At 72.7% G+C, this 56486-nt stretch carries 53 protein-coding genes (1 of these 53 running past the window's edge); 34 read left to right on the top strand and 19 right to left on the bottom strand.

Annotation, left to right across the window (positions count from 1 at the left end; all coding sequences use genetic code 11):
* On the top strand, positions 1–84 hold the 3' end of the coding sequence (locus ACF07V_RS37150) for an alpha/beta hydrolase (RefSeq protein WP_392160332.1). 1029 nt of this gene lie to the left of the window's left edge; 84 of the gene's 1113 nt are visible here — the last part of the coding sequence; the start codon falls outside the window, past its left edge; its stop codon occupies positions 82–84.
* Here ACF07V_RS37150 and ACF07V_RS37145 read toward each other — a convergent pair.
* Positions 81–1076 carry an ABC transporter ATP-binding protein gene (locus ACF07V_RS37145; protein WP_392160330.1) on the bottom strand — a complete coding sequence of 332 codons (996 nt, stop codon included), beginning with the start codon at positions 1074–1076 and terminating at the stop codon, positions 81–83. The two genes, ACF07V_RS37150 and ACF07V_RS37145, sit on opposite strands and share 4 nt — an antisense overlap.
* Before the next feature lie 143 nt (positions 1077–1219).
* On the opposite strand from ACF07V_RS37145, the gene ACF07V_RS37140 reads away from it, so the two are divergent.
* The 4 genes from ACF07V_RS37140 (at position 1220) to ACF07V_RS37125 (ending at position 4745) form a co-directional block, all read left to right on the top strand.
* A complete protein-coding gene (locus ACF07V_RS37140; protein WP_392160328.1) occupies positions 1220–1906 on the top strand; it encodes an ABC transporter permease in 687 nt (228 codons plus the stop codon).
* 1 nt (position 1907) lies between these two features.
* A complete protein-coding gene (locus ACF07V_RS37135) occupies positions 1908–2582 on the top strand; it encodes an ABC transporter permease (protein ID WP_392160326.1) in 675 nt (224 codons plus the stop codon).
* A gap of 5 nt (positions 2583–2587) precedes the next feature.
* The gene (locus ACF07V_RS37130) at positions 2588–3586 is read left to right on the top strand and encodes an ABC transporter substrate-binding protein (RefSeq protein WP_392160324.1); all 999 of its coding nucleotides are present in this window, start codon (positions 2588–2590) and stop codon (positions 3584–3586) included.
* Positions 3587–3716: 130 nt separating this feature from the next.
* Positions 3717–4745: a hypothetical protein gene (locus ACF07V_RS37125; RefSeq protein WP_392160322.1), complete on the top strand. Its 1029-nt coding sequence runs from the start codon at positions 3717–3719 to the stop codon at positions 4743–4745.
* A gap of 50 nt (positions 4746–4795) precedes the next feature.
* Here the strand turns inward: ACF07V_RS37125 and ACF07V_RS37120 are convergent, their stop codons facing one another.
* On the bottom strand, positions 4796–5938 hold the full coding sequence (locus ACF07V_RS37120; protein WP_030693194.1) for an NADH-quinone oxidoreductase subunit D: 1143 nt from the start codon (positions 5936–5938) through the stop codon (positions 4796–4798).
* 232 nt (positions 5939–6170) lie between these two features.
* Positions 6171–7154: an SAM-dependent methyltransferase gene (locus tag ACF07V_RS37115; protein ID WP_392160320.1), complete on the bottom strand. Its 984-nt coding sequence runs from the start codon at positions 7152–7154 to the stop codon at positions 6171–6173.
* A 97-nt stretch (positions 7155–7251) separates the two neighbouring features.
* Between ACF07V_RS37115 and ACF07V_RS37110 the strand changes: the two genes are divergently transcribed.
* Both ACF07V_RS37110 and ACF07V_RS37105 read left to right on the top strand, forming a co-directional pair.
* Positions 7252–8457: a sensor histidine kinase gene (locus ACF07V_RS37110; protein ID WP_392160318.1), complete on the top strand. Its 1206-nt coding sequence runs from the start codon at positions 7252–7254 to the stop codon at positions 8455–8457.
* Positions 8458–8479: 22 nt separating this feature from the next.
* Positions 8480–9154, top strand: coding sequence for a response regulator (locus tag ACF07V_RS37105; RefSeq protein WP_392160316.1), 675 nt, complete (start codon positions 8480–8482; stop codon positions 9152–9154).
* Positions 9155–9185: 31 nt separating this feature from the next.
* On the opposite strand, the gene ACF07V_RS37100 is transcribed toward ACF07V_RS37105, so the two are convergent.
* Entirely contained in the window at positions 9186–10274 is a 1089-nt protein-coding gene (locus ACF07V_RS37100; protein WP_392160315.1) for a DUF5937 family protein, read from the bottom strand.
* A 132-nt stretch (positions 10275–10406) separates the two neighbouring features.
* On the opposite strand from ACF07V_RS37100, the gene ACF07V_RS37095 reads away from it, so the two are divergent.
* The gene (locus tag ACF07V_RS37095) at positions 10407–10613 is read left to right on the top strand and encodes a hypothetical protein (RefSeq protein WP_392160313.1); all 207 of its coding nucleotides are present in this window, start codon (positions 10407–10409) and stop codon (positions 10611–10613) included.
* 358 nt (positions 10614–10971) lie between these two features.
* On the opposite strand, the gene ACF07V_RS37090 is transcribed toward ACF07V_RS37095, so the two are convergent.
* Entirely contained in the window at positions 10972–12144 is a 1173-nt protein-coding gene (locus tag ACF07V_RS37090) for a threonine aldolase family protein (RefSeq protein WP_392160311.1), read from the bottom strand.
* Positions 12145–12270: 126 nt separating this feature from the next.
* Here ACF07V_RS37090 and ACF07V_RS37085 point away from each other — a divergent pair, with 126 nt between their 5' ends.
* From ACF07V_RS37085 to ACF07V_RS37035, 11 genes are all read left to right on the top strand, one after another.
* On the top strand, positions 12271–13251 hold the full coding sequence (locus ACF07V_RS37085; RefSeq protein ID WP_392160309.1) for a Rossmann-like and DUF2520 domain-containing protein: 981 nt from the start codon (positions 12271–12273) through the stop codon (positions 13249–13251).
* Positions 13248–14309, top strand: coding sequence for a pantoate--beta-alanine ligase (panC, locus tag ACF07V_RS37080; RefSeq protein WP_392160307.1), 1062 nt, complete (start codon positions 13248–13250; stop codon positions 14307–14309). Before ACF07V_RS37085 ends, panC begins: the two co-directional genes overlap by 4 nt.
* Complete coding sequence (locus ACF07V_RS37075; RefSeq protein WP_392160305.1) at positions 14306–16000, top strand: L-aspartate oxidase; 1695 nt, start codon at positions 14306–14308, stop codon at positions 15998–16000. Before panC ends, ACF07V_RS37075 begins: the two co-directional genes overlap by 4 nt.
* Entirely contained in the window at positions 16001–17020 is a 1020-nt protein-coding gene (nadC, locus tag ACF07V_RS37070; RefSeq protein ID WP_392160303.1) for a carboxylating nicotinate-nucleotide diphosphorylase, read from the top strand.
* The gene (locus ACF07V_RS37065) at positions 17020–17826 is read left to right on the top strand and encodes a type III pantothenate kinase (protein ID WP_392160302.1); all 807 of its coding nucleotides are present in this window, start codon (positions 17020–17022) and stop codon (positions 17824–17826) included. Before nadC ends, ACF07V_RS37065 begins: the two co-directional genes overlap by 1 nt.
* Positions 17827–17898: 72 nt before the next feature.
* Positions 17899–19386, top strand: coding sequence for a hypothetical protein (locus tag ACF07V_RS37060; protein ID WP_392160300.1), 1488 nt, complete (start codon positions 17899–17901; stop codon positions 19384–19386).
* Positions 19387–19502: 116 nt separating this feature from the next.
* A complete protein-coding gene (locus ACF07V_RS37055; protein WP_392160402.1) occupies positions 19503–20075 on the top strand; it encodes a hypothetical protein in 573 nt (190 codons plus the stop codon).
* A 14-nt stretch (positions 20076–20089) separates the two neighbouring features.
* Positions 20090–20260 carry a hypothetical protein gene (locus ACF07V_RS37050; protein ID WP_181924602.1) on the top strand — a complete coding sequence of 57 codons (171 nt, stop codon included), beginning with the start codon at positions 20090–20092 and terminating at the stop codon, positions 20258–20260.
* A 114-nt stretch (positions 20261–20374) separates the two neighbouring features.
* Entirely contained in the window at positions 20375–20794 is a 420-nt protein-coding gene (locus ACF07V_RS37045; protein ID WP_392160298.1) for a BlaI/MecI/CopY family transcriptional regulator, read from the top strand.
* A 15-nt stretch (positions 20795–20809) separates the two neighbouring features.
* Positions 20810–21325 carry an amino-acid N-acetyltransferase gene (locus ACF07V_RS37040; protein ID WP_392160296.1) on the top strand — a complete coding sequence of 172 codons (516 nt, stop codon included), beginning with the start codon at positions 20810–20812 and terminating at the stop codon, positions 21323–21325.
* 154 nt (positions 21326–21479) lie between these two features.
* Positions 21480–21815, top strand: a complete 336-nt coding sequence (locus ACF07V_RS37035) for an Lsr2 family protein (protein ID WP_189803307.1) — start codon at positions 21480–21482, stop codon at positions 21813–21815.
* Here ACF07V_RS37035 and ACF07V_RS37030 read toward each other — a convergent pair.
* Complete coding sequence (locus ACF07V_RS37030; RefSeq protein ID WP_392160295.1) at positions 21794–22381, bottom strand: SCO3374 family protein; 588 nt, start codon at positions 22379–22381, stop codon at positions 21794–21796. The two genes, ACF07V_RS37035 and ACF07V_RS37030, sit on opposite strands and share 22 nt — an antisense overlap.
* Positions 22382–22842: 461 nt before the next feature.
* Here ACF07V_RS37030 and ACF07V_RS37025 point away from each other — a divergent pair, with 461 nt between their 5' ends.
* Positions 22843–25365, top strand: coding sequence for an ATP-dependent Clp protease ATP-binding subunit (locus ACF07V_RS37025; protein WP_392160293.1), 2523 nt, complete (start codon positions 22843–22845; stop codon positions 25363–25365).
* A 76-nt stretch (positions 25366–25441) separates the two neighbouring features.
* On the opposite strand, the gene ACF07V_RS37020 is transcribed toward ACF07V_RS37025, so the two are convergent.
* On the bottom strand, positions 25442–28477 hold the full coding sequence (locus ACF07V_RS37020) for an NACHT domain-containing protein (RefSeq protein WP_392160291.1): 3036 nt from the start codon (positions 28475–28477) through the stop codon (positions 25442–25444).
* 475 nt (positions 28478–28952) lie between these two features.
* Between ACF07V_RS37020 and ACF07V_RS37015 the strand changes: the two genes are divergently transcribed.
* Positions 28953–29669, top strand: coding sequence for a M23 family metallopeptidase (locus ACF07V_RS37015; protein ID WP_392160290.1), 717 nt, complete (start codon positions 28953–28955; stop codon positions 29667–29669).
* 10 nt (positions 29670–29679) lie between these two features.
* Here ACF07V_RS37015 and ACF07V_RS37010 read toward each other — a convergent pair whose 3' ends face one another.
* On the bottom strand, positions 29680–30237 hold the full coding sequence (locus ACF07V_RS37010) for a TetR/AcrR family transcriptional regulator (RefSeq protein WP_392160288.1): 558 nt from the start codon (positions 30235–30237) through the stop codon (positions 29680–29682).
* Between the two features lie 101 nt (positions 30238–30338).
* On the opposite strand from ACF07V_RS37010, the gene ACF07V_RS37005 reads away from it, so the two are divergent.
* Positions 30339–31925: an MDR family MFS transporter gene (locus ACF07V_RS37005; RefSeq protein WP_392160286.1), complete on the top strand. Its 1587-nt coding sequence runs from the start codon at positions 30339–30341 to the stop codon at positions 31923–31925.
* A 204-nt stretch (positions 31926–32129) separates the two neighbouring features.
* Here ACF07V_RS37005 and cseC read toward each other — a convergent pair whose 3' ends face one another.
* The 6 genes from cseC to ACF07V_RS36975 form a co-directional block, all read right to left on the bottom strand.
* Positions 32130–33446, bottom strand: a complete 1317-nt coding sequence (cseC, locus tag ACF07V_RS37000) for a two-component system sensor histidine kinase CseC (RefSeq protein ID WP_392160284.1) — start codon at positions 33444–33446, stop codon at positions 32130–32132.
* A 12-nt stretch (positions 33447–33458) separates the two neighbouring features.
* Positions 33459–34160, bottom strand: a complete 702-nt coding sequence (cseB, locus tag ACF07V_RS36995; RefSeq protein WP_392160283.1) for a two-component system response regulator CseB — start codon at positions 34158–34160, stop codon at positions 33459–33461.
* A 103-nt stretch (positions 34161–34263) separates the two neighbouring features.
* Positions 34264–35010: a hypothetical protein gene (locus tag ACF07V_RS36990; RefSeq protein WP_392160281.1), complete on the bottom strand. Its 747-nt coding sequence runs from the start codon at positions 35008–35010 to the stop codon at positions 34264–34266.
* Complete coding sequence (locus ACF07V_RS36985) at positions 34998–35570, bottom strand: SigE family RNA polymerase sigma factor (RefSeq protein WP_392160279.1); 573 nt, start codon at positions 35568–35570, stop codon at positions 34998–35000. Before ACF07V_RS36985 ends, ACF07V_RS36990 begins: the two co-directional genes overlap by 13 nt.
* A 175-nt stretch (positions 35571–35745) precedes the next feature.
* Positions 35746–36672: an A/G-specific adenine glycosylase gene (locus ACF07V_RS36980; protein ID WP_392160277.1), complete on the bottom strand. Its 927-nt coding sequence runs from the start codon at positions 36670–36672 to the stop codon at positions 35746–35748.
* Positions 36673–36705: 33 nt separating this feature from the next.
* Positions 36706–37389: a phosphatase PAP2 family protein gene (locus tag ACF07V_RS36975; RefSeq protein ID WP_392160275.1), complete on the bottom strand. Its 684-nt coding sequence runs from the start codon at positions 37387–37389 to the stop codon at positions 36706–36708.
* A gap of 223 nt (positions 37390–37612) precedes the next feature.
* Between ACF07V_RS36975 and ACF07V_RS36970 the strand changes: the two genes are divergently transcribed.
* Positions 37613–38455, top strand: a complete 843-nt coding sequence (locus ACF07V_RS36970) for a hypothetical protein (RefSeq protein ID WP_392160273.1) — start codon at positions 37613–37615, stop codon at positions 38453–38455.
* A gap of 15 nt (positions 38456–38470) precedes the next feature.
* Here the strand turns inward: ACF07V_RS36970 and disA are convergent, their stop codons facing one another.
* Together disA and radA are read right to left on the bottom strand one after the other, a co-directional pair.
* The gene (gene disA / locus ACF07V_RS36965; protein WP_392160271.1) at positions 38471–39595 is read right to left on the bottom strand and encodes a DNA integrity scanning diadenylate cyclase DisA; all 1125 of its coding nucleotides are present in this window, start codon (positions 39593–39595) and stop codon (positions 38471–38473) included.
* Between the two features lie 164 nt (positions 39596–39759).
* Positions 39760–41166: a DNA repair protein RadA gene (gene radA, locus ACF07V_RS36960; RefSeq protein ID WP_392160269.1), complete on the bottom strand. Its 1407-nt coding sequence runs from the start codon at positions 41164–41166 to the stop codon at positions 39760–39762.
* A 173-nt stretch (positions 41167–41339) separates the two neighbouring features.
* Here radA and ACF07V_RS36955 point away from each other — a divergent pair, with 173 nt between their 5' ends.
* Positions 41340–43115: a hypothetical protein gene (locus ACF07V_RS36955; protein ID WP_392160267.1), complete on the top strand. Its 1776-nt coding sequence runs from the start codon at positions 41340–41342 to the stop codon at positions 43113–43115.
* A gap of 100 nt (positions 43116–43215) precedes the next feature.
* On the opposite strand, the gene ACF07V_RS36950 is transcribed toward ACF07V_RS36955, so the two are convergent.
* Positions 43216–44013 (bottom strand): hypothetical protein, encoded by a 798-nt coding sequence (locus ACF07V_RS36950; protein ID WP_392160400.1) that lies wholly within the window; start codon positions 44011–44013, stop codon positions 43216–43218.
* 128 nt (positions 44014–44141) lie between these two features.
* On the opposite strand from ACF07V_RS36950, the gene ACF07V_RS36945 reads away from it, so the two are divergent.
* The 4 genes from ACF07V_RS36945 to ilvD all read left to right on the top strand — a co-directional run bounded on the left by ACF07V_RS36945 (position 44142) and on the right by ilvD (position 48637).
* Positions 44142–45074, top strand: a complete 933-nt coding sequence (locus tag ACF07V_RS36945; protein WP_392160265.1) for a Ppx/GppA family phosphatase — start codon at positions 44142–44144, stop codon at positions 45072–45074.
* A gap of 77 nt (positions 45075–45151) precedes the next feature.
* A complete protein-coding gene (locus ACF07V_RS36940; RefSeq protein ID WP_392160263.1) occupies positions 45152–46009 on the top strand; it encodes a sugar phosphate isomerase/epimerase family protein in 858 nt (285 codons plus the stop codon).
* Positions 46006–46617: a TetR family transcriptional regulator gene (locus ACF07V_RS36935; RefSeq protein ID WP_392160262.1), complete on the top strand. Its 612-nt coding sequence runs from the start codon at positions 46006–46008 to the stop codon at positions 46615–46617. The genes ACF07V_RS36940 and ACF07V_RS36935 overlap by 4 nt, the downstream gene beginning before the upstream one ends.
* Before the next feature lie 166 nt (positions 46618–46783).
* Positions 46784–48637 (top strand): dihydroxy-acid dehydratase, encoded by a 1854-nt coding sequence (gene ilvD, locus ACF07V_RS36930; protein WP_392160260.1) that lies wholly within the window; start codon positions 46784–46786, stop codon positions 48635–48637.
* A gap of 77 nt (positions 48638–48714) precedes the next feature.
* On the opposite strand, the gene ACF07V_RS36925 is transcribed toward ilvD, so the two are convergent.
* Entirely contained in the window at positions 48715–50889 is a 2175-nt protein-coding gene (locus tag ACF07V_RS36925) for a protein kinase (RefSeq protein ID WP_392160258.1), read from the bottom strand.
* A gap of 76 nt (positions 50890–50965) precedes the next feature.
* Here ACF07V_RS36925 and ACF07V_RS36920 point away from each other — a divergent pair, with 76 nt between their 5' ends.
* The 5 genes from ACF07V_RS36920 (at position 50966) to proC (ending at position 54484) form a co-directional block, all read left to right on the top strand.
* Positions 50966–51310: an SH3 domain-containing protein gene (locus ACF07V_RS36920; RefSeq protein ID WP_392160398.1), complete on the top strand. Its 345-nt coding sequence runs from the start codon at positions 50966–50968 to the stop codon at positions 51308–51310.
* Between the two features lie 35 nt (positions 51311–51345).
* A complete protein-coding gene (locus ACF07V_RS36915) occupies positions 51346–51840 on the top strand; it encodes a hypothetical protein (protein WP_392160256.1) in 495 nt (164 codons plus the stop codon).
* A 191-nt stretch (positions 51841–52031) separates the two neighbouring features.
* Positions 52032–52856, top strand: a complete 825-nt coding sequence (locus tag ACF07V_RS36910; protein ID WP_392160396.1) for an ABC transporter ATP-binding protein — start codon at positions 52032–52034, stop codon at positions 52854–52856.
* On the top strand, positions 52853–53590 hold the full coding sequence (locus tag ACF07V_RS36905) for an ABC transporter permease (RefSeq protein WP_392160254.1): 738 nt from the start codon (positions 52853–52855) through the stop codon (positions 53588–53590). Before ACF07V_RS36910 ends, ACF07V_RS36905 begins: the two co-directional genes overlap by 4 nt.
* A gap of 84 nt (positions 53591–53674) precedes the next feature.
* Positions 53675–54484 (top strand): pyrroline-5-carboxylate reductase, encoded by an 810-nt coding sequence (gene proC / locus ACF07V_RS36900; protein WP_392160252.1) that lies wholly within the window; start codon positions 53675–53677, stop codon positions 54482–54484.
* Position 54485: 1 nt separating this feature from the next.
* On the opposite strand, the gene ACF07V_RS36895 is transcribed toward proC, so the two are convergent.
* Positions 54486–55076: a cysteine hydrolase family protein gene (locus tag ACF07V_RS36895; protein WP_392160250.1), complete on the bottom strand. Its 591-nt coding sequence runs from the start codon at positions 55074–55076 to the stop codon at positions 54486–54488.
* Positions 55077–55121: 45 nt separating this feature from the next.
* Between ACF07V_RS36895 and ACF07V_RS36890 the strand changes: the two genes are divergently transcribed.
* The gene (locus ACF07V_RS36890) at positions 55122–56168 is read left to right on the top strand and encodes a GlxA family transcriptional regulator (protein ID WP_392160248.1); all 1047 of its coding nucleotides are present in this window, start codon (positions 55122–55124) and stop codon (positions 56166–56168) included.
* The last annotated feature ends 318 nt before the right edge of the window (positions 56169–56486 follow it).

The following is a 56486-nucleotide window of genomic DNA, read 5'->3' as shown; positions in this document are numbered from 1 at the left end:
AGCGGCGGCCACAACTTCAACACGTGGAACCGGGAGATCGCGCCGGGCCTGGTCTGGATGGGTGAGAGGCTCAGCGCGAACTAGCCGGCTTCGGGGGCGGAGGCGCGGCGCAGGGCGCGGTGGACGCCTTCCGGGGTGAGGACGCCGAGCGGCCGGCCGTCGTCGCCGGTGACGGTGAGGCGGCCGGTGTCGTGCTGGAGGAGCTCGGCGAGGGCGTCCTTGAGGGAGGTCCCGAGGGGTACGTGGGTGCCGTCCTGGTATTCCTCGGGGCCTCCGACGTGCTCTTCGCGGCTTCCCTTCCAGAGGTCGAGGTCGGCCTCGGTGACGGGGGTGACCGCGAGCCGCTTGAGGCCGCGGTCGCTGCCGACGAAGTCCGCGACGTACGGGGTGGCGGGGGAGCCGAGGACGGTGGCGGGCGTGTCGAACTGTTCGATGCGTCCGTGTCCGTAGACGGCCATGCGGTCGCCCATGCGGACGGCCTCCTCGATGTCGTGGGTGACGAGGAGGACGGTCTTGCGGACGGTGGCCTGGAGTGCGAGGAACTCGTTCTGGAGGCGCTCGCGGACGACCGGGTCGACGGCGCCGAAGGGCTCGTCCATGAGGAGGACGGGCGGGTCGGCGGCGAGGGCGCGGGCGACGCCGACGCGCTGGCGCTGACCGCCGGAGAGCTGGGCGGGGTAGCGGGAGCCGTACACGGCCGGGTCGAGGCCGACGAGGTCGAGGAGTTCGGCGGCACGCGCGCGTGCGGCGGTCTTCTTCCATCCGAGCAGGGCGGGGACGGTCGCGGTGTTGTCGAGGACCGTGCGGTGGGGGAAGAGCCCGACCTGCTGGATGACGTAGCCGATCTTGCGGCGCAGGGCGACCGGGTCGACTCCGGCGATGTCCTTGCCGTCGACGAGGACACGGCCGGAGGTCGGCTCGACGAGCCGGTTGACCATCATCATCGTGGTCGTCTTGCCGCAGCCGGACGGGCCGACCAGGGTGACGAGTTCGCCCTCGGCGACCTCGAAGGAGAGGTCGTCCACCGCCGTCGTGCCGTCGTCGTACCGCTTGGTCACGTGCTCGAACCGGATCATGGTTCCCCATTCTGTCCCCTGGGCACCGGGGGTGTGTGAAGGGCGTGTTGCCGCATTGTGGCGGGTCTCGGGGATTGTCGGTGGCGGGGGTTAGGGTCGTCACACAAGCGTTCGGGAGGGTGGACGAGCCGGGGGGAGGGACGATGAGCGCGCCGAACTGTCTGGTCACGAACGACTGGATCTGCGGTGAGTATCTGCGCACGCGCGGCGAGGAGTTGACGGACGCGCTGCTCCAGCATGTGGGAATCACCGTCGTGTCCGTGCTGATCGCGCTCGCCGTCGCGGTCCCCCTCGCGCTGCTCGTCCGCGCCCGGCCCCGGTTCGCGGGACCGGTCCTCGGTCTGACCACCCTGCTCTACACGGTGCCTTCGCTCGCGATGTTCTCGCTGCTGCTCCCCCTCTTCGGGCTGTCGGCGGCGCTCGTCGTGACCGGCCTCGTGCTGTACGCGCTGACGATCCTCGTGCGGAACACCCTGGCGGGGCTCGCCGCCGTGCCGGCCGAGACGCGGGAGGCCGCCCGGGGCATGGGGTACGGCTCGCTGCGGATGCTCTGGCAGGTCGAACTCCCGCTGGCGCTGCCGGTGCTGATGGCCGGCGTGCGGATGGCGACGGTCTCCACGATCGCGCTGACGACGGTCGGTTCGGTCGTCGGCCGCGGGGGCCTCGGCAATCTCATCGAGGACGCGCTGCCGACCTTCTTCAAGGCGCAGATGCTCGCCGCCTCGGTGCTGTGCGTGCTGCTCGCCGTCGCCGCCGACCTGCTGCTCCTGGGCCTCCAGCGGCTGCTGACGCCGTGGACCCGGATACGGACCGCGCCGGGAGGTGGGTGAGATGGGCATCGTGACGGGCGCCTGGGGCTGGCTCACCACCGGCGCGCACTGGACGGGCGAGGACGGCATCGGGCAGCGGCTCGCCGAGCACGTGTACGTGAGCGGGGCCGCGCTCCTGATCGCCGCGGCGCTCGCGCTGCCGCTGGGCCTGTGGCTCGGCCACCTCGGCCGGGGCGGGGCGCTCGCGGTGAACGTGTCGAACGTGGGGCGGGCGATCCCCGTCTTCGCGGTGCTGGCCCTGTTCATGGTGTCGCCCCTGCGGAACGCCGGTTATGTGCCGACGGTGGTGGCCCTGGTGCTCTTCGCGATACCCCCGCTCCTCACCAACGCGTACGTGGGGGTGCGGGAGGTGGACCGGGCCGCGGTGCGGGCCGCGCGGGGCATGGGGATGACGGGCGGCCAGCTCTTCCTGCGGGTCGAACTCCCGCTGGCCCGGCCGGTGGTGATGACCGGGGTCCGCTCGGCCGCGGTGCAGGTGGTCGCCACGGCGACGGTCGCCGCGATGGTCGGACAGGGCGGCCTGGGCCGGATCATCACGGCCGGCTTCGCCACGTACGACACCGCGCAGGTCGTCGCGGGCGCCGTGCTCGTGGCGCTGCTCGCCCTCCTGGTGGAGGGCGTCCTGGTGGGCGCGGACCGACTTCTCGACCGACACAGAAGACTTGTTGAACGCTGACTGGGATGGGTGATCTCGTGAACAGGGTCTCGCGTATCGCGGGCGCGCTGCTGGGTACGGCTGCGCTGACCGCGGCCCTCGCCGCGTGCGGTGGTGACAGCCTGGAGGAGGGCGGGAAGAAGGACTCCGGGAGCTCCGGCGGCGCCGGCGGCGGGGAGAAGGGCTCGCTGGTGGTCGGCGCGGCCGCCTTCACGGAGGCCAAGGTCCTCGCCGAGCTGTACGCGCAGTCGCTGAGGGATGCCGGATACTCGGTGTCCATCACCACGGTGAAGAATCGCGAGCTGTACGAACCCTCCCTGGAGAAGGGCGAGATCGACGTCGTCCCGGAATACGCGGCGACGATCGCGGAATTCCTCAACGCGAAGGTGAACGGGCCGAAGGCGCCCGAGGACAAGCCGGTCGCCTCGGGCGACGCGACGGCCACCGTCGACGCGCTGCGGAAGCTCGCCGAACCGCGTGGTCTGAAGGTGCTCACGGCCGGAGAGGCCGTCGATCAGAACGCCTTCGCGGTGACGAAGGAATTCGCCGAGAAGAACAAGCTGACGACGCTTTCCGATCTGGGCCGCGCGAAGCTGAAGGTGAAGATCGCCGCCGGTGACGAATGCGCGGTGCGCCCCTTCTGCGCGCCCGGTCTGAAGAAGACGTACGGGATCGACGTGGCCGGGATCGACCCCAAGGGCGTCGGTACGCCGCAGGCCAAGCAGGCGGTGAAGGACGGCGTGGACCAGCTGGTCCTGACCACCACCACGGACGCCACGATCGACACGTACGGCCTCGTCCTCCTCACGGATGACAAGCACCTGCAGAACGCCGACAACGTGGTGCCCGTGGTCAACGCCAAGGACGCCGGTTCTCCCGAGATAGCCGCCGCGCTCGACAAGATCGCCAAGGTGCTGACCACAGCGGATCTCGCCGAACTCAACCGCAAGGTGGATGCCGAGCGGGCGAAGCCGGAGGACGTCGCCAAGGAGTATCTGGAGACGAAGGGGCTGCTCAAGAAGTAGGCGGCGGGGGAGGGGAGTCGGCCCGAAACGGAACCGGAACCATCGATATCCACTTCTGATGGCGAGAAGTGGCCAAGAGATTGCCGGGCCGACGCCCCACATGGCGCCTACGCACGGTAAATTTCAGGCCATGCCACGTGGACGCCACCGCCATTCCCCGCCTCTGCACAAGCTGCTGCCGCCCTCCGCGGTCGCCGGCGCCGCGGTCGTGTGCGCCGCGGCCGCCTGGCTGCCCGGCGACCCGGTGATCGCGCGGCTGCTCGCGGCCGCGGCGGCGGCCGCCGCCGTCACCGGTGCCGTCCTCATGCGCAGTTGGGACCGGAGCGCCGGTCTGAAGGTCGCCGAGCTCGACCGGGCGCGCGCCGCCGACCAGTGGAAGGCCGAGGAGCGGACCGCCGAGCTGGAGTCCGACCTGGACGAGTCCCGCGCGCTCCGCACCCGGCTCGACGCCAAACTCCGCGCCAAGCGCGTGGAGCTGGCCGGACTGCGCGGCGAGCACGCCGACCTGCTCCGCCGGTACGCCACCGCGGAGACCGAGCGGGCCAGTGCCCTGGAGGGCCGCCGCGTCCTCGCCCTGGAGACGAGCACGGCCACCGACGCCAAGGCGCTGCCGGCCGCCGGCTCCACGCCCACCCCGGAGGCCTACCGCCGCGCCGCCCAGGCGCTCCGCGACCTCCCGCGCAACGCCGCGGCCCAGCAGGCCCGCCGCACGGCCGAGGCGGCTCGCGCCCGCGACCTCGCCGAACGCGCCCGGGAGACGGAGGAGCCGCAGGGGAAGCACGCGGCGGCCGCCGGAACCGAGCAGCACACCCGTACGGCCGCCACCGCTCCCGCGCTCCCGCCCGCCTCCACCGCGCTGCCGGCGGTGCCGGTCGCGTCCGCGATCGTGCCGTACGCGGCGCGCAGGCCCGTCCCGCGGCCCGAGGGCGGCTTCGACTTCTTCGGTACGCAGAAGGAGGCGGCGGTCATCGAGGCCGTGCAGAACTCCGACCTCGCCGACGTCGTCGGCGAGGAGGTCCTCGCCTCCGCGGCCCCTCTGCTCACCCCGGCGGCGCCCCGGGCGATCGGCCAGGTCATCGGCCAGGTCATCGACCTGACGGCCCACGACGAGACCGAACAGCTGGACGTGGCGGAACTCCGGGGCGCGGTCAGCTCCTGACCCGACGCACGGCCGTGACCGGCCCGCGCCCCGAGCGGGCGCGGGCCGTTCTACTTGTCGATGTCGCCGACGACGAAGAACAGCGAGCCCAGGATCGCCACCATGTCGGCGACCAGCGTCCCCGGCAGCAGTTCCACCAGCGCCTGGATGTTGTTGAACGACGCCGAGCGCAGCTTCAGCCGGTACGGGGTCTTCTCGCCCTTGGACACCAGGTAGTAGCCGTTGACGCCGAGCGGGTTCTCGGTCCAGGCGTACGTGTGCCCCTCCGGCGCCTTGAGCACCTTCGGCAGCCGCTGGTTGATCGGCCCCGGCGGCAGCTCGGCCATCCGGTCCAGGCAGGCGTCCGCCAGGTCCAGGGAGTTGTGCGTCTGGTCGAGCAGGCACTCGAACCGGGCGAGGCAGTCGCCCTCCTGCCGCACGGCGACCCGCAGCGTGTCCTGGAGCTCCCCGTACGCGAGGTACGGCTCGTCGCGGCGCAGGTCGAAGTCGACCCCCGAGGCGCGGGCGATGGGCCCCGACACCCCGTACGCGTGCACGGTCTCCGGGCTCAGGACACCGACCCCGCGCGTACGGCCCCGGAAGATCTCGTTGCCGAGGACCAGCCGGTCGTACACGTCCATCCGCGACCGCACGTCCGCGACGGCCTGCCGCGCCCGCCCGAGCCAGCCGGCGGGCAGGTCCTCCTTGAGGCCGCCGACCCGGTTGAACATGTAGTGCATCCGGCCGCCGGAGACCTCCTCCATCACCGCCTGGAGCTCCTCGCGCTCCCGGAAGGCGTGGAAGACGGGCGTGATCCCGCCCAGTTCGAGCGGGTACGAGCCGAGGAACATCAGGTGGTTGAGGACCCGGTTCAGCTCGGCGAGGAGCGTCCGCGTCCACACGGCCCGCTCCGGGACCTCCATGCCGAGCATCCGCTCCACGGCCATGACCACGCCGAGCTCGTTCGAGAAGGCGGACAGCCAGTCGTGGCGGTTCGCCAGCATGATGATCTGCCGGTAGTCCCGCGCCTCGAAGAGCTTCTCGGCGCCCCGGTGCATGTAGCCGATCACCGGCTCGGCGTGCCGGACGACCTCGCCGTCGAGCACGAGCCGGAGCCGGAGCACGCCGTGGGTCGAGGGGTGCTGCGGGCCGATGTTCAGCACCATGTCGGTGCTCTCCGCCGCGCCGCCGATTCCGACCGTCGTCTCCGTCATGCGGCCAGTATCCCCTGCGCTCCCCCCACCCCGTTGTGGACCCACGTTCCCCCGGGACACCACCCCCGCCCACCCCCGTTGTGGACATGCGCTCCACCGGTGCGGTGCCCCTGCCCACCCCGTTGTGGACATGCGCTCCACCGGGGCGGTGCCCACCCACCTGCCCACACGGGGGTGGGCGTCGTCCGGGACGGTTGCCCACGCGGCGGTGGGCGTCGTCCGAGTGGGTGGGTCACCCGGCGTCGGACGGGACCCGTTGGGTCAGCCACAGGAAGTCGCCCAGGCCGCCCCGCGCCGTCAGCTCCGCCGCCTCGCCCGCCGAGGCGAGCGCCCGGACGTACCCGGCGGGGTCCGTCGAGGCCAGCCCGAGCGGCGGCCGCTCCCCGGACACCCCGAGCCGCCGCAGCGCCTCCCGCTGCGTGACCAGCTCGGGCGCGGGGAGGCCCGCTGGGAGACCGCCGGCCGCGTCCATCGCCACATGGGACGTCACGTCGCAGCTCCCGTCCGGGACCGGCGGGACCTCGCGCCCCGCGCGGAAGCCGCTCAGGGACCCGAAGGGCGGCCGGGAGGCCCGTACGTGGGCGTAGTCCACGGCCACCGCGCGCCCCGCCGTGAGGCTGCCGACCGCCGTCGCCCAGGCCTCGTCGCGGGGCCGCCCGATCTCGGCCCGCGTGCCCGGTTCCCGCAGCGGCCACCAGCGGGCCAGCCAGTCGGCGTCCGGCCCGGAGACGGGGGCGCCGAGCCGTTCGGTGCCGTCCCGGGCGACCTCCACGTACCGGACGGTGCCCGCCGCGTCCGCCTCGGCGACGTCCACCGGCACGTTGTCGAGCCACTCGTTCGCGAAGAGCAGCCCCCGCACGCCACCCGGCACCCGGTCCGTCCACTCCACCCGTGGGTCGAGCCCGTCCGGGCGGGCCGCGCGCTCGACCGCGTACGCCTGTACGGAGAGCGAGGTCCCGACGGCCGCGAGCACCGCCGTCAGGAGCTCGCCGCGCCCCGCGCCCACGTCCACCAGGTCGACCTCGGCCGTCCCCAGCTCCTCCGCGACCTCGCCGAGCAGCCGGGCCACGGCCCCCGCGAAGAGCGGGGAGGCGTGCACCGAGGTGCGGAAGTGCCCCGCCGGCCCCTCGGGGCGCAGATAGAAGCCCCCGGCGCCGTACAGCGCCCGCTCCGTGGCCTCACGCCACCCCTGCCACTGACACGTCTCATCCGTCACGTGCCCCAGTCTCCACCTCGGGGAGTACGGGTCCCGCGCCAAGGATCGACCCCACGGTTGATCCCTGCACCTATCCCTCTTCCCTACTCTGGGTGACGTGCAGAGCCTCTACGACTTCATCCGCAGACACCCGACGGGCGTCGACACCTTCTGGGCCGTCGTCCTCCTCGGGTTCTCCCTGCTGTGGGTGGTGTCGGCGGGCGTGGCGAACGGCGGCCCCCTCGGGTACGTCCTCGTCGCCCTGCTCTTCTCGCTGGTCGTGGCCCTGCGGCGACGGGCGCCGGAGAAGATGCTGCTGCTCGCGGTCGCGCTGGGGCTGATCCAGCTCGTCCTCGACCTGGTGCCGTTCCTGGCCGACTTCGCCATGCTCGTGATCATCTTCACGGTCGCGGCGCACGACGGCCCCCGCTGGGCCTCCCGGCTGGCGCTCGTCGGCGGACTCAGCGCCTCCACGCTCGCCCAGGTCAGATGGCCCATGGAGGAGGGCTCGGGCTCCGGCGCGGCCAAGGTCTTCTTCGCGGTCATCATGACCGTGCCGTTCGCCCTCGCCTGGGTCCTGGGCGACTCGCTCCGCACCCGCCGCGCCTATTTCGCGCAGCTGGAGGAGCGGGCCTCCCGCCTGGAGCAGGAGCGCGAGGCCCAGGCCAAGGTCGCGGTCGCCGCGGAGCGGGCCCGGATCGCCCGCGAGCTGCACGACGTCGTCGCGCACAACGTGTCGGTGATGGTGGTCCAGGCCGACGGCGCCGCCTATGTCATGGACTCCTCCCCGGAGACCGCCAAGCAGGCCCTGGAGACGATCTCCACCACGGGCCGGCAGGCGCTCGCCGAGATGCGCAGACTCCTCGGGATCCTGCGCACCGGCGAGCACCAGGAGGCCGGGGAGTACGTGCCGCAGCCCGACGTCCAGCAGATCGAGGACCTGGTGGAGCAGGTGCGGGGCGCCGGCCTCACCGTCGACTTCGCGATCGAGGGGAGCCCCCGCCCGCTGCCCAGCGGCGTCGAGCTCACCGCGTACCGGATCGTGCAGGAGGCCCTCACCAACACGCGCAAGCACGGCGGGCCGGACGTCGGCGCCAGCGTGCGGCTCGTCTACTTCGACGACGGTCTCGGGCTGCTCGTCGAGGACGACGGCCGGGGCGCTCCGCAGGAGATGTACGAGGACGGGGGCGCCGACGGACGGGGCCACGGTCTGATCGGCATGCGGGAGCGGGTCGGCATGGTGGGCGGCACCCTGGACGCGGGGCCGCGTCCCGGCGGCGGTTTCCGGATCAGCGCCCTGCTCCCCCTCAAGCCCGCTCACTGACGACCCCTAAGGAACTGACCTGATGTCCATCCGCGTGATGCTCGTCGACGACCAGGTGCTGCTGCGGACCGGTTTCCGCATGGTGCTCGCCGCCCAGCCGGACATGGAGGTCGTGGCGGAGGCGGGCGACGGGGTCGAGGCCCTGGAGGTGCTGCGTTCCACGGCGGTCGACGTCGTCCTGATGGACGTGCGCATGCCGAAGCTGGACGGGGTGGAGACGACCCGGCGGATCTGCTCGGAGCCGGACGCGCCGAAGGTGCTGATCCTGACGACGTTCGACCTCGACGAGTACGCGTTCTCGGGGCTCAAGGCGGGCGCGAGCGGCTTCATGCTGAAGGACGTGCCGCCGGCGGAGCTGCTCGGCGCGATCCGCTCGGTGCACAGCGGTGACGCGGTGGTGGCGCCGTCGACCACGCGCCGGCTCCTGGACCGCTTCTCGCCGATGCTGCCGTCCTCGGGCAGGGAGCCCGAGCACAAGGAACTGGGGCGGCTGACGGACCGGGAGCGCGAGGTGATGATGCTGGTCGCGCAGGGCCTGTCGAACGGCGAGATCGCCGCCCGGCTCGTCCTCTCCGAGGCGACGGTGAAGACGCACGTGGGCCGCATCCTGACCAAGCTGGGCCTGCGCGACCGGGTCCAGGTCGTGGTCCTTGCGTACGAGACGGGCCTGGTCCGGGCGGGCGGCGGCGCGGTCTAGCGGCCCCCGGGCCGCATCGCCCGAGCCTCCGTCACCGGAGCACCGACTCCAGGAAGTCGCTGCCGAGCCGGGCCACGACGGCCACGTCGAGCTGGTGGAGCACGTACCGGCCGCGGCGCTGGGTGACGATCAGCCCGGCCTTCTTCAGGACCGCGAGGTGGCGGGAGACCTCGGGGGCCGTGATGTTGTAAGCGTCGGCCAGCTCGCTCGTCGTGCTGGAGCCGCGCGCCAGACTGCGGCAGAGCCGCATCCGCATGGGATGGGCGACGGCCTCAAGGCGCAGCTTGACCGCCTCGACGGAGGCCGCGCCGCCGAGGTCGCGCGTGGGGATCGGGTACTGGATGACGGGCTGCCAGCCCGGGGTGTACAGGGCGAAGAGGTGCGGCCAGCCGAAGGCCGTCGGCAGGAGCGTCAGCGCGGAGCCCTCGGCGCTGGTCCGGCCCTGGATCAGTTTGTCGACGACGATCCGGGAGCCCTTCTCGTCCTCCTCCAGGCTCATGGCGGCGGAGGCGTCGGTGACGGCCTCGGCCAGCCCCTTGTGGCGCATCAGCTCCGTCTTGTGGCGGGCGTCGGCGGCGAGCTGGATCCGGACCCGGCCCCAGGTGTCCGCGAAGAAGGCCTCGTCGCAGTCCTCCATGAGCCGCCGGATCCACGCGCGCGTGCCGGGCGGGTCGGTCAGCATCCGCTCCACGAACGCGGCCTGGCGCGGGCCGCGCGCGGCCGCCAGGTCCTGGGCGCGGCGGCGCATCCGTTCGTCGACGAGCGGGGAGGGGGCGCCGTCCCTGTAGTGGCTGTTGCAGGAGATCTCCAGGGCGGAGCCGACGAACTTCTCGTCGTCCATGCGGTCGAGGTCGTCCAGCTCCTCCGCGAGGGTCTCCCGGGGGTGGGCCGGCAGCAGGATGTCCGAGCGGGTGGAGTTCCACATGAAGTCGGCCTCGTGGAGCCGGTCCGCGAGCTCCGGCTTCAGGGCAGCGGTCGTCGTGGTGGTCCAGGCGTGCAGCCGGGGGTGGTGCGTGGGCTCGGCGAGGGCGTGCAGGGCGGCGCCCAGCTCGGCCAGCGGCGAGGGGCAGAAGGTGATCCGCTCGTGCGGCAGTCCGGTGATGTCGATGGTCACGCTCACCCGTCCATGGTGCGGGGTGGGTCGGGGGAGCTGTCGTCCCGTTTGACGGGGGTCGTCAATCGGCGGGCCCCGGATTGACGGGGGTCGTCAATCCGGGGGCCTCGCCGCGGTGGCGCGGCGCACGGTGAGGCCATGAACGCGCTGCACCAGTACCTCTTCGACACCTACCGCGCCGGCCGGCTCGGCGAACCGATGCCGCCGGCGCCCGGCACGCAGGACGTGGCCGTGTTCCGGGCCCTCCGCGACCGCCGCCGCCTCGAACGGGCGACGGCGGGCCGCGGGGCCGGCGACGGACCGCTCCGCCGACTCCGTACGGCCCTGCGCGGCCGCCGGACCTGAGGCCCGGCGGCCGGACTGGCGTCCCGGACCTGAGGCCCTGCGCGTCCGGTGGCCCGGACCCGAGGCCCCGGCGGCCGGGCCGTCAGCCCGGATCTGAGGTCCGGTGGCCCGGACCCGAGGCCCCGGCGGCCGGGCCGTCAGCCCGGACCTGAGGCCCGGTGGCCCGGACCTGAGTCCCGGCGGCCGGACTGGCGTCCCGGACCTGAGGCCCTGCGCGTCCGGTGGCCCGGACCCGAGGCCCCGGCGGCCGGGCCGTCAGCCCGGACCAGTGGCCCGGCCGTCCGGAACCGAGGCCCGGCGGCCGGTCCGGCGGCCCGACCTGACGCCCCGCTGCCGGGCCGGCCCGGATCCCCGCCCGTCAGCCCTCCACGCGCGCCAGGAAGTCCCGTACCGCCTGCTTCACGTCCTCCGCCGTCCACTCCAGGCCGGCGCCGGCCACCGTCAGCTCCGTGACCGCCACCCCCGGCGGGCCGCCCGCGCCCGGGGCGGACCAGCGGCGGAAGAAGGCGGTGCCGGTGTCCTCGGTCTGGGCGAGGGCCGCCGCCGTCAGGGCGTCCGGGTCGTACGGCAGCCAGACCTGGAACTGATGGGTGTGCGGGGTCTCGGGGTGGACGCGGAACCAGCCGGTGCCCGCCTCCGCCAGCGCCTCCCGGACCGCGTCGGCGACCACGCGCGCGTGGGCCACGTACGAGGGCAGCCGGGGCAGCTCGACGTCGAGGCCCCGGAGCGCGGAGAGCGCCGGCGCGTACTGCTGGAAGAGCATCCCGCCGTACCGGTGGCGCCAGATCCTGGCCTCCTCCACGAGGTCCTCGGGGCCGGCGAGCACGGCCCCGGACATGCCGCCGAGGGACTTGTAGAAGGAGACGTACACGCTGTCGGCGAGCTCCGCGATCTCGGCGAGGCTCCGGCCGAAGTGCGTCGTGCACTCCCACAGCCGGGCCCCGTCGAAGTGGACCACCGCGTCCCGCTCCCGGGCCGCCGCGACGACCTCGGTGAGCTCCTCCCAGGACGGCAGCACGAAGCCGGCGTCCCGCAGCGGAAGCTCGAGCATCAGCGTCCCGAAGGGCTCCGGGTGGTCCCGTACCTCCTCGGCGGTCGGCAGCCGGGGCGCGTCGGTCGGGTGGACCGTGCGGAGCCCGGAGACGGCCCCGAACGCCCCGTTCTCGTGGACCTCGGGGTGGGCGAGCGGGTGGAGGGCGACGACGGGGCTGCCGGTGCGCCCCGCCCAGCAGCGCAGCGCCACCTGCTGGGCCATCGTGCCGGTCGGGAAGAACACGGCGGCGGGGAGGCCGAGCTCCTCGGCGACGCGTCGCTCCAGCTCCTCCACGAGCCCGTTGCCGTACGTGTCGAGCAGGGCTTCCCCGTGGCCCGCGGCCTCCGCCCAGTCGGCCAGTTCACGCAGCCGCGACCCGACGGTGCCGTCGACCGACGTGTTCCACAGGCTGCGCTCGGCGCCGCCCCACACCTTCTGCCGGTGGAGCCGGGCCGCTTCCCCGTCCACAGGAGTCTCCGCAGGAGTCACAGGATTCATGGGTTGATCATCACACCACCGCCCACACCCTGTGGACAGGCCACGGAGCGCCGCGAAACGCTGGCGTAGCATGACCAGAAATCGTCCGGTACCCGCCGAGGACTGGAACGGAAGGCCGTCCCCACCGTGAACGCACCAGCAGCGCCAGAGCCCCGAGGCCCCGAGCCCCGGGCCGAGGACCGACCCGCCCGGCTCAGTGTCGGAGTCGTCGGCGCCGGCCGGGTCGGCCCCGCCCTCGCCGCCTCGCTCCGGCTCGCCGGGCACCGCCCCGTCGCCGTCTCGGCGGTCTCCGACGCCTCCCGGCGGCGCGCCGCCGAGCTCCTGCCCGACGTCCCCGTCGTCGAGCCCGCCCGTGTCCTGGCCCTCGCCGACCTGGTCCTCCTGACCGTGCCGGACGACGCGCTGCCGGGCCTGGTCGAGGGCCTCGCCGACACCGGAGCCGTACGGCCGGGACAGTTGATCGTGCACACCTCCGGGCGGTACGGGGCGCGGGTCCTCGACCCCGCCCGCCGGGCCGGCGCCCTGCCGCTCGCCCTGCACCCCGCCATGACCTTCACCGGCACCGCCGTCGACGTCCAGCGGCTCGCCGGCTGCTCCTTCGGGGTGACCGCGCCCGAGGAGCTGCGGCTCGCCGCCGAGGCGCTGGTGATCGAGATGGGCGGCGAGCCCGAGTGGATCGCGGAGGAGGCCCGGCCGCTCTACCACGCGGCCCTGGCCCTCGGCGCGAACCACCTGGTCACCCTGGTGGCCCAGTCCATGGAGCTGCTCCACAAGGCCGGTGTCGCCGCCCCCGACCGCATGCTGGGCCCGCTCCTGGGCGCCGCCCTGGACAACGCCCTGCGGTCCGGGGACGCGGCCCTCACCGGTCCCGTCGCGCGCGGTGACGCCGGTACGGTCGCCGCCCACGTCGCCGAGCTGCGCAAGCACGCGCCCGGCACCGTCGCCGGTTATCTGGCGATGGCCCGCACGACCGCCGACCGGGCGCTCGCGCACGGCCTGCTCAAGCCCGAGCTGGCCGAGGACCTGCTGGGCGTGCTCGCCGAGCCGGTGAGCGGACCCGCCCGCCCCGCAGACCCCGCCGACGGGCCGCAAGGAGACGACCGATGAGCCTGTTCGCCCGTGACGGCGCCAAGGACGGCCGCGGCCGGCCGGCCGAGCTCTTCCGTACGGCCGAGGACCTCCAGGACGCCGTCGCCCACTTCGGTTTCCCCGGCCGCAATGCCGTGGTCATGACCATGGGCGCCCTCCACGAGGGCCACGCCACGCTGATCCGGGCCGCGCGCGAGCGCGTGGGCGCCAAGGGCTTCGTCGCCGTGACCGTCTTCGTGAACCCGCTGCAGTTCGGTGCCGGCGAGGACCTCGACCGCTACCCGCGCACCCTCGAAGCCGACCTGGAACTGGCCTTCGCGGCGGGCGCGAGCGCCGTCTTCGCGCCCTCCGTCGACGAGGTCTACCCGGGCGGAGAGCCGCAGGTCCGGATCACCGCCGGGCCCATGGGCGAGCGGCTCGAAGGCGCCTCCCGGCCCGGCCACTTCGACGGCATGCTGACGGTCGTCGCCAAGCTGCTCCACCTCACCGCGCCCGACCTGGCCTTCTTCGGCCAGAAGGACGCCCAGCAGCTGGCCCTGATCCGCCGCATGGTCCGCGATCTGAACTTCCCCGTCGAGATCGTCGGCGTGGAGACCGTCCGCGAGACCGACGGTCTGGCCCTGTCCAGCCGCAACCGCTACCTGTCGTCCGGGGAGCGGCGGACGGCCCTGTCGCTGTCCCGCGCGCTGTTCGCGGCCCGGGAGCGGCTCGCCGCGCAGGAGGCGCTGCGTGCGCGTGCCGCCTCGCTGCCGGGCGCCCAGGGCCGGGCCGAGAACCGTGCCGAGGCGCTGTCGCGGATCGGCGAGGCACGGGCCGCCGCCGACGCCCACGCGGTCGCGCAGGCCGCCGAGGGCGGCTGCGCCGACGCCGTACGGGCCGCGGCCCGCTCCGTCCTGGACGAGGCGGCCAAGTCCGAGCCGCCGCTCACCCTGGACTACCTGGCGCTCGTCGACCCGGCCGACTTCACCGAGGTCGCCGGCGACCACGACGGGGAGGCGATCCTCGCCGTCGCCGCGCGCGTGGGAAGCACGCGGCTCATCGACAACATCCCCCTGACCTTCGGAGCCACCAAGTGACCGGAATACGGCTGCACGCGCCCGCGCCGGGCTGGGCCATCGACGCCGACGTCGTCGTGGTCGGCTCCGGGGTCGCGGGCCTCACCGCCGCCCTGCGGTGCACCGCCGCCGGGCTCCGGACGGTCGTCGTCACCAAGGCGCGGCTCGACGACGGCTCGACCCGCTGGGCCCAGGGCGGCATCGCGGCCGCGCTCGGCGAGGGCGACACCCCCGAGCAGCACCTCGACGACACCCTCGTCGCCGGTGCCGGGCTGTGCGACGAGCAGGCCGTGCGGGCCCTGGTCACGGAGGGCCCGGACGCGGTCCGCCGCCTGATCTCGACCGGTGCCGACTTCGACAAGACCTCCGACGGCGAGATCGCGCTGACCCGGGAGGGCGGCCACCACCGCCGCCGGATCGCCCACGCGGGCGGGGACGCGACCGGCGCCGAGATCTCCCGCGCCCTGGTCGAGGCGATACGGGACCGGGGCGTGCGCTTCATCGAGCACGCCCTCGTCCTGGACCTCCTCACGGACGCAGAGGGCCGCACGGCGGGCGTGACGCTGCACGTCATGGGCGAGGGGCAGCACGACGGCGTCGGCGCCGTCCACGCGCCCGCGGTGGTCCTGGCCACCGGAGGCATGGGCCAGGTCTTCTCCGCCACGACCAACCCGGGTGTCTCCACCGGTGACGGCGTCGCGCTCGCGCTGCGGGCCGGGGCCGAGGTCTCCGACCTGGAGTTCGTCCAGTTCCACCCCACGGTGCTCTTCCTCGGGGCCGGCTCCGAGGGGCAGCAGCCGCTGGTCTCCGAGGCGGTACGGGGCGAGGGCGCCCATCTCGTCGACGCCGACGGGGTCCGCTTCATGCTCGGGCAGCACGAGCTGGCCGAGCTCGCGCCCCGGGACATCGTCGCCAAGGCGATCACCCGCCGGATGCTGGAGCAGGGCACCGAGCACATGTACCTCGACGCCCGCCACTTCGGCGCCGAGATGTGGGCGGAGCGCTTCCCGACGATCCTGGCGGCCTGCCGCGCCCACGGCATCGACCCGGTGACGGAGCCGATCCCGGTCGCCCCCGCCGCCCACTACGCCTCCGGCGGCGTCCGCACGGACCTGCGCGGCCGGACCACCGTGCCGGGCCTGTACGCGTGCGGGGAGGTCGCCTGCACCGGTGTCCACGGCGCCAACCGGCTCGCCTCGAACTCGCTCCTGGAGGGCCTGGTCTTCGCCGAGCGGATCGCCGAGGAGATCACGGCCGCCGCCCCGCGCGTGCCGGGCGCCCCGGTGCCGCACCCGGCCCCGGTGACCCTGCCGCTGCCCGTGGCCGGCGCCCGGACCCGTATCCAGCGGATCATGACGGCCGGCGCGAGCGTGCTCCGCTCGGAAGCCAGCCTGCGGGAGGCCGCCGAGGCCCTCGACGCCCTGCACAGCGACGCCGTGGCGGGCGGCGACGACGACAGCAAGGCGGCCGAGCCCGGCGTGGACTCCTGGGAGACCACGAACCTGCTGTGCGTCGCCCGGGTCCTGGTCGCCGCGGCCCGCCGCCGCGAGGAGACCCGCGGCTGCCACTGGCGCGAGGACCGCCCGGAACGGGACGACGCGAACTGGCGCAAGCACCTCGTCGTCCATCTGACCCCGGAGCGGAGCCTCGACCTCCGCACCACCGAAACCTCCGACTTTCCCCCCACCCTCGACGCACCCAGGGAGCCGTAAGTGAGCACGCCCGAGGAAGCCCGTCCCGAGCCCGTGGACGTCCCTCTCATCCAGATCAACACGGTCTCCTCCGAGGAGGCCGGCGGCTGCGGCGACGGCTGCGGCTGCGGCGAGGGCGAGGAGTTCGAGTGCGGGCTCGACCCCGCCCTCGCGCAGCTGCTCGCCGACGCCGGTCTCGACCCCGTCCAGGTCGAGGACATCGCCCACCTCGCGATCGCCGAGGACCTCGACGGCGGGGTGGACGTCACGACCGTCGCGACCGTCCCCGAGGACGCCGTCGCCACGGCCGACTTCACCGCCCGCGAGGCCGGTGTCGTCGCCGGTCTGCGGGTCGCCGAGGCCGTCCTGTCCATCGTCTGCGCGGACGAGTTCGAGGTCGAGCGGCACGTCGAGGACGGCGAGCGCGTCGAGGCCGGGCAGGTGCTGCTCAGCGTCACCGCCCGCACCCGCGACCTGCTCACCGGCGAGCGCAGCGCGCTCAACATCCTGTGCCGTCTCTCCGGCATCGCCACCGCCACGCGCGCGTGGGCGGACGCCCTGGAGGGCACGAAGGCCAAGGTCCGCGACACCCGCAAGACGACGCCGGGCCTGCGCGCCCTGGAGAAGTACGCGGTCCGCTGCGGCGGCGGCGTCAACCACCGCATGTCGCTCTCCGACGCGGCCCTGGTGAAGGACAACCACGTGGTGGCGGCCGGCGGCGTCGCCGAGGCCTTCAAGGCCGTCCGCGAGCTGTTCCCGGAGGTGCCGATCGAGGTCGAGGTCGACACGATGCACCAGGTCCGCGAGGTCCTGGACGCGGGCGCCGACCTGATCCTGCTCGACAACTTCACCCCCATCGAGACCGAGGAGGCCGTCGCCCTGGTCGCGGGCCGCGCCGTCCTGGAGTCCTCGGGCCGGCTGACCCTGGAGAACGCGTCGGCGTACGCGTCGACCGGTGTCGACTACCTGGCGGTCGGCGGCCTCACCCACTCCTCCCCGATCCTGGACATCGGCCTCGACCTGCGCGAGGTGCGCTCCTGATGCTGCTCACCATCGACGTCGGCAACACGCACACGGTGCTCGGTCTCTTCGACGGCGAGGAGATCATCGAGCACTGGCGGATCTCCACGGACCCGAGCCGTACCGCCGACGAGATGGCGGTCCTGCTCCAGGGCCTCATGGGCATGCACCCGCTGCTCGGCGTCGAGCTGAGCGACGGCATCGAGGGGATCGCCATCTGTGCGACGGTCCCCTCGGTGCTGCACGAGCTGCGCGAGGTGACCCGCCGGTACTACGGGGACGTGCCGGCGGTCCTCGTGGAGCCGGGCGTCAAGACGGGGGTGCCGATCCTGACGGACAACCCCAAGGAGGTCGGCGCCGACCGCATCATCAACGCGGTCGCGGCCGTCGAGCTGTACGGCGGCCCGGCGATCGTCGTGGACTTCGGCACGGCGACGACGTACGACGCGATCACCGCGCGCGGCGAGTACGCGGGCGGGGCGATCGCGCCGGGCATCGAGATCTCGGTGGAGGCCCTGGGCGTCAAGGGCGCCATGCTCCGCAAGATCGAGCTGGCCCGCCCGCGCAGCGTGATCGGCAAGAACACGGTCGAGGCCATGCAGTCGGGCATCGTCTTCGGGTACGCGGGCCAGGTCGACGGCGTGGTGGCCCGGATGAAGCGGGAACTCGTCGGCCCGAAGGGCGACCCCTCCGACGTCACGGTCATCGCGACCGGCGGCCTGGCCCCGATGGTCCTCGCCGACTCGAAGGAGATCGACGAGCACGAGCCCTGGCTGACCCTGATCGGCCTGCGGCTGGTGTACGAGCGGAACGTCGCGCGCATGTAGGCGTACAACCTCCGCCCCGTCCGGAGGGTCTCCGTTCCGTACGACTGGTTCGTGACGGAGACGAGGTACCCCATGAGGCGCACGGCGGCGCTGTTGTCCGCGCTCCTGTCCCTGGCCGCGGCCGCACCGGCCACCGCGGCGGACGCGGCGGACGAGGTGAGGCTGGAGCTGCGGGCGAGCAGATCCTTCTCCGTGCCGGCGGAGGGCGCGGTGGAGGCCCCCGACTTCGGCGGCTTCGAGATGTACCTCGTGGGGACCACCGGGGAGACCCGTTTCGGGACGGCCGAGAATGTCTCGGTGGTCTTCGACGCCTCCTCGCTCAAGGGCAAGGTCACCCTCTCGCAGTTGGCCTACCGATGCACCCGGCAGGACTACGTCGTCACCTGCCCGGCGGACTCCGTCACCGGCCGGGAGCCGATGCACCCCTTCCGCATGACCTCGGTGAAGGGCGTCCCGGTCGGTGCGGCCGGCACGATCGAGATGAAGGCCACCAGCACCAACACGGCCCCCGCCACCGGCTCCACCAAGGTCTTCATCGGCAAGGCCGAGATGCTTCTGCGCGCCCATGAGCCGTACACCGTCCCGGAGTCCGAGCGTGGCAGCGCGCCGCCGCTCGTTCCCGCCTTCGGCAACAAGGGCCCGCTGACGCTGGAGGGCGGGACGCTCCTCCACGTCTCCGTCTCCGGGGCCGCCCTCGACGGCGTCCGCCACAGCAACTGCTACTACAGCTCGACCGGCGCGGAGGCGTACTGCGAGTTCCCCGGCGACGTGAAGCCGGGCCAGGCGTACGAGACGGACGAGCCGTTCACGGCGTCCATGGCCGGCGCCCCGGAGGGCAGCGGCTCCTACCGGTACCGGGTCGGAGCTTTGGGTGGCGTGCACGTGGATTCGTCGGACTACTGGCGCGACAGCTCCTTCACCAAGGGCGGGGAGCGGCCGCTCGGCCTGAAGCCGGTCGCCCTGTCCTCCCTCGCCGCTGACCGGGGCGGCTCCTTCTCCTTCGGGCTCGCGCGGACCGGACCCGACCTGGCCGCCGAGGGCTTCACGATCCGGGGCGAGATCGGCCGGACCGTGGACATCGGAATCCCCGGCGTCGTGAAAGTGAAGCTGGAGCTCCCGGAGGGCGTCTCGTTCGTGGAGGCCGAGCCGGGCAGCTTCGCCTCGGAGGGGTCGCCCTGCGGCCACTGGGGCACCGGCGACGAGATCATTTGCCAGGGGACGTCATGGACGTTCCTGCGGGCCCGTATCGACCGGAAGGTCGAGGGTGCCGAGGGCACCGTCACCACCGTTCCCGGCACCGGGGAGACCGACCCCAACCCGGCCAACGACACCGCGCCGATCAAGGTGGAGGTCACCGGCGACGCGTCCACGTCATCGTCGGGTACGTCGGGTACGTCGGGTACGTCGGGTACGTCGGGCACGTCGGGCTCCGCCGGCGGAAGCGACGGCGACGGGCTGGCCGCCACCGGCGCGACCGGGATCGCGGTGATCGGGGGCGGTGCCGCCCTCGCCCTGGTCGCCGGGGCGTTGCTGCTGATCAGGCGGCGGCGTTCGGCCTGACGCAAGCGAGACGATCATCCCCCCGCGCCGCGCCGGGGGATGATCAATAAAGCGAAATTTGTCCGATTAGCGCGTATCGTCGCCCCATGCCCACGCCATACGGATCCCGCGGCGGCATGGCGTTCAGCGCGGACGAGCTGCGTGTGCTCCGTCGCGCCCTTGCCATCGCCCTCCACCCTGCCCCCCTCCAGGACGAGGACGTCCAGGACTGTCTGCGTTTGGCCGAATCCGTGGACGAGGCGGTACGCGAGGCCGGCCGGCTGCGCGCCTTCCTCCTCGACGACCTGGCCCGGTACCGCGAGGCGCTGCCCGGGTCCCTCAGCGGCTATCTGGAGCTGCTCCGGGACGCGCTGGCCGCCGGCTACGACCCCGGCGCCGACGACCTCGCCGCCCTGCGCGCGCTGCGCCGCAACCCGGCCGCCGCCGAGCTCCTCGCCCGCTGCCAGGTCCTCGCCGAGCGTTCCGTACGCGCGCGCCTGGCCCGGGTCTCGCAGGCCACCGCCTCGACCGCGCCCTCCGTCTCCCGGGCCCGGCTGCTCGCCCTGCCCGGCGGGCGTGCGGCGGGGGACGAGCCCAAGCCGAAGCCGCCCGTCCCGGCCGAGCGCCCGGTGCCGAAGCCCTCCGAGGTCTTCCCGCCGCGCCGACGGCCCGTTCCGCCGCCCCCGCCCGAGGAGCGGGTCGCCGGATAGCTACTCTGGTCGGCATGGACTACGTATCCGCGCTCCTGCCTCCCGTGGTGATGGCCGCGTTCTTCATCGCCCTCGTCACCGTGATCGTCAAGAGCCAGGGCGGCCCGAACAAGGCCAAGGAGGACGCGGTCGTGGACGCCGCCCTCGCCCGCGCCGAGGCCGCCCGCCAGGCGGACGGCTCCTAGCCCCTCCCGTACAGCAGCGCCAAGGGTGTGCGACCGCTTCCGGTCGTGCACCCTTTTCGTCCTTCTTGAGCGGCAATAGACGTTAATTGGCGTTTCTCCCACTAGGGTGGCATTGTGCCCCGCCCCTTGGGAGAACTCGAAGACGCCGTCATGACGCGCGTCTGGCAATGGAACCGCCCGGTCACCGTCCGGGAAGTCCTGGAGGACCTTCAGCAGGAACGGTCCATCGCCTACACCACCGTCATGACCGTCATGGACAATCTCCATCAGAAGGGCTGGGTCCGCCGGGAGGTCGAAGGCCGCGCCTATCGATATACGGCGGTCTCCACCCGCGCCGCCTACTCCGCCGCGCTGATGAACGAGGCCTGGGCGCAGAGCGACAACCCCGCCGCCGCACTCGTCGCCTTCTTCGGCATGATGTCGCCGGAACAGCGGGAGTCGCTGAACGACGCCATCCGGATCGTCCAGCGCGACAACCCCCTTCCCGCCGCCCCGCGGGAGGCCGAGGGTGAGGAAGGGACGCCCCGCCCGTAGCGATAGCGTCCCCCCATGTCGACCTCCAAAGCCGTCACCGTTCGCAGGGCCCGCACCAGCGATGTGCCCGCGGTCCGCCGTCTCGTCGATCCTTTCGTGCAGCGCGGCATCCTGCTCGACAAGGCGACCGTGACGCTTTACGAGTCCATCCAGGAGTTCTGGGTCGCGGAACGCGACGAGGACGCCGTCGTCGTCGGCTGCGGCGCACTCCACGTCATGTGGGAAGACCTCGCCGAAGTCCGTACTCTCGCCGTCGATCCCGACTTCAAGGGAGCCGGCGTCGGACATCAGGTGCTGGACAAGTTGTTGCACACCGCCCGATGGCTCGGGGTGCGGCGGGTATTCTGCCTGACCTTCGAAGTCGACTTCTTCGTGAAGCACGGCTTCGTCGAGATCGGCGAGACCCCGGTCGACGGAGATGTCTACAGCGAGCTCCTGCGTTCCTATGACGAGGGAGTCGCCGAGTTCCTCGGTCTCGAACGAGTGAAGCCGAACACCTTGGGCAACAGCCGGATGCTTCTGCACCTGTGACGGGGAAGCCCGGCGATCCTCTCGCGGAACCCTATGTCCGAATCGCGCACGTTTCCCGCGTTGCCGGGGTTCTGAACCTCTCCCAGGGGTTTGTGTTTTTCCGGGAAAAGCGGTTTCCTTTCCGCGTACTGCATTTTCGATGAAAGGAAATCCGGTGGCACAGAAGGTTCAGGTCCTTCTTGTCGACGACCTCGACGGCGTCGAGGCGGACGAGACCGTGACGTTCGCGCTGGACGGCAAGACCTACGAGATCGACCTCACCACCGCCAACGCGGAAAAGCTCCGTGGCCTGCTCGAGCCGTACACCACTGGTGGCCGTCGCACCGGCGGCCGCACCACCGGCGGACGCGGCAAGGGCCGCGCCGTGGCGACGGGCAGCCAGGACACCGCGAAGATCCGCGCGTGGGCCAAGGAGAACGGCATGAACGTCAACGACCGCGGCCGCGTCCCCGCCGACATCAAGGCCGCCTACGAGGACGCGAACCGCTGAGGCGAAAGCTGCTGAGCCGCCCCACGGGTACGGGCACTCAGCAGTCGCACCCGGTGGCACTCCGCAGCGGCGGCGGCCACGAGACGCACCAGACAGGGGGCACCCGCAACGCCCCAGGGCGCGGACCGCAGCGCCGGCAGCGAGGACTCGACCTCGCGACCCGGCGCGGGCGCCCGCAGCCACACCGCGGCGCCCGGCGCGCCGGAACCGCTCCACCCCGGGGGAAGGGGTGCGGTCGTCCGGCCGCCGGCACCGCGGATCGCGAGATCCAGCGAGATCCCGCCCCACTCCAGCCAGTCGAGCAGTCCCGGTAGCTCCTCCGCGCTCCCCGCGGCCACGAGCAGCCCCATCCGGCGCCCCATCAGGGCCACCGGCCCCGTCGTCGCGCCCATCCGGCGCAGCACGCCCCGGCCGGCCGCGGCGGGCAGTTCCAGGACGTCGAAGCGCAGCCCCGTGACCAGCTCCGCCGGCGGGCCCGCCACGGCGGCCCAGCCGAGCTCGTCCTCGTACCACCGCGCGATCCCGCCGTCGGACGGCGTGCGGGGGAGCGGGACGGTGAAAGCCATGCCCGGGGAACTCCCTCGGGGGCCCATTGGTTACGCCCGCGGTGACACACCGTCCCCCCGTGAACGCGCAAGGTGTCCGGGATGGGGCCTACGCGTGCATTCGGCAGCGCAAGGGTGTTCGCTGGTAGCGGAGGGAACCGGGGTGCGCCGCATGGAGTGTCAGTGCTTACGGGTAAGACATTCCTAGTGGAGAGGGGCGACTCGCGGGCTTCGGCGTCTCACGTTCGCCATCGGCGTACTGATGGCGCGGGTAACTACTTGGCCTGCGGGAACATCGTCTCGCACCATCGGGTTGGAGCATTTGTCGGCTGTTCGGCAGCAGGTCTCCCCGCTGAAGAGGGGGTGATCCGGACGGATGTCGGCAGTTGGAATGAGCGGTCCCCGCTTGCGGGACTAAGCTGCGGAAGGACAGGGAGGGGATCGACCCCTAACTGACTGACCGCTCTGAGGAGCGATTAACGATGTTCGAGAGGTTCACCGACCGCGCGCGGCGGGTTGTCGTCCTGGCTCAGGAAGAAGCCCGGATGCTCAACCACAACTACATCGGCACCGAGCACATCCTTCTGGGCCTTATCCACGAGGGTGAGGGTGTCGCCGCTAAGGCCCTGGAGAGCCTCGGGATTTCGCTCGAGGCGGTCCGCCAGCAGGTGGAGGAGATCATCGGCCAGGGCCAGCAGGCCCCGTCCGGGCACATCCCCTTCACCCCTCGTGCCAAGAAGGTCCTGGAGCTGTCGCTCCGGGAGGCCCTCCAGCTCGGCCACAACTACATCGGCACCGAGCACATCCTGCTCGGCCTGATCCGCGAGGGCGAGGGCGTCGCCGCCCAGGTCCTCGTGAAGCTGGGCGCCGACCTCAACCGGGTCCGGCAGCAGGTCATCCAGCTGCTCTCCGGCTACCAGGGCAAGGAAGCCGCCACGGCCGGCGGTCCTGCCGAGGGCACCCCCTCGACGTCCCTGGTCCTCGACCAGTTCGGCCGGAACCTCACCCAGGCGGCCCGCGAATCCAAGCTCGACCCGGTCATCGGGCGCGAGAAGGAGATCGAGCGGGTCATGCAGGTGCTGTCCCGCCGCACCAAGAACAACCCGGTCCTCATCGGCGAGCCCGGCGTCGGCAAGACCGCCGTCGTCGAGGGCCTGGCGCAGGCCATCGTCAAGGGCGAGGTGCCCGAGACCCTCAAGGACAAGCACCTCTACACCCTGGACCTCGGCGCGCTGGTCGCCGGCTCCCGCTACCGCGGTGACTTCGAGGAGCGCCTGAAGAAGGTCCTCAAGGAGATCCGCACCCGCGGCGACATCATCCTGTTCATCGACGAGCTCCACACCCTCGTGGGTGCGGGCGCCGCCGAGGGCGCGATCGACGCCGCCAGCATCCTCAAGCCGATGCTGGCCCGCGGTGAGCTCCAGACCATCGGTGCCACCACGCTCGACGAGTACCGCAAGTACCTGGAGAAGGACGCGGCCCTCGAGCGCCGCTTCCAGCCCATCCAGGTCGCCGAGCCGTCGCTGCCGCACACCATCGAGATCCTCAAGGGTCTGCGCGACCGGTACGAGGCCCACCACCGGGTCTCCATCACCGACGAGGCCCTCGTCCAGGCCGCGACCCTGGCCGACCGGTACATCTCGGACCGCTTCCTCCCGGACAAGGCGATCGACCTGATCGACGAGGCCGGCTCCCGGATGCGCATCCGCCGGATGACCGCGCCGCCGGACCTCCGCGAGTTCGACGAGAAGATCGCCGGCGTCCGCCGCGACAAGGAGTCCGCGATCGACTCGCAGGACTTCGAGAAGGCCGCGTCCCTGCGCGACAAGGAGAAGCAGCTCCTCGCCGCGAAGACGAAGCGGGAGAAGGAGTGGAAGGCCGGCGACATGGACGTCGTCGCCGAGGTCGACGGCGAGCTGATCGCCGAGGTCCTCGCGACCGCCACCGGCATCCCGGTCTTCAAGCTGACCGAGGAGGAGTCCTCGCGTCTGCTCCGCATGGAGGACGAGCTCCACAAGCGCGTCATCGGCCAGAAGGACGCCGTCATCGGCCTCTCGCGGGCCATCCGCCGTACCCGTGCGGGTCTGAAGGACCCGAAGCGCCCCGGTGGCTCGTTCATCTTCGCCGGCCCGTCCGGTGTCGGTAAGACCGAGCTTTCGAAGGCGCTCGCCGAATTCCTCTTCGGCGACGAGGACGCGATGATCTCCCTCGACATGTCGGAGTTCAGCGAGAAGCACACGGTTTCCCGCCTCTTCGGTTCGCCGCCCGGATACGTCGGCTACGAAGAGGGCGGCCAGCTCACCGAGAAGGTGCGCCGCAAGCCGTTCTCCGTCGTCCTCTTCGACGAGGTCGAGAAGGCCCACCCCGATATCTTCAATTCCCTTCTCCAGATCCTGGAGGACGGTCGCCTGACCGACTCCCAGGGCCGGGTCGTGGACTTCAAGAACACGGTCATCATCATGACCACCAACCTCGGGACCAGGGACATCTCGAAGGGCTTCAACCTGGGCTTCGCCGCCCAGGGCGACACGAAGTCCAACTACGAGCGGATGAAGGCGAAGGTCAGCGACGAGCTGAAGCAGCACTTCCGCCCGGAGTTCCTCAACCGTGTGGACGACATCATCGTCTTCCCGCAGCTGACGCAGGAGGACATCCTCCAGATCGTCGACCTGATGATCAGCCGCGTCGACGAGCGCCTCAAGGACCGGGACATGGGCATCGAGCTCTCCCAGTCCGCGAAGGAGCTGCTCGCCAAGAAGGGTTACGACCCGGTGATGGGCGCCCGGCCGCTGCGCCGGACGATCCAGCGCGAGATCGAGGACACGCTCTCGGAGAAGATCCTCTTCGGCGAGCTGCGCCCCGGTCACATCGTGGTCGTGGACACGGAGGGCGAGGGCGAGGAGCGCAAGTTCACCTTCCGCGGCGAGGAGAAGACGGCTCTGCCGGACGCCCCGCCGATCGAGGCGACGGGCGGCACGGGCCCGAACCTGTCGAAGGACGCGTGACGCAGGCGCCGAGCCTGTAGCGACGAAGGGGCGGCCCCGGAACCTGATGGTTCCGGGGCCGCCCCTTTCGCGTCGGTCAGATGGGGAGGATCTCCACGTCGGCGGCGAGGTGTTCGGTGCCGGTGATCCGCCGCCCGATCGCGCGGACCGACACGAGCCCGGTGAGTGCCGCGAGGGGGGTCAGGTCGTGGCTGCCGGGGGCGAGGTGGAGGCGGCGCACGGACGGGAAGATCTCCACGAGCCGCCGAAGGCCCGCCGTGTCGGCCTGGGCCGCCAGGTGGAGCGAGGTGACTCCGGGAAGGACGGTCCCGGCGGGACAGCGGTCCAGGTCCGTACCGGTGAGGGCGAGGGTCTCGACGCCGGGCAGCGCGGTCAGCTCCTGCCAGAGCGAGGGGGAGAGGGGCTCCGCCGCCCAAAGGTGCAGCTCGCGCAGGTGCCGGAGCCGGGACAGCGGCCCAAGCCCGTCCCGGGGGAGGGGAGTGATCGAGAGCTGGCGGAGAGGCGACGCGGGAAGGTCGGCGGACGACCAGTCGGCGTCCCGGGGGAGAGCGAGCGAGAGCCTGTTCAGCCGGGTCAGGCGGGTCAGCGGGGCGAGCTCCGGTTGTGACTCGAACCCCTCCAGGGTGAGTCGGCGGGGGGCGCAGTGCCCGAGGAGCGCGTTCCGCGTCCCGGGGGACACCTCCCCGTGGATCTGCAGCAGCCGGGGCCGCAGGCCCAGGCGGATGAGCTCGTGGGCCTGGGTGTCGTCCTGGACGCTGTAGTAGAGGCCGGTCGGGTCGAGCCGCGCCACGATCTCCTCGGCGTAGGAGCGCGTCTCGTACCGGTGCCAGGCCCAGATCATCTGGGACCGGACGGCGACCAGGGGATGGGAGACGAACCGGGACAGGTAGAGGACGGCGGCGTCGTCCTGGACGTGGGAGGCGGCCACCACGGCCAGGCGGGCCGCGTCGTCGTCCAGGCCGTCCGGGCCGGGCAGCAGGTCGAAGATCATCCTTCCGGCCGCGGCCAGCGCCTTGGCCTCGGCCGTCGTACGGGGCGGGATCACCTCCGACGTGCGGCGCAGCACCTCCTCCCGGACCTGCGGGGAGACCTCCGTCGCGTGATCCAGGGCCGTGGCCGCCAGGAGCACCAGGCGGAGCCGGATCCGGCGGTCGTCGGTCGCGTCGGCCGCCTTCAGGAGCTCGCGGAGGATCTCCGCGCACTCGTGCGGGCGGGCGTGGCCGACCGCCATGCGGATGACGTCCTCCCACTGGTCGTCCGCGGCGTGGCGCACCAGGACGCCGATGTCCCAGTGGTCCACCAGGGCCTTGGCGGCCAGGTAGTCCTGGAAGGTGCGGTGGACGAAGTCGACGGTGTCCTCCGTCGGCTCGCGCAGCAGTCCGCTGCGGTGGAGGAGGTGGGTGAAGACCGTCTCCGGCGGATGCTGCGCGGCCTCCTGGACCGCCGGCACCGCCTCCCGTACGAGCGACTCCGCGCGGGCCCGGTCCAGCTGGGTGCGGCCGTTGAGCGTCAGCCAGTACGCGAGCCGCTGGATCAGCTGGATCTGCGGGGCCTCGTCGAGGGCGATGCCCGACGGGGCGCCCATGTCCCGCTCGCGGTCGCGGCGCGCGAGGAGCATCGACAGGGCGGCCTCGTAGAGGGCCTTGCGGCCGCGGGGCAGGAACCCGCGCCGGTCGCGGTGGAGGGCGCAGATGAGCCCGCACATCAGGGGGTTGGTGGCGAGCTGGGCGACGTGCTCGGCGGTGCGCAGCGCGTCGAGGAGCGGCTGCTCGTACGGCTCCGCCTCCGGCCCGGCGGCCCGGTGCCAGCGGCGGACGAAGGTGGCGACCTCGGCGCGGGTCATGGGGGAGAGGGTCAGCTCGGTGAAGCCGTCCCCGGCCAGCCAGTCGTCGCGTACGGCGGTGGGGCGTGAGGTGACGAGCCAGCGGTTGCCCTCGTACGTGTCGAGGAGGGCACGGAGCCACTCGCGGGCCCGGCCGCGTTCCGCCTCGGGGATCTCGTCGATGCCGTCGACGAGGACGACGCCGCGGCCGGCGGCGAGGACCCGGTCGGCCCAGCCGTCGGGCGGGGTGAGCGGGCAGCCGGCGGCGGGCAGGAAGCGGTCGGGGGCCGGGAGCCGCTCGCCGTGGCGGGTGAGGGTGCGCAGGGGCAGGACGAAGGGGATGCGGCCCCGGAGGTACGCCATGCCGCTCCCGTGTCCCCCGGTCGCCGTACCGCCGCCGCGCCCCTCGGTCGTCGCCGAGACCGTCAGCCACTGGACCAGGGTCGTCTTGCCCGAGCCGGCGAGGCCGCGGAGCAGGACCTTGTCGTGGCGGGCGAGGGCGAGGTCGGCGCGGACGGCCTGTTCCCGCTGGTGCCCGGCGAGGTGTTCCGACTCGTCGGGCAGGCCGGGCCCGGGGGCTTCGCCGGTCGCCTCCAGGGACAGATAGGCCAGGTCCAGGGGCCACCGGTCCGGGGAGTGGTGCAGGTCGATGCCGTGGATGGTGAGGCGGCCGTGCTTCTTGGCGAGGTGCTCCAGGTACCGGCGCTCGAAGTCCGCGTCCCGGGTGTCGGCCCGTGGTGTCCGGCGGACGACCTCGTCGACCTTCGCGATGAGCTCGGCCTGGGCCCGGGTCTGTTCCACCAGGCTGCGGGCGATGAACGTGGAGCGCTGGGTGAAGAACTCCAGCAGGTGGAGGCAGGCCCACTCGGTGAGGGACTCCAGGTAGAGGACCGCGTCCGTGGAGAGGCCGTCGGGGGCGGGGGCCGCCGCCCGCAGGCGGCGGGCGAGGTCGCGGTGGCCGAGGCGGACGGCCTGGACGTCGTCCATGTCGAGGTCGCCGAGGGCGAGGAGGGTCGTCGCGAGGGTGCCGGTGACGGCCTCGGTCTCGTCGGCGGGGAAGGGGGCTTCGCCGGGGCCGCCCGTCGAGCGTCCGACGAGGGTGGCGGCGAGCTTCCGGACGTCCTTCTCCGTGAGCGTGCGCTTCTCGCCCCGGAAGGAGACCAGGGAGGAGAGCCGGACCTTCGAAGAGCCGGTGAGGCCTGCCCCTGGACCATCGCTGACCAGCAGTTTCTTCAGCAGTGGGCCGATCGCGGCCGAGGCGAGTCGGGTGCCGATGAGTGCCGGTTCCATGTGTGTCCCCCCGTGGATTCCCGAAGCGGTCAGCGTAGTGCGGGACGGGGTTCCGGGCGGCTCGGTTGCGTGACCCAGGTCCCATTCGGGGCGGGGCGCTGGTGACAAGGCGCACAGGCGTTTCGAGGGGTACTAACCGGGATAGTGGCTCACATTGGTGGCGATTCGGGACGTTCAGGGATCAACCATCGGGGCTTTGGTCCCGAGGGGTCCCGAACCGGGCGGTGCGCCGCGTTTCGGGCAGTTCGGGGCGTGCGCGACATGCGCGTAAACCGGAGAGGCGAGGTTGTTTTGTCCGATTTCGTGCCTCGGCTCCAGTGCTGTCAAGAGCCGCATTCCCCCGGAGATCGCTACGACCCCATGTCGTAGATGGGGTGTTTTGGGATGGCTGGGGGTCCGGGTTACCAAGGATGAGCAAGCCCGACGCAGCGACCGTCCGCGTCGGGTCCCGTACTTCCCGGAGGTTTTCCCCCGTATGTCGAAGCGCGTCATGAACCCCGCCGCCCGTATCACCGCCGTTGCTCTCGCCACCGCGGGTCTGGGAGCGTCGCTGGTGGCCGGAGCAGGGTCCGCCTTCGCCGCCGAGGGCAAGGCCGCCGCCCCGGTCACCCTGACCGCGTCCGCCGCCGTCGCCGCCCAGGCCGACGCCCAGGCCCACGCCGCCGCCGCCCAGGTGAAGGCCGCTGCCGCGAAGGCCGCCGCCGCGAAGGCTGCCGCCGTGAAGGCCGCCGCCGCCAAGGCCACCCCCGTGAAGGCCGTCAAGAAGGCGGCCCCGGCCTGGGTCAAGCCGGTCACCTCGTACACCCTCAGCGCCAGCTTCAACCAGGGCGGCGCCATGTGGGCCCACAAGCACTCCGGCCAGGACTTCGCCGTCCCGGTCGGCACCCCGGTCAAGGCCGCGGGTGCGGGCACCGTCGTGAAGGCCGGCCCGAACGGCGGCGGCGACGGCCCCGCGTACGGCAACGCGATCGTCGTCAAGCACGCCAACGGCACGTACTCGCAGTACGCCCACCTGTCGAAGATCAAGGTCTACGTCGGCCAGAAGGTCGCCGCCGGCCAGCAGATCGCCCTCTCGGGCAACACCGGCAACTCCTCCGGCCCCCACCTGCACTTCGAGATCCGTACGACCCCGAACTACGGCTCCGCCGTCAACCCGATGTCCTTCCTCCGGGCCCACGGCGTCGGCGTCTGACGCCTGCCGGCTAGCTGCCCTTCTGGGCCTGGTCGATGAGATCGAGGGCGACCTCGAGGACGGCTTCGTGCTTCTCCTCGGGGTCGCCTTCGGCGTTCTCCATGAAGAAGGTCCCGGCGTGCAGCGTGAAGACCGCGCTCACGGCGCGGACCCTGTCCTTCATCGCGGCGTCGGGTTCCTGGATGAAGTCGTTGAGCGCGATGAAGCGCTCCTTGAAGGTGAGCCCGATGCTCAGGTCGCGCACGGTCGCCTGGTTCTCGTGCATGAAGCGGAACAGCGGGGCCGCGGCGAGCAGGGCCTTCTGGTAGCGGCGCAGGATCTCCCGCTTGGTCTCCAGGGTGCGCGGCTGTTCGCCCGCCCAGGCGACGAGCTCGTCGATGGGGCGCGTCAGGTCCTGGAAGATCCCGATGATGATGTCTTCCTTGGTCTTGAAGTGGTAGTAGAGCGCCGCCTTCGTGACGTCGAGCCGTTCCGCGATCTCCCGCAGCGAGGTCTTCTCGTACCCCTGCTCGGCGAAGAGTTCGAGAGCCACGTCCTGGATGCGCTGGCGGGTGTTGCCTCGGGCCATGGCGGGTCTCCGCTTTCCAGAAAACTTACTTGACGCCCGGCTAGTTACCGGCCTACCGTCCTCAGTGTAGTAACTAGCCGGGCGGCAAGTAAGGGATGGGCATGGCGACGAAACAGAACGTTCAAGCAGTACAGGGGGAGGCCGCGGACCCGCAGCCGCGCAGCGTACGTGTCGTTCTCCTCGCCCTCATGATCGCGATGCTCCTCGCGATGCTCGACAACATGATCATCGGCACCGCGATGCCGACGATCGTCGGCGAGCTCGGCGGTCTCGAGCACCTCTCCTGGGTCGTCACCGCCTACACCCTGGCCACCGCCGCCTCCACCCCGCTCTGGGGCAAGGTCGGCGACATGTTCGGCCGCAAGGGCGTCTTCCTCACCTCGATCGTGATCTTCCTGATCGGCTCGGCGCTCAGCGGCATGGCCCAGGACATGGGCCAGCTCATCGGCTTCCGCACCATCCAGGGCCTCGGCGCCGGCGGCCTCATGGTCGGCGTCATGGCGATCATCGGCGACCTGATCCCGCCCCGCGAGCGCGGCAAGTACCAGGGCATGATGGCCGGAATCATGGCCCTCGCCATGATCGGCGGCCCCCTCGTCGGCGGCACCATCACCGACCACTGGGGCTGGCGCTGGTCCTTCTACATCAACCTGCCGCTCGGCGTCGTCGCCCTCGCCATGCTCACCGCCGTCCTGCACCTGCCGAAGAAGCAGCGCGCCACGGGCACCCGGATCGACTTCCTCGGCGCCGCGCTGCTGACCGTCGGCATCACCGCGATCGTCCTCGTCACCACCTGGGGCGGCACGGAGTACGCCTGGGGCTCGGCCACCATCGTCGGCCTCGCGATCGGCGGCGCCGCCGCACTCGCCGCCTTCCTCTTCGTCGAGACCCGGGCGAGCGACCCGATCATGCCGCTGCACATCTTCCGCAGCCGCAACTTCACGGTGATGTCCCTGATCGGCTTCATCACCGGCTTCGTGATGTTCGGCGCGGTCCTCTACCTGCCGATCTTCCAGCAGTCCGTCCAGGGCGCCTCGGCCACCAACTCCGGCCTGCTGCTCCTGCCGATGCTGCTGTCGATGATGATCGTCTCGCTGCTCGTCGGCCGCTTCACCACCAGCACCGGCAAGTACAAGATCTTCCCCATCGTGGGCGGCGCGCTCATGGTGGCCGGTCTCTTCCTCCTCTCCACGATGGACACCGACACCTCGCGCCTCGTCTCGGGGATCTGGATGGCCGTCCTCGGCGCCGGCATGGGCTTCCTCATGCAGATCACCATGCTGGTCGCCCAGAACAGCGTGGAGATGAAGGACATGGGCGTCGCGTCCTCCTCCACGACCCTCTTCCGGACGCTCGGCTCCTCCTTCGGCGTCGCGATCATGGGCGCGCTCTTCACCAGCCGCGTCCAGGACGAGATGGCGTCCCGCGGCGGGGGCGGGCTCACCGAGCGGACCGCGCAGCTCGACGCGGCGAGCCTCGCCAAGCTGCCGGCCGCGCTCCGCGAGGCCTACCAGCACGCGGTGGCCTCCGGCACCCACGGCGCCTTCCTGGTCGCCTCGGCCGTCGCCGTCCTCGGCTTCGTCCTCGCCTTCTTCGTCAAGGAGGTGGCGCTCCGCGGCGCCGGACCGGCCGCGGCCCCGAAGGCCGAGTCCGGCGACGACGCGCCGAAGGTCGCCGAGACGGTCTGATCAGGCTAACGACAAAGGGGCCGGGTCCTTTCAAGGACCCGGCCCCTCCGTCGTACCCCTCACTCCGGCAGCCGCGGGATGCGCTCCGGCAGCCGCACGGTCCACCCCGGCAGCCGCAGGGTTCACTCCGGCAGCCGCAGGTTCCCCCCGGCAGCCGCACGGTCCACCCCGGCAGCCGCAGGTTCCCCCCGGCAGCCGCAGGGTTCACTCCGGCAGACGCAGGATCGGGAAGCTGCCCGTGTTCGTCGGCGCGTGGTCCGGCAGCCAGAGCACCGCGATCGCGCCGCCCACCCCGTCCGCAGACCCCTCCGCGGCCACGTTCCGGAAGGTCAGCCGGGCGCCGAGGACCCGGGCCTGGCCCGCCGCGATCGTCAGGCCGAGGCCGTGGCCCTGGCCCGCGCGGTCGCTCGTCCCCGTACGGAACCGGCTCGGGCCCTCCTTGAGGAGCGCCTCGGGGAAGCCGGGGCCGTGGTCGCGGACACGGACCACCCGGCCCTCGACGGTGACCTCGACCGGCGGCTTTCCGTGCTTGGCCGCGTTGGCGAGGAGATTGCCCAGGACGCGCTCCAGGCGGCGCGGGTCGGTGTTCACCCAGGACTCGTGCACGACCCGGACCTCGACCTCCGGGTCCAGGGCCCGCACCCGCCGCTCCACGAACTCGCCGAGCGCGATCTCCTGGAGCTCGGCCCGCTCCGAGGCGCTGTCGAGCCGGGCCACCTCGAGGACGTCCTCGACCAGGGTCCGCATGGCCTGCGCCCGGTCCCGTACGAGCTCGGTCGGGCGCCCGGGAGGCAGCAGCTCGGCCGCCGTGAGCAGCCCCGTGACGGGGGTGCGGAGCTCGTGCGCGATGTCGGCGGTGACCCGGCGCTCGGCCTCGATCCGCTCGTTCAGGGCGTCGGTCAGGGCGTCCACCGCCCACGCCAGGTCGTCCGTCTCGTCCCGTACGACTCCGCCGACGGCGTCCCGCACCCGTACGTCCGTATTGCCCTGGGCCACCCGGCCGGCCGCGACGGCGGCCTTCCGCAGCCGCCGCGAGAGCCCGCCGCCGATGATCACGCCGAGCGCGCAGCCGCCGAAGACCACCGTCACCGAGCCGATGACGAGGGCCCGGTCCAGATCGGTCATGATCGTCGCGCTGCGGTCGGCGAAGGGGATGTGCAGCGACAGCACGTCGCCGTTGGCGAGCGGCACGGCCGCCCACACGTCCGGCGGCCCGCCGTGCCGGTGCTCCTGCACGTACGTCCCGCGCCGCCTGTCCCGCATCAGCTGGTCGAGCTGATCCGGCAGCGCCGGGTCGTTGATCTTCGTGCCGAAGCGGGGCTCCTTCGGCTTCGACGTCTCGTACATCCGCTGGGCGAAGAGCAGTCGCTCCATCTGCACCTCGCGCGCGTTGTCGAGCATCGAGATGCGGGCGGCGTTGTGCACGACGATGCTCAGGGTCACCGCGATGAGGGCGCCGACCGCCGCGATGGCGACGGCGATCTTCCAGCGGACCCCGGTCCGCAGGGGCAGGAACTTCACCGGCTCACTGACCTAGTTCTTGAGCTTGTAGCCGAAGCCGCGCACGGTCTCGATCCGGTCCTGGCCGATCTTGGCGCGCAGCCGCTGCACATGGACGTCCACGACGCGGGTGTCCCCGCCCCAGCCGTAGTCCCAGACCCGCTCCAGGAGCTTGTCCCGGGACAGTACGGTGCCCGGCGCCGACGAGAACTCCAGGAGCAGCCGCATCTCGGTCGGGGTCACCGCCACCGGCGCCCCGCCCTTGCGGACCTCCATGCCCTCGGTGTCGACCTCCAGGTCGCCGAAGGAGAGCAGCCCGCCGCCGTCCGCCGGGTCCTCGCCCTCACCGGCCCCGGCCCCGCCCGCGTGCCCGAAGCGGCGCAGCACGGCCCGGATGCGGGCCATCAGGACGGAGCCGTCGAAGGGCTTGGTGACGTAGTCGTCGGCCCCGGCCTCCAGGCCGAGCACGACGTCGATCGAGTCGGCGCGCGCCGAGAGCATGATGACGGGGACGGTCGACTCGTCGCGGATGCGGCGGCAGAGGCTGACGCCGTCCATGCCCGGCAGCATCACGTCGAGGAGGGCGATGTCGGGCCGCTGCGCCCGGAAGGCGTCCAGGCCGGAGAGTCCGTCGGGCATGGCGGTCACCCGGAAGCCGTCCCGCTCCAGGGCGAGCTGGGTGGCCTCACGGATGACGTCGTCGTCCTCGACGAACAGGACATGGGTTTCGGCCATCGTGCGTGCCCTTCGGGGTCGGTGCTTTCTCTCGGTCCACGGATCGGTCCACGGTTCGGCGGGCCACTCGGTCGGGGCCCGGTCGAGCCTCCGGGTCCACGGCTCAGTCGGCGGGGGAGGCGCTCGGCGCGGGCTCCGCGGCCTCGCCGTCGCCGACGGCCTGGCTGTAGTCGTTGTGCACCCAGTCGTGCTGGGTGAACCTGTTGCCCGACCAGCGGTAGGTGATCACGTCCTCGCCCGAGGGGTACGCGACGGGGTCGCCCTTCGCGTACACCTGCTTGGTGACGATGAGATCGCCCCGGTCGATCGTGGCGTAGACCGCCGCGTCCTCGGTCATGAACACGTTCTCGTACCGGTCGCTCTGCTTGCGGTAGACGTAGGTGCCGATGCCGACGGCGTCACCGCAGGTCATCACGTTGACGACGACGTCGGGGGCGGTCGAGTTCGTGATGTTGCCGTAGGAGGCGTCCACCGGGTACGCGTCGGCGACGCACGGCTTCAGATCGCTCTTGAACCGCTCGCCGATCTTCGGATCGGCCTTCAGGAGCGCGATCGGATCCACCCGCTCGGCCGACTGCGGACCGGCGGTGGCGGAGACGGAGGGGGTGGGCGCCGTGGCGGCGATCTCGTCGGTGCGGGCCGCGCCCTCGTCGCGGGAGCCGGTGCCGCCGGTGGAGCAGGCGGCCAGGGACAGCCCGACGGCGACGAGCCCGGCCGTCGCCGTGACGCTCGCCGCCTTGACGGTACGGCGCGGGCGGCGGCGTCCGGTCTCGTACCGGGCGTCGCCGCCGCTCACACCGTGGTGGTCTTCGTGCCGTCTGCCGTCGGGTTCGCCGTCTAGGCCGCGCACCGCTCCCGCCCCCCTTCCTCGCCTCGAACGGTAGTCCGCTCCCCGGTCCGCCCCAGGGCACGGGCGTCGAGGTCACGGCTCTCCAGCTCCTGGCGGAGCCGGGCGAGCGCGCGGTGGAGCGTCGACTTCACCGTACCGGTCGACATGCCGAGCGCCGCGGCCGTCTCCTCCGTGCTCATCTGCTCCCAGTGCCGCAGGACGACGACGCTGCGCTGCTTGGGCGCGAGGACCTTCAGGACGTCCATGAGGAGGGCGCGGTCGGCGTGCTGCTCGGTCGGGTCGTCGATGCTCGCGTCGGGCAGCTGCTCGGTCGGCACCTCCTCGAGCCGGCGGGAGCGCCACCACTCGGTCCGGGTGTTGATCATGACCCGGCGCAGGTAGGCGTCGGCGAGGGACTTGTCGGCGATGCCGTCCCAGCGGCCGTACGTCCGGGCGAGGGCCGTCTGGAGGAGGTCCTGGGCGTCGACGGGGTCGGCCACGAGACGGCGGGCGCTGCGCAGCAGCGCGTCCTGCCGTGTGCGTACGTACTCCTCGAAGTCGAGCACCTCGCCGTGCCTCATCCGAACCGCCTCCGATCCCCGTGACCTGCTTCGTTCCTCGTGTCGTCGACGACGCTACGGAGCGGTTGTCACGGGGCTGTGCGGGGCAGCCGTCGGTCGACGCACGGCTACCCATCGGTTGTGTAACAGCGGGGGAGGAGGAGGTTTCGGCGCTCCGTCCCGGGGAGAGCGGGCCTCAGGACAGCGGGAGCCGGTACCGGCCGCCGTCCAGCGGCTCGACGAGACCGTCCGCGACCAGGCCGTCCAGGGCCCTGGCCCGCTGCACCGGCTCGTCCCAGACCGCGTCCAGGGCCGCCTGCCCCACCGGCTCAGCCGACTCCCGCAGCACGGCGAGGAGCCGGCCGCGCACCTGCCGGTCGGTCCCGGCGTAGGTCTGGCCCCGCCGCGGCGGACCGTCGTGCGCCGGCTTCCCCGAGAGCCGCCAGGCGCAGCGCTCGGCGATCGGGCAGCGCCCGCAGTCCTCGTTCTTCGCCGTGCACACCAGGGCGCCCAGTTCCATGGACGCGGCCGCCCAGCGGGACGCCGTCGACTCGTCCTCCGGCAGCAGCGCGCGGGCGAGCCGCCGCTCGGCGGCCGTGGTCGCGTTCGGCGGGTACTGGACGCCGGTCGCGGCCCGCGCGAAGACCCGGCGCACATTGGTGTCCAGGACGGCGTGCCGCTGCCCGTACGCGAAGGAGGCCACCGCCGCCGCCGTGTACTCGCCGATGCCGGGCAGCGCGAGCAGCTGGCCGTGGTCGCGGGGGACGTCGCCGTGGTGCCGCTCCGTTATGGCGACGGCCGCCGCGTGCAGCCGCAGCGCCCGGCGCGGATAGCCGAGCCGGCCCCAGGCGCGGACCGCCTCGCCGGGGGCCTCGGCCGCCAGGTCGGCCGGGCGCGGCCAGCGCGCCAGCCACTGCTCGTACACCGGGAGGACCCGGACGACCGGGGTCTGCTGGAGCATGAACTCGCTGACCATGACGCCCCAGGCACCGGCCTCGGGGCGGCGCCAGGGCAGGTCGCGGGCGTGCCGGTCGAACCAGGCGAGGACGGGCCCGTGCAGCTCGGCGGGGAGCGCCGGGGGGACGGGGGCCTCGGAAGTCGGGGGAGTGTCGATGGAAGTCATGGCACCCCCGATCCTGGCACGTCCCCGGCGGGATCAGTACGCGCCGTGGCGTGCCCGCGAGCGCCGCTCGGAGTGCGCGGGAGCGTGCGCGGAGGCGTGCGCACTCGGCCCGCGCCCCGCGCACCACACCACAGAGGTGTTACGACTCGACCGGGCCGTCTCCACGAGGGCCCGTACGGGCCGCTCCGCCAGCCGCATCACGAGGAAGGCGACCAGGGCGCCGACCAGCAGGCCGACGGTCACGTCGTGCGGGTAGTGGACGCCGACGAAGACCCGGGAGAAGGCCATGAGCAGCGCCATGGGCACGGTCAGCCAGACGATCCCGCGCCAGGACAGGGCGAGCGCGATCGCGGCGGCGCCCGCGATGGCCGAGTGGTTGCTGGGGAAGGACCAGTCGCCGTGCGGCGGGCAGGCGACGAGCGAGACGGGCGCTCCGGCGACCGCGCGACACGGACGTTCCTCGTCGACCAGCGACTTCGCCGCCTCGCTCACCACATAGCCGAAGCCGGTGGCGACCGGGGCGAGCAGCGCGAGCGCCATGACCCGGCTCGACCCCTCGCGGGAGCGCCACCAGCCGGCGAGGAACAGCACACCGAAGAGCAGCAGCCCGAGCTCCGTCCACACCTCGGCGAGCCACTGGAACCAGGTGGGCGTGGTGTGGGCGAAGTCGGCGACGTCGAGATACAGACGGTCGGAGAGGTCGAGAAGGGTGTTCATGGTGCATGACGCTAACCGGAATCCGGAGTCCGCCGCCCCGGGCCAACGGCCAGAGCGACCCCTGACGAAAGTGGGGGGCTGCGATTCGCGCCGGTTCCCTATGGTTTCCGGTGGGGTTCCGTGAAAAGTTCCCGGAACCGACGGATGTGATCATCGGCAAAACTTGAGGTCTCGGGCGGCGGGTGGGGCGGGAGTTGGGCCGGATCTCTCGTAAGGTTCGGTCGTGGGATCTTTGCGCAATCCGGTCGGGCCGCTTCCCTCCACCATCTATTGGCGACGGAGGGCGGTGGCGCTGTGCCTGGTGGCGCTTCTCGCGCTGCTCGCCGCCTGGGCCTTCACCTCCGGTGACGGCGGCGGGAAGAAGACGAACGACGGGGCCAACGGCTCCTCGCCGACCCCGCCTTCGATCACCCCGGGCCCCTCCGGCACCGGCCCGGCGATCAGCCAACAGCCCGGCGGACGCGACGAGTCGGGAGACTCAGGCGACAACGGCGGCTCCACGGGCCCCGGTACGGACGAGGGCGCGGGCGCCGACGCCGGAACCGATGCCGGTACGGACGCGGGCGGCGACTCGGGCACCGCGGGCACCGGCAAGAACGGCGACACCGACGGAGCCGGCGGCGCGGGCGCCGGTGCGGGCCAGCAGGTCCCGGCCGACTCCCCGCTCCCGAACTGCCCTGCGGGAGCGCTGCAGTTGACGCTCCGCACCAGCAAGCTCGCCTACGAGACGGGGGAGAAGCCCCGCTTCCACCTCGTCGCCAAGAACACCTCGAACACCACCTGCAAGGCCGACTTCGGGCCCCGCAGCGCGGTTCTGACGATCAGTGACGACCGGGACGACGAGGTCTGGTCCACCGCCGACTGCCCGCGCCCCGGCACCCCGGTCCTGCTGCGCGTCCCCGCGCACACCACCATCACCCACACCGTGGAGTGGGACCGCGGCCGCAGCGCCCCGCAGTGCGCGAGCGCCCCGGCGGGCCAGGCCGGCCCCGGCACGTACCTCGTGGAGGCCACGATGCCGGGCGCGAAGGTGCCCCCGGCCTCGTTCAGGCTGGCGAAGGACTGAGGGCCCTCACGGGTCTCAGACGTACCGCTCCAGGATCGAGGACTCCGCGAGCCGCGACAGGCCCTCGCGGACGCTGCGGGCACGGGCCTCGCCGACGCCGTCGACGGTCTGGAGGTCGTCCACGCTCGCCGCGAGCAGCTTCTGCAGCCCGCCGAAGTGCTCCACGAGCCGCTCGATGATCGCGCCGGGCAGCCGCGGCACCTTCGCCAGGAGCCGGTAGCCGCGCGGCGAGACCGCCGAGTCGAGGGTCTCGGGCGAACCGCTGTAGCCGAGGGCGCGCGCCACGACGGGAAGTTCGAGCAGCTCGGTGTGGGTGAGCGCGTCCAGGTCGGTGAGGGCCTCGGCGACCGTCCGCGAACGCTTCGCCGTGGGCTCCGGCACGTAGTCCCGGATCACCAGCTCGCGCTCCGGCTCCACGCCCGCGATCAGCTCGTCGAGCTGGAGCGAGAGGAGCCGCCCGTCGGTGCCGAGCTCGACCACGTACTCGGCGATCTCGGTGGCGATCCGGCGGACCATCTCCAGCCGCTGCGCGACCGCGGTGACGTCCCGGACCGTGACCAGGTCCTCGATCTCCAGCGCCGAGAGCGTGCCGGCCACCTCGTCGAGCCGGAGCTTGTACCGCTCCAGGGTCGCGAGCGCCTGGTTGGCGCGGGACAGGATCGCGGCCGACTCCTCCAGGACCCGGCGCTCGCCGTCCACGTACAGCGCGATCAGACGCATCGACTGGGAGACGGAGACGACCGGGAACTTGCACTGCTTGGAGACCCGGTCCGCGGTGCGGTGGCGGGTTCCGGTCTCCTCGGTGGGGATGGAGGCGTCCGGGACCAGCTGCACACCCGCGCGGTGGATCTTGGTGATGTCCTTGTCGAGGACGAGCGCGCCGTCGAGCTTGCACAGCTCACGCAGGCGCGTGGCGGTGAACTCGACGTCCAGCTCGAAACCGCCGGTGCACATCGAGTCGACCGTCTTGTCCAGGCCGAGCACGATGAGACCGCCCGTGTTTCCCCGGAGGATCCGCTCCAGGCCGTCGCGCAGCGCGGTACCCGGCGCGACCGCGCTCAGGGCGGCGCGCATCAGCGCTTCGTTGCCGGAGCCCGCGCCGGACCTTCCGGGAGCTGCTGCCCCGTCCTTGGCTGCCACTGCACTCCTCCGGCTCGTACGGATGGGCGAGACCAGGGCAAAGTCTAGCGACACCACCCCGCGGGGGTTGTGGGCGTGCGTTCCGCCGGGGCGGAACAGGTGGGCACGGCCTCCGCCGGAACGGCTCCCCGTCCTGCTCCTTCCCCCACGGGCCGGGTCCTCATTCAGCGGCCGGGCGCCTCCTCCACGGCCTTCGCCCTGCGGCTCCGCGGCAGCACCCGCAGCGCCTCCCCCACGTCCGCCACCTCCGTCACCTTCATCCCCGCCGGCACCTTCCCCGGGTCCGAGGGGACCAGCGCGTGCGTGAAGCCGAGCCGGTGCGCCTCGGCGAGCCGCCGCTGCACCCCCGTCACCCGCCGCACCTCGCCCGCGAGCCCGACCTCGCCGATCGCGACCAGGTTCTTCGGCAGCGGGGTGTCGCTCGCGGCGGAGGCCAGCGCGAGCGCGATCGCCAGGTCGGCGGCGGGCTCGGTGAGCTTCACGCCGCCGACGGTCGCGCTGTAGATGTCCCGCTTGCCCAGCGCGCTGATCCGGCCGCGCTGCTCCAGGACCGCCAGCATCATCGAGACCCGGGAGGTCTCCAGGCCCGAGGTCGTCCGCCGCGGCGAGGGGATCTGCGAGTCGACCGTCAGCGCCTGCACCTCGGCGACCAGCGGCCGCTTGCCCTCCAGGGTGACCGTCAGACAGGTGCCGGGCACCGCCACGTCACGCCGGGTCAGGAAGAGCCCGGAGGGGTCGGCGAGCCCCGTGATGCCCTCGTCGTGCAGCTCGAAGCAGCCGACCTCGTCGGTCGCCCCGTACCGGTTCTTCACGCCCCGGACCAGGCGCAGCCGCGCGTGCCGGTCGCCCTCGAAGCTCAGGACGACGTCCACCAGGTGCTCCAGGAGCCGGGGGCCCGCGATGGCGCCCTCCTTGGTGACGTGACCGACGAGGAGCGTCGCCATGCCGCGCTCCTTGGAGGCCCGGATGAGGGCTCCCGCGACCTCGCGGACCTGGGCCATGCCGCCGGGCGCGCCGTCGATCTCGGGGGAGGCGACGGTCTGCACCGAGTCCAGGATCAGCAGGGAGGGCTTCACGGCGTCGAGGTGCCCGAGGACGGCGGACAGATCGGTCTCGGCCGCCAGGTACAGATGGTCGCTGAGCGCGTTGATCCGGTCGGCGCGCAGCCGGACCTGGCTCGCGGACTCCTCGCCCGTCACGTACAGCGTGCGGTGCTCGTCGCTCGCCGCCTTGGCCGCCACGTCGAGCAGGAGCGTGGACTTGCCGACGCCGGGCTCGCCCGCGAGCAGCACGACGGCGCCGGGCACCAGGCCCCCGCCGAGGACCCGGTCCAGCTCGTCGACGCCGGTCGAGCGGGCGGTCGCCTGCCGGCCGTCGACCTGGCCGATGGGCAGCGCGGCGGAGGAGACGCGCCCCGCCGCGGTCGTCCGGACGGCGGGCGCGCCGTACTCCTCGACCGTCCCCCAGGCCTGGCACTCGGGGCAGCGGCCGAGCCACTTGGCCGTCTGCCAGCCGCACTCGGTGCAGCGGTAGGACGGCCGGTCCTTGGCGGTTTTCGTACGGGCAGCCATGAGCGACACCGTATCCGCCCCCACCGACAACGGGCCCGGACCGTCCACAGGGGCGGCCCCACGGCACCGGAACGCCGGGTTCCTGTCCCCTTTCGAGCGATACCTTCACCCGTAAGAATGAGAATGGAGCAACCGGTACGAAGAGTGCCCCCCGCCCTGCCTACGGTCGCCCAGTGACGAGCAGCAGGCTGGAATCCCACGGACGCACCACCGGCGCACACCGGGCGCACCGCGCCACGGACCAGGGACCGCGCACGCTCGGCCGGCGTCCCCCCGCCCGCTACGAGGCCGCCCTCGACGGCCTCTTCACGTACTGCCTCTCCGTGCTCTGCGACCACGACACGGCCACCGCCGTCCTCGGCGACGTCCTCGCCGTCGCCGAGCGCCACCACGGCCGCTGCCCCTCCGACGAGGACGGTCGCACCGCCTGGCTGTACGCCCTCGCCCGCTGGGCCTGCCTGCGCAGCCTCGGCGAGCAGCGCCGCAAGCGCCAGGGCGCCCACACCGGCCGCCCCGCCGTCACCGCCCCCGAGCCGCCCCGGGTCTCCGAGGAGACCGCCGAGCGCCGCCGCGCCGAGCTCGCCCTGCTCGCCTGGCCCGAGGCCGCCGGCACCACGCCCGAGCAGCGCGAGGCCCTGGAGCTCGCCGTGCGGCACGGCCTCAGCCACCGCCAGGTCGCCGCCGTGCTCTCCCTCGACCCGCTCGCCGCCCGCGAACTCCTCGCCACCGCCGGCTGCGAGGTCGAGCGCACCCGCGCCGCCCTCGCCGTCGTCGACACCGGCAGCTGCCCCACCGTCGCCCGGCTCACCGGCGACCACCGGGTGCTCCTCTCGGCCGCCCTGCGCGCCGAGCTCGTCCGGCACGTCGACGACTGCCCCCGCTGCCGCCGCGCCGCCGAGCGCGTCGGCGCCGCGGGCCCCTGGCCGGGCGCCTCGGCCCTCCCCGCGGACCGGCTGCCGCTCGTCGAGGCGCCCAGGGCCGCCGCGTACATGGCGATGCTGCACGTCCCGCGCGCGCGTGCCGGCGCCCCGCGCTTCGCGCCGACCGGCTTTCCCATGGACCCCAAGGACCATGTCGCCCGCCGCGACCGGATGCGGGCCCGCGCGGTGACCACCACGGTCGTCGCCGCCGTGGTCGCCGCCCCCGTCCTGGCCCTGTGGACCTCCTACCGGGGCACCCCGGCCGCCGACACCGCGGGCCACGAGGGGGCCAGGATCAGCGCGCGCGAGGCGGACGAACCGGTGGGCCCGGACGGCGACCGCTACGAGAACGCGGGGAACGCCCGCACCACCCCCGAGCCCCGCTTCACCCAGGGCAGCCGCGCCCCCGACGTCTCCGTCGAGGTCGTCAGCCCCGGCGGCCCCACCCGGACGGCCCGGCCCGGCGAACCCGACGCCGGCTGGATCACGGTCGCCGCCACCGGCCGCGGCGACCTCACCCTGCTCACGCTCACCGCCTCCGGCGGCTCGCCCGTCGACTGGGCGCTGTGGACGGACGCCCCCTGGCTGTACGTGAGCCGGGCCTCCGGCACGCTCCGCCCCGGCGAGAAGATCACGATCGCCGTCCGCGTCGACCACGCCCGCGAACCCGTCGGCTCCTGGAGCGCGCGCGTGGGGGTGAACCCCTCGGGCGCGGAGGTGAGGATCGACGGCTACCGTCCGGCCAAGCCGCCGACCGGCCGGGTCATCACGCCCCCGCCGGTCACGACGACGGAACCGACGACCCCGCCGACGTCCCCGCCGACGACCGAGCCGACCGAGCCGCCCACGACTCCGCCGACGACGGAACCGACCGAGCCGCCCACGACCCCGCCGACGACGGAACCGACCACGCCGCCGACGACCGAGCCGACCACCCCGCCGCCGACGACCGAGGACCCCCCGCCCACGAGCTCGGACCCGGGCACGCCCCCACCGTCGACGGAGGAACCACCCCCGTCGCCGTCCTAGGCCGTACCCGGAAAGTCCCGCCCGGCCCGCGACGCCCGGCACACGGCCCAGGGGGCGTCGTGCCGATCAGGCCGGGCCCGCGGCGTGATCGAGAAGCCCCCTAGGCGACGGGGTCCGCCGGATGCGGGGCCACGAGCGGCAGCTGCGAGGCGAGCCTCGCCTCACACAGCTCCGCCAGGACCCCGTACGCCTCCTCGCCCATCATCTCGACCAGCTCCGGCCGGTACGAGACGTAGACCGGCTCAGCGCCGACGTGCGCCGACGACGCCGTCGTGCAGTACCAGTGCAGGTCGTGACCGCCCGGACCCCAGCCGCGCCGGTCGTACTCGCCGATCGACACCTGGAGCACCTTGCTGTCGTCGGGCCGGTCGATCCAGTCGTACGTCCGCCGCACCGGCAGCTGCCAGCACACGTCCGGCTTCGTCTCCAGCGGCTCCCGGCCCTCCTTCATGGCCAGGATGTGCAGCGAGCAGCCCGCGCCGCCCGCGAAGCCCGGCCGGTTCTGGAAGATGCAGGAGCCCTCCCAGCGGCGGGTCTGCCGGTCGCCGTCCTCGTCGAGCTGCACCCAGCCCGACTCGGTACCGACGTCGTGGAACTGCCACAGCTCGGGCGTCAGCCGCGCCACGTGCCCGGCGACCCGCTTCTCGTCGTCCTCGTCGGAGAAGTGCGCGCCCAGCGTGCAGCAGCCGTCGTCGGCGCGCCCCTCCTGGATGCCCTGGCAGCCGTTCCCGAAGATGCAGGTCCAGCGGGAGGTCAGCCAGGTCAGGTCACAGCGGAAGACCTGCTCCTCGTCGGCCGGATCGGGAAACTCGACCCACGCGCGCGCGAAGTCGAGGCCCTTCTCGTCGGGCTCCTCGGCCTTGCCCCGCTTCTGCTTCCCGACCTTGACCGCCTTCACGGCCTTCGCCGCGTGCGCGGTCCTGGCGTCCTTCACGCGCAAGCCGTCGTTCTCTTTGTCCGGCTTCGCCTTCTTCGTCTTTGGCACAACACCAAGCGTATGCGGGTCGGAGCAGTAGCGTTCCGCCCATGAGACTCGGAGTCCTCGACGTCGGTTCGAACACAGTGCACCTGCTGGTGGTGGACGCCCACCCCGGCGCCCGGCCGCTGCCCGCCCATTCGCACAAGGCGGAGCTGCGCCTCGCCGAGCTGCTCGACGAGCGGGGCGCCATCGCGCCCGGCGGCGTCGAGCGGCTCATCGCGGTCGTGCGGGACGCGCTCCTGGCCGCCGAGGACAAGGGCTGCGAGGAGGTGCTGCCCTTCGCGACCTCCGCCGTCCGCGAGGCCAGCAACGCCGACGCGGTCCTCGCGCGCGTGAAGGACGAGACCGGGGTCGACCTCCAGGTCCTCACCGGCGAGGAGGAGGCCCGGCTCACCTTCCTCGCCGCCCGCCGCTGGTTCGGCTGGTCCGCCGGGAAGCTCCTCCTCCTCGACATCGGCGGCGGCTCCCTCGAAGTCGCCTTCGGCATCGACGAGGACCCGGACGCGGCGGTCTCCCTGCCCCTCGGCGCCGGCCGCCTCACGGCGGGCTGGCTGCCCGGCGACCCGGCCGACACCGACGACGTGAAGGCCCTGCGCCGCCATGTGCGCGCGCAGATCGCCCGTACGGTCGGCGAGTTCAGCCGCTTCGGCCGCCCCGACCACGTCGTCGCCACCTCCAAGACCTTCAAGCAGCTCGCCAGGATCGCGGGCGCGCCCGGCTCGGGGGAGGGCCTCTACGTCCAGCGGATCCTGTCCCGCAAGGCCCTGGAGGAGTGGGTGCCGCGCCTCGCCGCGATGACCGTGCCCCAGCGGGCCGCCCTCCCCGGCGTCTCGGAGGGCCGCGCCGGCCAGGTCCTCGCGGGCGCGCTCGTCGCGGAGGGGGCGATGGACCTGCTCGGCGTCGAGGAGCTGGAGATCTGCCCCTGGGCCCTGCGCGAGGGCGTCATCCTGCGCCGCCTGGACCACCTGCCGGAGCACTGACGGGCCGTACGAGGCAGGGGCCGGGCGTGACCGGAACCACCCTCCGGCCCCCCGGCCCGCCCCGTACGCTGTTCCCCGTGGCAGAACCAGTGGTGCGCATCCCGGATGCGAAGGTCGCCCTGTCGACGGCCTCGGTCTATCCGGAGTCCACGGCGACGGCCTTCGAGGTCGCCGCGCGCCTCGGCTACGACGGCGTCGAGGTCATGGTGTGGACCGACCCGGTCAGCCAGGACATCGAGGCGCTGCGCCGGCTCTCCGACTACCACCAGGTCCCGATCCTGGCCGTGCACGCCCCCTGCCTCCTCATCACCCAGCGTGTCTGGTCCACCGACCCGTGGGTCAAGCTCCAGCGCGCGCAGTCGGCCGCCGAGCGGCTCGGTGCGTCGACGGTCGTCGTCCACCCGCCGTTCCGCTGGCAGCGCCAGTACGCCAAGGACTTCGTGACCGGCATCTGGCGGATGGCGGACGAGACGGACGTCCGGTTCGCCGTCGAGAACATGTACCCGTGGCGGTACAAGGACCGCGAGATGCTCGCGTACGCCCCCGAGTGGGACGTCACCAAGGACGACTACCGGCACTTCACCGTCGACCTCTCGCACACCGCGACCGCCCGCACGGACGCCCTCGCGATGATCGACCGCATGGGCGACCGGCTCGGCCACGTCCACCTCGCCGACGGCAAGGGCTCCGCCAAGGACGAGCACCTCGTCCCGGGGCGCGGCACCCAGCCCTGCGCCGAGCTCCTGGAGCGGCTCGCGCTCACCGGCTTCGACGGGCACGTCGTCATCGAGGTCAACACCCGGCGCGCGATGTCAGCCGCCGAACGCGAGGCCGACCTCGCCGAGGCCCTCGCCTTCACCCGTCTTCACCTGGCCTCGGCCGCCACCCGCTCCGCCGAGGGGCCCCGCCCGACCGAACGGGCCCCCCGCCCATGACCGACCCGGCCCCGCGCCGGCGCGGCCGCCCGTCCCGTACCGAGGAGGAGAGCGGTCCGGACGCGCGGACACGCATCCTGGAGGCGGCCCGCGCCCAGTTCGCCGAGCGCGGCTACGACAAGGCCTCGGTGCGCGGCATCGCCAAGGCCGCCGGGGTGGACCCGGCGCTCGTCCACCACTACTTCGGGACGAAGGACGAGGTCTTCGCCGCCGCCATCGAGGTCTCCTTCGAGCCCACGGCGGTCATCCCGGCGATCCTCGGCGGCCCCCGCGAGGCCATCGGCGAACGGCTCGCGCGCTTCTTCATCGGTGTCTGGGAGAACCCGGCCTCCCGCGCCCCGCTCCTCGCGATCGTGCGTTCCGCGCTCACCCACGAGGCGGCGGCCAAGGTGCTGCGGACCTTCGTGCTGCGGCGGCTCCTGGAGCGGATCGCGGCCGAGCTCGACGTGCCGGACCCGGGCTTCCGCGCGGAGCTGGCCGCCTCCCACATGATCGGGATCGTGATCATGCGGTACGTGATCCAGGTCGAGCCGCTGGCCTCGGCGGACCCGGAGCGGATCGTCGAACAGGTGGCCCCGACCCTCCAGCGCTACCTGACGGAAGCCTGAACGGGGCCGCCGGAAGCCCGACCAGGCCGCGCGGAGCCCGACCGAACCGGCCGCCCGACCGTCCGAGGCCTGAACACTCGTCCCGCATTTCGGACGGCCTGTCCAGATCTTGGAGCGTCGGCGTACGCTCGAAAGCAAGCACACCCATCACGAGGAGCGAGCGACGATGCCCGAGCTGAGGTCCCGCACAGTCACCCACGGCCGCAACATGGCGGGCGCACGCGCCCTTATGCGCGCCTCCGGTGTACCCGGCGCGGACATCGGCCGGAAGCCGATCATCGCCGTCGCCAACTCCTTCACCGAGTTCGTCCCGGGCCACACCCACCTCCAGCCGGTCGGCCGGATCGTCTCCGAGGCCATCACCGCCGCCGGCGGCATCGCCCGCGAGTTCAACACGATCGCCGTCGACGACGGCATCGCCATGGGCCACGGCGGCATGCTCTACTCCCTGCCCTCCCGCGACCTGATCGCGGACAGCGTGGAGTACATGGTCGAGGCGCACTGCGCCGACGCCCTGATCTGCATCTCCAACTGCGACAAGATCACCCCCGGCATGCTGATGGCGGCCCTCCGCCTCAACATCCCGACGGTCTTCGTCTCCGGCGGCCCGATGGAGTCCGGCCGGGCCACCCTGGTCGACGGCTCGGTCCGCACGCTCGACCTGGTCGACGCGATCTCCGACGCCGTGAACCCGAACATCTCGGACGAGGACATCTCCCGCATCGAGGAGAACGCCTGCCCGACCTGCGGTTCCTGTTCCGGCATGTTCACCGCCAACTCGATGAACTGCCTGACCGAGGCCATCGGCCTCTCCCTCCCCGGCAACGGCACCGTCCTCGCCACCCACACCGCCCGCAGGGCGCTGTACGAGAACGCGGCCCGCACGGTCGTCGACATCACCCGTCGCTACTACGACGAGGACGACGACTCCGTCCTGCCGCGCTCGATCGCGACCCGCGGGGCCTTCGAGAACGCGATGGCGCTCGACATCGCCATGGGCGGCTCCACCAACACGATCCTGCACCTGCTCGCCGCCGCCCAGGAGGCCGAGCTCGACTACGGCCTGCCGGACATGGACGAGGTCTCGCGCCGGGTGCCCTGCCTGGCCAAGGTCGCCCCGAACGTCGCCAAGGACCGCACGTACTACATGGAGGACGTGCACCGTGCGGGCGGCATCCCGGCCATCCTCGGCGAGCTCTACCGCGCCGGCCTGCTGAACGAGGACGTCCGCTCCGTCCACTCGCCCTCCGTCAAGGAGTGGCTGGAGGCCTGGGACGTGCGCGGCGGCTCCCCCTCGGAGGAGGCCGTCGAGCTGTGGCACGCGGCCCCCGGCTGCGTCCGCTCGGCGACCGCCTTCTCCCAGTCGGAGCGCTGGGACACCCTCGACACGGACGCCGCGAACGGCTGCATCCGCGACGCGGGCCACGCCTACTCCAAGGACGGCGGCCTCGCCGTCCTGCACGGCAACCTCGCCGTCGACGGCTGCGTCGTGAAGACCGCCGGCGTCGACGAGTCGATCTGGACCTTCGAGGGCCCGGCCGTCGTCTGCGAGTCGCAGGAGGAGGCCGTCGAGAAGATCCTGAACAAGCAGGTCAAGGACGGCGACGTCGTCGTCATCCGCTACGAGGGCCCGCGCGGCGGCCCCGGCATGCAGGAGATGCTCTACCCGACCTCCTTCCTCAAGGGCCGGGGCCTGGGCAAGACCTGCGCCCTCGTCACGGACGGCCGCTTCTCGGGCGGCACCTCCGGCCTCTCCATCGGCCACGCCTCGCCGGAGGCGGCCTCGGGCGGCACGATCGCGCTCGTCGAGGACGGCGACCGCATCCGCATCGACATCCCGAACCGCTCGATCGAGCTGCTCGTCGACGACGAGACCCTCGCGGCCCGCCGCGCGGCCCTCGGCGGCGTGTACGCGCCGAAGAACCGGGAGCGCAAGGTGTCGGCGGCGCTGCGGGCGTACGCGGCGATGGCGACGAGCGCCGACAAGGGCGCGGTCCGGGACGTGACGAAGCTGGGCTGAGCCCGGCGCGGTACCACGACGAAGGGGAGCGGGTTCTCGAACCCGCTCCCCTTCGTCGTACGTACTTCCTCAGGCGCTCACCAGGACGCCGGATCGCGCGCGTCCACCGCGAACACGGAGCCGTCCGGCGCCGTCCCGAACACCCGGTCCCCGGCGACGACGGGCGCGGGCACCAGAGGCGCGTACCCGAGGCGGCCGTTCTGCATCCGCGGCCTGGTCTGGCCGATCATCGCCCCGCGCGCGGTGTCGACGGCGAGCAGCCGGCCGTCCTGCACGGAGAAGTACAGCCGGTCGCCCGGTCCGAGGACCGGCGCGGAGACATTGCCCGCGGCCGTCTCCAGCTCCCACAGCACCCGGCCCTTCGGCGCGGCGGTGTCGAAGGCGGTGAGATGCCCGTTCGCGTCGAGCAGATGGACGACGGCGCCGCTCACGGCGATGCCCCGCAGGTCCATGCGGTAGGGCAGGGAGAGCCTGCGGACGGCGCTGTCGTCGCCGTCCGGCCCCAGGAGGACGAGGGCGTCGACCAGCGACGCGTCCGCGCCGTAGAACGCCGCGAGGACCAGCGTGCCGTCCCCGGTGCGGCCCAGCGGGGCGAGGTTGCCGTCCAGGTTCCACTGCCGGACCACCTCGCCGGTGGCGGGCCGGACCGCGCCGACCCGGGTGTGCGCCGCGTCCCCCGAGGCCTCGGAGACCGTGAGCAGCCCGGAGGGCGCGTCGTACGGTCCGGGGCGCGGCACCCCGAAGCCGGTCAGACCGTGCCGCCACAGCTCCTTGCCGCTCCGGGCGTCGACCGCCCGGATGCCGCCGACGCCGTCGGAGAGGACGACGGCGGAGCCGGCCGGCCGGTACGCCTCGGGGAGCTCCGTCCCGGCGGCCCAGCCGGGGGCTCCGTCCCCGGCCGCGTACGCCTGCAGGGGAGCCGTCGGGGCGGCGGCCCCGACCAGGCCGTCCGCGAGGAGTACGGGGGCGTCCTGGGGCCCCTGTTCGACGGGCGCGGTCCGCGACCAGAGGACCTGCCCGGTCACCGGGTCGAGCCGGGCCATGCCGACGCCCCGGGCCGCGCAGTACAGCGCGCCCGCGTCGTGGGTGCAGGCGGGCGCGGCCGCCTGCCCGTGCTTCTGGAGCGCGGTGTGCCAGCCGGCGAAGGCGGTGGCCACCTCCTCAGGGCGCGTGGGGGCCGCGGGCCCGTCGTGCGCCGGCCGGCTGAGCGCCGCGTACAGGCCCGCCGCGGTCAGTGCGAGCGCGGCGGCGACGGCGATCGTCGGGCGCGGCCGGATCCGCCCGCCGAAGCGCGGCCGACGGCGGGGCGGGGTCGGCACGGCGGCCCGTACGGGCGTGTCCGCGTCCCACGCGGGCGCGGGGCCGCCGTCGCCCTCCGGCAGGGCGGGCCGCCGCCGCTGTGCCGGTATGAACGCGTCGGCCGCGTACGAGGGAGGCAGCAGCGCCCGCATGATCTGGGCCGGGGTCGGCCGGTCGGCCGGGTCCTTGGCGAGGCAGCGGGCGACGAGCGGCGCCAGGTCCGTCGGCACCCCCGTCAGGTCCGGCTCGTCGTGGACGACCTGGTACGCCACGATGTACGGGCTGTCCGAGTCGAACGGGCCGTGCCCGGTGGCAGCGTGCACGAGCACGGAGCCGAGCGCGAAGACATCCGCCGCCGGCCCGACCTCCTTCGGACGCTGGAACTGCTCGGGCGCCATGAACGGCGGCGAGCCGATGAGCTTGCCCGTCTCCGTGTGCAGATCGCTGTCGACCGGCCGGGAGATGCCGAAGTCGATGACCTTCGGGCCGGTGTCGGTCAGCAGGACGTTGCTGGGCTTGAGGTCCCGGTGGACCACCCCGGCCCGGTGGATGTCGCGCAGCGCCTCCGCCAGCCCGGCGGTGAGCCGGCGCAGTTCGGCCGGGGACAGCGGGCCGTTCCGCTTCACCTGGTCGGCGAGGGTGGGGCCGGGCACGTAGAGGGTCGCCATCCAGGGGCGTACGGCATCGGGGTCGGCGTCGACGACCGGCGCGGTGAAGGCCCCGCTGACCCGGCGTGCGGCCGCGACCTCCTGGCGGAAACGCGCCCTGAACTCGGGGTCCTCCGCATACCGTGCGTGCACGACCTTGACCGCGAGCCGGAGCCCGGAGGCGGAGGCCGCGAGGTGCACGACGCCCATGCCGCCGGCCCCCAGACATGCCTGGAGGCGGTAGTCGCCCGCGTACTCGGGCTCCTCCGCATACCGTTCGGCATCGGTGCCGCGCAACGGTGGCATCGCCCACCCCCGTGTGGTTCCCCGTCACATCGCGCGCACATGCGCGACGCACGGAGCCTAGTCCATGGTGCCCGCGATGTCGGTGGGGCTTGCTAGCCTGCGCGTCGCGGAGAGTGAAACTCGGCGGAGCGCTTTTGCGCCACCGTTCGTGCCACAGGGGGAGGACACCATGACCACGCGCTACGAGGTCGCACCGGGGTACCGGGTCAACGTGCGCTCGGGACCGAGCACCAAGTACCCGATCGTCCGGGTGCTGGCGCTGGGCGCCACGGTCGCGATCCAGTGCCAGAAGTACGGCGAGTGGATCAGCGGCCCGTACGGCACGACGAACATCTGGGACAACATAGCGCCGGGCGAGTACGTCTCCGACGCGTACGTGCACACGGGCAGCGACGAGATGGTCGCACCGCGCTGCATCTGAGCCCCTTCCACCGCCGCCCGGGGATAATCGACCCCGTGAGCGACGAAGAGCAGCAGAAGGCCGGACCGCAGCCGGAGGAGATCCGCTTCTTCGGCACCACCTGGGTCGACCACAGCGGCCACTACGCGCTGCGCCGCGCCGGCCTCGCCGCCGGCGCGCTCGCGGCCGCCGTCGCGGCCTGCTTCGTGCTGCGCTTCGCCTACGAGGGCCTGCAGATCGCCGACGTCGGCGGCATCGTCAACACGCTCGTCGTCCTCATGTTCGCGATCTGCAGCGCCATCGCCTTCGCCAGGACCTGGGAGGGCTTCGTCCGCCGCCCGGCCGACCCGGCCCGCGAGGAGGCCCTCCGCAGCCTGAAGGCGATCGGCTTCATCGGCTCCCTCCTCGCCTACGCGGCCCGCTGCTGCGTGGAGGCCCCGGGCGAGAAGCTGCACCGCGCGGAACACGAAGCGGCGGTGGCGTCGTACGAGAAGCGCCGGTCCTCCCGCACGGGCAACCCGTCGACGCGCAAGAAGCCGAAGCGCAAGTAAGGCACCCGCCCCCGTGTGGGCAGTCGTCCCGCAGGGCGGGACGGGTCGGGTGGGCACACGGGACGGCGTCCTTCAGCTGCGCCCCCGCGTTCCGCGCCCTGGCCCGCACCACGTGCACGGCACGGGCCCATACGAACCCACGGTCCAGGTCCTTGACGGTCCGCACCCCCAGGCCCACTATTCATCGCATGATGAATAATCCGGCGAGCGGGCCCGGAGACGCAGCCATCACCGCCCACCACCTCACCGTCGTCCGCGGCACCCGCACCGCCCTGCGGGACCTCGACTTCACCGTCCCGTCAGGCCGCGTCACCGGCCTCCTCGGCCCCTCCGGCTGCGGCAAGACCACCCTCATGCGCGCCATCGTCGGCACCCAGGCCAAGGTCGCCGGCACCCTCCAGGTCCTCGGCCGCCCCGCCGGCGACCCCACCCTCCGCTCCCGCATCGGCTACGTCACCCAGGACCCGTCCGTCTACGACGACCTCACCGTCCGCCAGAACCTCGACTACTTCGCCGCCGTCCTGCTCCCCGGCCGCGCCCACCGCCACGACCGCCGCACCGCCGTCGACCGGGCCATCCAGGACGTCGACCTCGCCGACCACACCGACTCCCTCGCCGGCCGGCTCTCCGGCGGCCAGCGCAGCCGCGTCTCCCTCGCCGTCGCCCTCCTCGGCACCCCGGAACTCCTCGTCCTCGACGAGCCCACCGTCGGCCTCGACCCCGTCCTCCGCCGCGACCTCTGGAACCTCTTCCACCGCCTCGCCGCCGACCGGGGCACCACCCTCCTCGTCTCCTCCCACGTGATGGACGAGGCCGAGCGCTGCCACCGGCTGCTCCTCATGCGCGAGGGCGAGATCATCGCCGAGGACACCCCCGACGACCTCCGCCGCCGCAACGACACGGCCACCGTCGAAGAAGCCTTCCTCCACCTCGTGGACGCGGCCGACACCCGAGCCGCCCAAGCAGCCCGAGCCGCCCGCGCCGCGGAAGCGACCCCCGAGGAGCACCGACCGTGAACGCGAACCGCACCCTCGCCACCTCCGCCCGCGTCCTGCGCCAGCTGCGCCACGACCCGCGCTCGATCGCCCTGATGCTCCTCGTCCCCTGCCTGATGCTCTTCCTGCTCCGCTACGTCTTCGACGGCAGCCCGGGGACCTTCGACAGCATCGGCGCCTCGCTCCTCGGCATCTTCCCGCTCATCACGATGTTCCTGGTGACCTCCATCGCCACCCTCAGGGAACGCACCTCCGGCACCCTGGAACGCCTCCTCGCCATGCCCCTCGGCAAGGCCGACCTCATCGCCGGCTACGCCCTCGCCTTCGGGCTCGTCGCCGTCCTCCAGTCCCTCCTGGCCACCGGCCTCGCCCTCTGGTTCCTCGGCCTCGACGTCATCGGCTCACCCTGGCTCCTCCTCCTGGTGGCCCTCCTCGACGCCCTCCTCGGCACCGCCCTCGGCCTCTTCGTCTCCGCGTTCGCCGCGTCCGAGTTCCAGGCCGTCCAGTTCATGCCGGCCGTGATCTTCCCCCAGCTCCTGCTCTGCGGCCTGTTCACCCCGCGCGACCGCATGGCCCCCGCCCTGGAGGCGATCTCGGACGTCCTCCCCATGTCGTACGCCGTCGACGGCATGAACCAGGTGCTCCACCACCCCGACGTCACCGGCGACTTCGTGCGCGACGCCCTCGTCGTCGCGGGCTGCGCCGTCCTGGTCCTCGGCCTCGGCGCCGCCACCCTCCGCCGCCGTACCGCCTGACCGCCCCTCGGACACCCCACGCACCCCGGGCCCCACCGGTGAAAGGATGTCGAAAAGGCCCCCTCCGGCGAGGTGAACAGACCCATGACCCAGACCGTCGCAGTCCTCGGCACCGGCAAGATCGGTGAAGCGCTCCTCAGCGGCATGATCCGCGCCGGCTGGCGCCCCGCGAACCTCCTGGTCACCGCCCGCCGCGCCGAACGCGCCGAGGAACTCCGCACCCGCTACGGCGTCGAGACCGTCACCAACGCCGAGGCCGCCAAGCGCGCCGACACCCTCATCCTGGCCGTCAAGCCGCAGGACATGGGCCGCCTCCTCGACGAGCTCACCCCGCACGTCACCGCCGACCGCCTGGTCATCAGCGCCGCCGCGGGCATCCCCACCTCCTTCATCGAGGAGCGCCTCACCGCCGGCACCCCCGTCGTCCGCGTCATGCCGAACACCCCCGTCCTCGTCGACGAGGGCATGTCCGTCATCTCGGCCGGCAGCCACGCCACCCCCGAGCACCTCGCCCACACGGAGGAGATCTTCGGCGGCGTCGGCAAGACCCTCCGCGTCCCCGAGTCCCAGCAGGACGCCGCCACCGCCCTCTCCGGCTCGGGTCCCGCGTACTTCTACTTCCTCGTCGAGGCCATGACCGACGCCGGCATCCTCCTCGGACTGCCCCGCGCCCAGGCCCACGACCTCATCGTGCAGGCCGCCATCGGCGCCGCCGTGATGCTCCGCGACAGCGGCGAGCACCCGGTCAAGCTCCGCGAGGCCGTCACCTCCCCGGCCGGCACCACCATCAGCGCCATCCGCGAACTGGAGAACCACGGCGTACGGGCCGCCCTGATCGCCGCCCTGGAAGCGGCCCGCGACCGCAGCCGCGAGCTCGCCTCCGGCAACGGCTGACCTAAGCGGCCGCCGTCACACCCTTGAGCACGTCCTCCGTGGTCACGACCCGGGCGAACCGCCCGCCGTGCAGCGACACCGCCGTCGCCCGGGTCAGCTCCTCGGCGCTCTGCGTCCACCCGAACGGCCCGGCCAGGTCGAAGGTGTGCATGGCGTCCAGCGGGAACAGCACGTCGTACCCGAGGTTCCCGCCCATCCGGGCGGTGGTCTCGTTGCACATGTTGGTCTGGATCCCCACGACCACGAACTGCTCGACCCCGGCCCCCTTCAGCCAGGCATCCAGATCGGGCTCCCCGTAGAACGCCGAGTTCACGGACTTCGTCACGAACAGCTCGGGGCCGGCCCCCTTCCCCCGCCGCTCCTCCACGAAGTCCTTGAACTCGTTCCCCTCGGTCCCCGGCTCCAGCGGCGACCCCGCGCGGGGCGAGTCGTGCCGCACGAAGACGACCGGCCGCCCCGTCTCCTGCCAGGCGTCGATCAGAGCCGCGATGTTCGCCTCGGCCTCAGGATTGTTCCGGCGCCCCCAGAACTCCTGCTCGAAGCCCTTCTGCACGTCGATGACCACCAGCGCTGCGTTCTCGTTGATCTCCATGACAACGATCCTCCCGCCGGAGTCCGCAGGCTCCCAGGGGTACGAATGCCAGCGATCGATGCTTTACTGCCAGACGTGCCACGGAAGCCCACACCCCGCCCCCAGCGCATCGCCCTCGTCTCCTTCCCCGGAGTCCGGGCCTTCGACATCTCCGTCATCACCGAGGTCTGGGACAGCGACCGCACCCTCCGCGGCGTCCCGCCCTTCGAACTCCGCCGCACCGCCGCCGACCCGCACACCCCCATCCCCCTGCGCGGCGGCCTCACCCTCACCCCCGACCGCCCTCTCACCTGGCTCGACGACCTCACCCCCACCGACCTCGTCGTCGTCCCCGGCATCGAGGACCCCTACGCCGAGCTCCCGGCCCCCGTCCTCGACGCCCTCCGCCGCGCACACACCGCCGGCATCCCCGTCGCCTCGCTCTGCGCCGGTGCCTTCGTCCTCGCCCGCGCGGGCCTCCTCGACGGCCGCCGAGCCGTCACCCACTGGCACCTGGCGGGCACCCTGGCCGCCCTCCACCCGGCCGTCCAGGTCGAACCGGACGCCCTCTTCGTCGAGGACACCGGCATCTGGACCTCGGCCGGCACCGCCGCGGGCATCGACCTCTGCCTCCACCTCGTCCGTACCGCCCACGGCGCGGAAGCCGCCGCCACGGTCGCCCGCTCGATGGTCACCGCCCCCTTCCGTACGGGGACCCAGGCCCAGTTCATCGAGCACCCCACACCCCGCGCCGACCGGGACGCCGACGCCCTCGCCGCCGTACGCGCCCACGCCCTGGCCCACCTCGCCGATCCCCACACGGTCGCGAGCCTGGCCGCGCTCGCCGGGATGTCCCCCCGCTCCTTCGCCCGCCACTTCCAGGCCACGACGGGAACCACCCCGCTCCACTGGCTCATCACCCAGCGCGTCGCGGCCGCCCAGAAGCTCCTCGAACGGACCGACCACCCCCTCCCCGAGGTGGCCCGCCGCGCCGGCTTCGGCAGCGAGGTCACGATGCGCCAGCACTTCGCCTCCCACCTGGGCACCAGCCCCCGCGACTACCGCCACGCCTTCCGTCACCCGGGCAGAGGAACGCCCACGGACCAGGGTTGACACGGATCCCCCCGATCCGTAAGGTTCTCCGAGTTGTCCGACGTGAGCACCGACTCCGGTCGGCCCCGGACAGCCATTCCGCAAGATCCACCGAAGCTGACGATGCTTTGTCGCGCCGTCGTGCTTTCCGTGCGTTTTTGCGAAATGAGGAATCCGCGTTCGAAGGTTTGAGCGCACACCGCCCGATTAGCGTCGGACGGCAGGAATCCGCTAAAGTCTCACTCGTCGGAACGGCCCAACAGCCGGAAAGACAAACCCCCCTGACTGGGAATCAGACGCCGAAAGGATCTGATAGAGTCGGAAACGCCGGAAGGGCCC

The organism is Streptomyces sp. NPDC015661, from assembly GCF_043077765.1.
In the GTDB taxonomy this organism is placed as follows: Bacteria; Actinomycetota; Actinomycetes; order Streptomycetales; family Streptomycetaceae; genus Streptomyces.
Note: the sequence above shows the minus strand (reverse complement) of the source record. Positions and strands in the feature narration are given on the sequence as shown.

Bases quoted from the DNA above. Each gene is read 5' to 3' on its own strand.
- ACF07V_RS37120 (WP_030693194.1), bottom strand. From the start codon at position 5,938: ATGACGGAGACGACGGTCGGAATCGGCGGCGCGGCGGAGAGCACCGAC.
- ACF07V_RS37125 (WP_392160322.1), top strand. From the start codon at position 3,717: ATGCCACGTGGACGCCACCGCCATTCCCCGCCTCTGCACAAGCTGCTG.
- ACF07V_RS37130 (WP_392160324.1), top strand. From the start codon at position 2,588: ATGGGTGATCTCGTGAACAGGGTCTCGCGTATCGCGGGCGCGCTGCTG.
- ACF07V_RS36945 (WP_392160265.1), top strand. From the start codon at position 44,142: ATGAGACTCGGAGTCCTCGACGTCGGTTCGAACACAGTGCACCTGCTG.
- ACF07V_RS37020 (WP_392160291.1), bottom strand. From the start codon at position 28,477: ATGGAACCGGCACTCATCGGCACCCGACTCGCCTCGGCCGCGATCGGC.
- ACF07V_RS37040 (WP_392160296.1), top strand. From the start codon at position 20,810: ATGTCGACCTCCAAAGCCGTCACCGTTCGCAGGGCCCGCACCAGCGAT.
- ACF07V_RS37135 (WP_392160326.1), top strand. From the start codon at position 1,908: ATGGGCATCGTGACGGGCGCCTGGGGCTGGCTCACCACCGGCGCGCAC.
- ACF07V_RS36925 (WP_392160258.1), bottom strand. From the start codon at position 50,889: ATGCCACCGTTGCGCGGCACCGATGCCGAACGGTATGCGGAGGAGCCC.
- ACF07V_RS36980 (WP_392160277.1), bottom strand. From the start codon at position 36,672: ATGACTTCCATCGACACTCCCCCGACTTCCGAGGCCCCCGTCCCCCCG.
- ACF07V_RS37055 (WP_392160402.1), top strand. From the start codon at position 19,503: ATGGCGTTCAGCGCGGACGAGCTGCGTGTGCTCCGTCGCGCCCTTGCC.
- ACF07V_RS37095 (WP_392160313.1), top strand. From the start codon at position 10,407: ATGAACGCGCTGCACCAGTACCTCTTCGACACCTACCGCGCCGGCCGG.
- ACF07V_RS37105 (WP_392160316.1), top strand. From the start codon at position 8,480: ATGTCCATCCGCGTGATGCTCGTCGACGACCAGGTGCTGCTGCGGACC.
- ACF07V_RS37140 (WP_392160328.1), top strand. From the start codon at position 1,220: ATGAGCGCGCCGAACTGTCTGGTCACGAACGACTGGATCTGCGGTGAG.
- panC (WP_392160307.1), top strand. From the start codon at position 13,248: ATGAGCCTGTTCGCCCGTGACGGCGCCAAGGACGGCCGCGGCCGGCCG.
- radA (WP_392160269.1), bottom strand. From the start codon at position 41,166: ATGGCTGCCCGTACGAAAACCGCCAAGGACCGGCCGTCCTACCGCTGC.
- ACF07V_RS36975 (WP_392160275.1), bottom strand. From the start codon at position 37,389: ATGAACACCCTTCTCGACCTCTCCGACCGTCTGTATCTCGACGTCGCC.
- ACF07V_RS36920 (WP_392160398.1), top strand. From the start codon at position 50,966: ATGTCGGTGGGGCTTGCTAGCCTGCGCGTCGCGGAGAGTGAAACTCGG.
- ilvD (WP_392160260.1), top strand. From the start codon at position 46,784: ATGCCCGAGCTGAGGTCCCGCACAGTCACCCACGGCCGCAACATGGCG.
- ACF07V_RS36910 (WP_392160396.1), top strand. From the start codon at position 52,032: ATGAATAATCCGGCGAGCGGGCCCGGAGACGCAGCCATCACCGCCCAC.
- ACF07V_RS37065 (WP_392160302.1), top strand. From the start codon at position 17,020: ATGCTGCTCACCATCGACGTCGGCAACACGCACACGGTGCTCGGTCTC.
- ACF07V_RS37090 (WP_392160311.1), bottom strand. From the start codon at position 12,144: ATGAATCCTGTGACTCCTGCGGAGACTCCTGTGGACGGGGAAGCGGCC.
- ACF07V_RS37025 (WP_392160293.1), top strand. From the start codon at position 22,843: ATGTTCGAGAGGTTCACCGACCGCGCGCGGCGGGTTGTCGTCCTGGCT.
- ACF07V_RS37015 (WP_392160290.1), top strand. From the start codon at position 28,953: ATGTCGAAGCGCGTCATGAACCCCGCCGCCCGTATCACCGCCGTTGCT.
- ACF07V_RS37010 (WP_392160288.1), bottom strand. From the start codon at position 30,237: ATGGCCCGAGGCAACACCCGCCAGCGCATCCAGGACGTGGCTCTCGAA.
- ACF07V_RS37005 (WP_392160286.1), top strand. From the start codon at position 30,339: ATGGCGACGAAACAGAACGTTCAAGCAGTACAGGGGGAGGCCGCGGAC.
- proC (WP_392160252.1), top strand. From the start codon at position 53,675: ATGACCCAGACCGTCGCAGTCCTCGGCACCGGCAAGATCGGTGAAGCG.
- cseB (WP_392160283.1), bottom strand. From the start codon at position 34,160: ATGGCCGAAACCCATGTCCTGTTCGTCGAGGACGACGACGTCATCCGT.
- ACF07V_RS36935 (WP_392160262.1), top strand. From the start codon at position 46,006: ATGACCGACCCGGCCCCGCGCCGGCGCGGCCGCCCGTCCCGTACCGAG.
- ACF07V_RS37145 (WP_392160330.1), bottom strand. From the start codon at position 1,076: ATGATCCGGTTCGAGCACGTGACCAAGCGGTACGACGACGGCACGACG.
- ACF07V_RS36890 (WP_392160248.1), top strand. From the start codon at position 55,122: ATGCCAGCGATCGATGCTTTACTGCCAGACGTGCCACGGAAGCCCACA.
- ACF07V_RS36895 (WP_392160250.1), bottom strand. From the start codon at position 55,076: ATGGAGATCAACGAGAACGCAGCGCTGGTGGTCATCGACGTGCAGAAG.
- ACF07V_RS37050 (WP_181924602.1), top strand. From the start codon at position 20,090: ATGGACTACGTATCCGCGCTCCTGCCTCCCGTGGTGATGGCCGCGTTC.
- ACF07V_RS37030 (WP_392160295.1), bottom strand. From the start codon at position 22,381: ATGGCTTTCACCGTCCCGCTCCCCCGCACGCCGTCCGACGGCGGGATC.
- ACF07V_RS36985 (WP_392160279.1), bottom strand. From the start codon at position 35,570: ATGAGGCACGGCGAGGTGCTCGACTTCGAGGAGTACGTACGCACACGG.
- ACF07V_RS37060 (WP_392160300.1), top strand. From the start codon at position 17,899: ATGAGGCGCACGGCGGCGCTGTTGTCCGCGCTCCTGTCCCTGGCCGCG.